The following is a 56833-nucleotide window of genomic DNA, read 5'->3' on the forward strand; positions in this document are numbered from 1 at the left end:
GCCAGCGACAACAGGCCCCGCCAGCGAGCCCAAAAACCACAAATCACCCCGAGGCCAGAATCAACCGCGAGTCCAGCTACCAATCCGACCCTCATGAAAAATCCGGGCTAGTTCCCATCAGTCATGAGAAAGATTCGTAACGCCGCCGACGTTGCCGATGAGTAAAGGGTACGCCGGTCTGCTGGTCCTGCGGCCGGATGATTGTGCGTATGGCTCTGGCCGTTCACGAGTTATCCACAGATCCCTGATGCGCTCTGCAGAGTATCTCCTCTCCCGGATAGCGTGAGGACGTCTCAAGGCCACCGACTTCCAGGGGAACCAATGCACACCCGCTACCGCAGCGCCCGCCGTCGTTCTGTCTATTGCGCCCTGCTCGCGTTGCTGCTTGCAGTGGCCGCATGTACGCCGGCTCCAGAGGCGGTGGAACGGTCGCAGACGATTGAATCGCTCACACTGACCCCGGAAGCGGCCTGGAGCGTTGACCTGGATATCATCGGCCAACCGCAGGTTGCACAGGGAATCGCTGTGGTTCATGTGCGAGCACCCGAGGATCGCATGCACCTGGTGGCTTTCGACGTCGAGACCGGCAAGGAACTCTGGCGTACGTTCGTTGCTCCCAGCTGGGGTAGTTCTAACAGGAAGTGGGAGCCGGTCCTCGTAGAAACCAGGAGTGGAATTGTCGTCGTAGCGTATGTCGAGCCGAGCCCGGACGAGCTGAGCGGTGACTACGCCGCCGCCTGGTCCACAAGCGTTGTCGTCGCTGATGCGAAAACGGGCAAGGAACTCACCCGGGGCCCCCGCCAGACGCTGGACTCCCGTCCGTCAACATGCTCGGACGGCACCGATCTCTGTTACACCGAGCTACCTCCCGGCTCAGATGGGGTGGTTGCGCACCGGATCGTTCTCGATGACGCGCCGAACATAATCGAGGATAGGGGCAACCCGCTGGCGGGCTTCGAACACGCTTTCCTGGCGGACGGCGTGTACCTCCGGTACGACAGCCGGGGCGAATACCTTGGCCGCATCGTAGACGGCAAGAAACTCTGGGAGAAACACCTGGAGCGCTTCGTCGGGGAAGGCTACGACCCCTACTACGGTTACTCCTGGCTCAACTCGGAAGTGGAAAGTCTTCTCATCCTGTCCGTTGAGCGTTCCTACGAAGCGGACCGTTGGCGCGATACCAAGTACGAGGAGGGCGACTACGTTCCGCGCGACCTTGGGTCCCGCAAACAGGTAGCCATCAACACGGAGTCCGGCGAGATCATGTGGGCGAGCGCGGGAAGGGATTCCCGCTGCCTTGACCGCTGGGGATCCTTGAGCAACGAGGACGAGCAGGCGAAGCTCGCGCTTCGCTGTGTTTACGACGGCACGGGCACCTACGACAGCGGAAACTACAGCTTCAACTACAGCGACCTTCAAATCACCGTTGAACGGTTTGATCCGTCCACCGGTGAGACCAAATGGTCCCACGAATATCCCGTGAAGGACCCGAACGGGGCAATCGACGATTCTGTTGCAGTACGGGGAGACGTGCTTCTCACCGAATCGGCGGGCGACCCCGCCCTTCTGGATGTAGCCACCGGCGAGGTAACCGTGGCCGGGCCAGACATGGTGTTCGCGTGCGCGAAGCCGACCACGTTCACTTACCGCCAGCGCCGCGATGAGGACTATCCCCCATACGTGGCCTCAGGCGGAAGACTCTTTGCGTCCTGCGACGCTGCGGGAGACCCGGTCGAGGCCAGGCTCAGCCTCAGCGCTGTGACAACTGTGGGACAAACGGCGGAAGACCTCACGCTGGTCGGCCTCGAGGACAAACTCGTCGCCTTCAAGACGCCGGAAGAGACCGTGGAGCCGGAAACTACCGAGTCATAGCCCCTTCTCGACCATCTCAAGGAGCCGCTGCGCAGCGAATGTCCGCTGCTCCAGGTCGAGCCCGCGCAGCGGCCCATCGATCACCAGCATCGCGAGGCCGTGAACCGAAGACCATGCGAGAAACTCGGCACCCCGACGGCGTTCCTTCGGGAGCACACCGGCCTCAACCAGGCCATCCAGAGCAGCGGACAGAAGCTGGAACGGAGTCAACCCGCTCGCTCCGGCGGAGTCGGCAGATCCTGCGTCGCGGAGGTCCGCGTGCTCGGCGAATGCGGTACGGAACAGACCCGGCTGGGTCTGCGCGAATCGCAGGTACCCGGCACCCACGGCACGCAGGCGCGCGCGGGCCGCGGCGCCGTCGTCGTCGGTTGGTTGGAGCCCTGCCTGTTCGTCCTCGATCGAGCGGGCAAGTTCGGCCTGCGCCGCCATCGACACCGCGTGAAGGAGCGCCTTCTTGTCCGCGAAGTGGCGGTAGGCCGCGTTCGGGGTCACGCCCGTGCGGCGCGTCACTTCGCGGAGTACGACGGCGGCGGGCCCGCCCTCGCGCGCAAGTTCAGTTCCTGCCGCGACCAGTGCCCGGCGCAGGTCGCCGTGCCGGTAGGTGCTGCGTTTCTGCTCCGTCACGCCGCCTCCCCGACCAAGCCTGCCCAAATGTGAACACTGTCGACAATTGTGCCACGATGAGCCGATGCAGCGAATCAGACCGCTCACCGCAACTGATCTGGAAACGCCGGCGTTCCTCGCACTGCTGCGGGAGGCGGCGGGACAGAGCGACGCCGAGCTCAAACGGTTGGTCGCGGAAGCCCTGCCGCGGCTTGAGAACATCGGCCTAACGCAGAACGGCGAGGTGCTGGCGTTCGTGTCCTTCTCAAGCGACGCGACAGCGACGACGGTGGAGTACATAGCCGTCGACGAGTCACAGCGCGGACGGAACCTCGGAACCGCGCTGATTCGGGATGTGTGTGAGCGTTATCCATCGCTCCCTGTGGTAGCTGAAACCGACGACGACGCCGTTGGGTTCTACCGGCGGTTCGGCTTCGACGTGAGTGCGGCGCCAACGGATATGAGGTGGCCGGACCGTCGTCGTTACCGGTGCGTCCTGCCGGCGCTCAGCGAAGGGTAGCGAGCTCCGCGGAACGACTCCGCCTCACCCCGGCCCGCCCGCCGGCTTGCCCCGCAGGAGGCGCCGCGTGAAACTCAACACGTCCAACCGTAGCCGCCCGTACGCCCGTGGGTCAGGTTCTTCCGCAGCAGCAAATGCCTCGATCGATTCCAGCGTCCGGTTCACGACCAGATCCGGCCTGCGCATGCGCCAGCCGGAACCCTCCGCAGCCAGATCTGCGGCCGTGATGCTGTCGTGCTGGTAGACGCCGTTGATGGACAGTGCCATTCGTCCGTCGTTGCGTTGATGGCGCAGGGGCACCATGTCGTATGCGGGAGCCAGTGTCGAGCTACCGGTGGGGCCGTGTAGCAATGACAAATTCTTCGCATGCATGTCCACATTTCCCAGCGCAACGGCCAGAACACTCAAAGCCAGCAGACGTTCCAGTGAATCGTCATCTCCGTTCTTTCGGAACACCTCAGCGATTCGGCGGAGGCTCACCTTGCCGCCGAGTTCCTGGTACTTCTCATTGGCGTGGGCACCCAGAACCTGATTCATGTCTTCCTGATGAAGACGGCCCTGAGGTGCATCCGGCGCTCGGTCGTATCGTTCAATAACCAGGGCTGGGAGGCCGTCAAAGTCCGCCAGCCAGGTTTTCGTCTGGCACAGTCCGAAACTCCGCGCAGCGCGGGCACCATACTCCTCGTCAAAGATGACCGTCGGGTGATCGCGCGATTCGGGCTTAACTATGTGCGTGGAAGGATAACCGTCGTGCACACGATGCCAACGCTTGTCGACGCGCGCCAGCACAATCTTGTCCTGTACCCCCGCGAGCGAAGTCTTACCCGTCAGCGGACTGTTACCCAGGGGCTCAGCCAGCGTGTCCAGAAGCAACGCCCTCACACCCTCATCCGTGAGGGCAGTCGCATGGGGTCGCCGCGGCTCACCCGGGCGATCCGGATCCCAGATCTGCATCGCGCCGGCGACATCCCGCCCGTAGTGGGCCAGCAGGGTCACTACGTCGTGTTCCCTAGCCCCGACACTGGCGGCCAGGTTGGTGAGGATCCGGCCCTCCGGCAGTAGTTCGGAGAAGAAATTACGACGACGGGCAGCGCGACCGCGGTTCGCTGTCACGTTCAGTGGAACGGACTCGGACAGGATAGTGCTGCCCAGTTCGAAGTGGTCAAACGCAGAGCGGTCGGTCCGGAAATCAAAGGTGCGCCAGTCCGTTCCAACCAGCCAGCCGACGAGATGCCCGTACAGCTCGACCCTCAGCTCACCCATCGTTGCCTTGGCGCTTGCTCGGCTGGTCGATCGGCTCGTCGATCTCGGCATACAGGCGGACTCCAGTTGCCCGGAGCATCTCGAAAAGGCGGTCGGTCAGGATCCCGGGCTTACCCTGCTCCATCTCCCAAACCCACTTCTGGCCGATGCCGAGGCGTTTTGCAAGTTGCCGCTGGCTCATCCCCTGCAGCGCGCGGCCCTGTTGCAGCATGCGACCTAACGCCTCGGCGTTGCGAACCTCTCCACGAAGTACCATTCGATTCACCTGTCATCTTGACGCTGATATCGAAGTCAGCTTATTTGAAGTCAATATCGTAGTCAACCGGGTTGACGTCGGACTTGGCGTCAACCCGACAGTGAACCGTGGATCGGCGCAGGGTAGGGAGCTCGGCGGCGAGGTTCTCGCGCGCCCTTGAGAGCCAGCGCTCGCGTCCCTGTTCCGTGCGGTACAGCGGGTCGAGGGCCAGCAACCGGCCGACGACGGCGGCGCGCCCCACAGTGAACTGCGCGTCCGGGATGTGTGCGTATTCTTCCCGGACCGCGCGCACATACCGTTGATAGCCGGCCGGGGAGCGGCCCAGGACGGCGAGGTCGGCATCGCAGAGAAGCTCACCGGCACGGTCACCGGCGTTGGGGTTGTGTGTCACGGTAAGTCGGACCAGCCGGGCCACCTCACCGGGGTCCGGGATGACGCCGGTCAATTTGTCTTCGGCGAGCGCCGCCGATGCTTCCTCGTCATCACCAGCCTCCCCTGCATACACGGCGTCGTGGAACCAGGCGGCGAGCCGGATGTTCAGCCGGGTGGCGCCGTCGTCGTTCTCGCTGAGGAGGAGGTCGAGGGCCTCAAGCACATCGAGCAGGTGTTCGGGGTTGTGGTAGCGGCGGTGCGGCTCGGACCAGCGGTCCAGTAGTTGCCCGCCGAGGGCCGGCTCTCCGGGCAGTGTCTGCGACCATCGTGCGCGAAGTGCGCGGCGGATCCGGTCCGGCCTCAACCGCGCAGGTACCCGCAGTCCGCTGCTGATCAGTATCCGCACGAGTGTCCCGCCGTCCACCTCGAGCGCACCCTGGCGGACCAGTTGCCGGTAACGCCGGGCGGGGACGTCGTAGTGATCGACGTCGAACGCCCGTTCGGAAACACCCGCCCGGGCAGCGAAACCGTGCAGTTCGGCCAGGGAGGCGTCGGAAATGAGGTGGGAGAATACGGTGCCGTGCGCGGGCCAGAGAGGCGGATCAATGTACACGGCCATGGGACCTAAGCGTATCGGTAGGGTCCCGGTGTGAGCGCCAGCGAACGCAGGGGGGCCGATACGCTTAACCGAGAGGTCTCAGCCGAAAAGGTATGTACAGGACCGCGGCTCTGTGCCATTGTTTACAGTGTTTACATGCGGTCCGTCGGAGTATCGTTCGCGGGGCCGCGAGCCGCTCCCTGAAAAGAGGACCCATGGAAACCACCGTCCTGGCCATCGGCACCAAGAAGGGCCTCTGGGTTGCCACAAGTACCGACCGGCAGAACTGGACGCTGTCCCAGCCGCACCACCTGATGTCGGAGATTCCGAGCGTCGGCATCGACACCCGCGGCGGGCGAACGCGCATCCTTGTGGGGATGATGGATTGGCACTGGGGGCCGACTGTCGTCTACTCGGATGATCTCGGCGCCACCTGGTCCGAACCCGAGCAGGGTGCCATCAAGTTCGCGGAATCGGACGAGACCGCGCTCGGGCGGATCTGGCAGCTGCAGCCGGACTCGGAAGACCGTCCCGGCGTCGTCTGGGCGGGATGTGAGCCCATCTCCGTATGGAAATCGACCGACGGCGGCCAGCACTTCGAACTGAACCGCGGGCTCTGGGACCACCCGCACCGCTCCGAATGGGGTGCCGGTTTCGGCGGGGCTGCCGCCCACACCGTTGTCCCCAGCCCGGTCGATGACACCGTGCACGTGGCCATGAGCACGGGCGGTGTCTATCGCTCCACAGACGGCGGCCAGGCCTGGGAGCCGCGGAACAAGGGCATCTCCGCGTACTTCATGCCGGATCCCAACCCCGAGTTCGGCCAGTGTGTCCACAAGATCGCGCGGGACTCCGAGGACCCGCAGCGCCTGTACGCCCAGAACCATCACGGCGTGTACCGGTCCGACGACGGCGCCGAGACCTGGGATTCGATCGCCGACGGATTGCCGGCAGACTTCGGCTTCGTCATGCTCACCCATCCCCGCCGCGGTGGTACCGCGTGGGTGATCCCGTTGAAGGCAGACGGCGAGCGCATTCCACCGGACGCCAAGCTGGCCGTGCACCGGACCGACGACGCGGGCTCCACTTGGACCCGGCTCGACAACGGATTGCCCTCCGGCGAATACAACGCCGTGCTGCGCGACGCCGCCGGTGTGGACAACGCGGAACCTGTCGGCGTGTACTTCGGGACCCGAGGCGGCTCGGTCTATGCCAGTGCCGATGAGGGTGCGTCCTTCACTGAAGTGGCAGCCCACCTGCCGGACGTATTGTGCGTGCGTGCCGCCGTCGTCGTCGGTGCCGAAGCGGGTGTCGGATCGCCATGAGCCCGGTGACCGTGCTGATTCCGACGCTGCTGAGGCCGCTTGTGGAGGATCGCTCGACAGTGGAGGTTGAGTTGGATTCTGCTGTGGCCGTGTCGGATGTGCTGGACAAGCTCTCTGACGGGCGGCCGGTTTTCGCGCGGCGCATCCGTGACGAGACGGGGGCGCTGCGCAGGTACGTCAACATCTACGTGGACGGCGAGGATGTGCGGCGTGCGGACGGGCTTGCGACGGCGGTGACACCCGGGTCCGAGGTGATGATCATCCAGTCGGTGGCCGGGGGGTAGCTTTCAGGAAGGGTTCAGCATCGGGCAGCAATACTCGGCTGCATGAGTGCCCGAGTAACACGCCGTACCTTCCTGGGCGGAGCCGCTGCCGCCGGGCTCGGGGTGACGTTCGCGGGCTGTGGCAGCCTGGAGCCGTTCGGCCGTCCCTCGGGCGTGTCCTCGATTCGTACCGCCGCCGGCTACGGTCCGCTCGTTCCGGATCCTGAAGGGATCCTGGCCCTACCCGAAGGGTTCTCCTACCAACTGGTAGCGCGCTCAGGGGAAACCACCACCGACGACGGCGTACACCCCTCAGACCCGGATGGAATGGGCGTCTTCGCCAACGGCGACGGCGGCTGGGTACTCGTGACCAACCATGAGAACGACGGCGACGAGCCGCACCCGGTTCCTGTGGTGGAGGGGCTGACCTATGACCCCGGCGCGATCGGCGGCACCTCGACAATCACGGTTGATTCTGTGGGCAAGCGGTTGGCCCAGTACACCAGCCTCGCCGGAACGGACAACAATTGTGCGGGCGGCATAACGCCGTGGGGCACGTGGCTGAGCTGCGAAGAGACGGAGAGCCGCGCGGGCGAGGATGGACGCACCAAGAACCACGGCTATGTCTTCGAGGTAGATCCGGCCAACCGGGAAGCTAACCTCCGGGCGAGCCCGATTCCGCTGAAGTTTCTGGGAAGGTACTCGCACGAGGCGGTCGCCGTCGATCCTTCGAGCACCTTCATCTACCTGACGGAGGACGCGAAGGACCCGAACGGGCTCTACTATCGGTGGGCACCGCCGTCTGGATTCCTTCCTGGCCCGGGCAAGCTGCATGAGCTGGCCACGTCCGACGGCGGAGACGTTGCGGGCCGCCTTCAGGCAATGAACTGTTTCGAGAATGGTCAGCACATTTCTGATCTGTCCGAAGCGACGGCCGTCGGAACCCGGCTGCAGGTGCAGTGGGTGGATGTGCCGGACCGGGACGCCGTCGAGCGATCGGTGCGCGAACAGTTCGATGATGACCAGGTCACGCGGTCCTACAAGCTTGAGGGTCAATGGTGGGCCGACGACGGCGCGTACTTCGTCGCGAGCTTCGCGCGCTTCCGCGAGGGAGCAGCAGGCGAACACAACGGCCAGGTGTGGTTCTACGACCCGTCCGATGAAAGCATCACCCTCAAGACCATCTTCGGAATTGACGCAGTTGCGGAACAGCTTCCAGGAGTGTCAGGAAGGCCTGACAACATCACCGTTTCGCCGCACGGCGGTTTTGTCCTCGCGGAGGACAGCGACGGGGTGTCCCACCTGCTGGGCGTGACTTCGCAGGGAGGAACGTATCCGTTGGCACGGAACGACCACAATGACAGCGAGTTCTGCGGACCCGCTTTCAGCGCCGACGGCAGGATCCTCTTCGTCAACATCCAGTCACCCGGTTTCACCCTCGCCGTCACGGGCCCGTGGGACCAGCCCGAGGACTAGTAGCTCCTGACGCCCTTACTCTGAAGAGGGTATGCGGACCTCGATGCACACGCCGCCAAGCAGGCTGTTCGAAATCTGCACCGTGCCATGGTGGGCGCTGACGATCTCCTGAACGATGGACAATCCCAGGCCGCTGCCACCGCTGTTCCGCGTTCGCGATTCATCCAACCGCGCGAAACGCTCAAAAGCCCGTTCCCTGTCCTCCACCGGCACACCGGGTCCGTCATCTTCCACGGCGAGGACGGCCACTGACTCGGAGGTGCTGAGTCTGAGATGAACCTGCGAGCGGGCGTGCTGAGCGGCGTTGTCCACCAGGTTCCGTACCATCTGAGCAAGGAGAGCTTCGTCTCCCAGCACACGTGCTGCACCGACCTCGGTCGCGTCCAGGTCCAGTTCGGTTGAGGTGCGCAGGCGCCGCCCCTCGGCCAGCATAAGGTCGTCGAGATCCACTTCGCGGGCCTTCACTTCCAGCGACTGCTCGTCCGCCCGTGCGAGCACCAGCATCCCGGCGACGAGCCGCTCCAGGCGTCCACCCTCATCCAGCACGGCTTTGGACAAGTCATCCGCGCTGATGCGGTCCGGGTGCGATCGCGCCACCTCCGCATACTGCCGGAGGGAAGCGAGCGGAGATTTCAGTTCGTGGGATGCATCCGAAATGAACCGGCGCTGTGAACGTTGGGACTGTTCGAGGCGCTCCAGCATGCGGTTCATCGTGCGCGCCAACCCACCAATCTCATCAGAGCGCCCGGGGTCATCAATGCGGCGGTGCAGATTCCGTGAGGTCACCTCGTCGACTTCCCTGCGCATCAGCTCAACCGGCGCCAGCGCCCTGCCCACTACCAACCACGTGACTACGGAGACGATGAGGATCAGCAGGGGCACCATTCCCGCTAGTAGCCCCCCAACGGTGGATAGAGTCTCTTGGACGTCCTCCAACGTGCGCCCGACGATGATGGTCTGACCGTCATCCGTGTCTTCGGCGGTCACCAGGAAGTCGGCACTTTCCTCTGGGATCCGGAGGATCACGCCCTCATCCGTGTCAGCGATGCCCAGCGGTGTTCCGGGCGCACTCATGCTCGAGGCCGTTACCTCACCTGTGGCGGAGATGATCTGGAAGAAGCGGTCATCGTCGGTTTCCGTCACAGCGGGCAGCGATCCGAGCCTGGCCTCGAGATCGTCCGTGTCGCCGTCGGCGGCCGCACGGACCTCCGCGAACAGCGCCCCCTGGAGCAGCAGGTAAAAGATGCCTGCGCATACTGCCAGGACGAGTCCGACAATCAGTGCTGCAGAAAGCGTGAATCGAGCGCGCAACGTCTTGGGCGCTCCCCTACCCACCGTCGTCCGCCAATCGGTAGCCTGCACCCCGCAGGGTCTCGATCGCCGTTCTGTTGAAGGGCCGATCAAGTTTGTTCCGCAGGTGCCGGATATAGACCTCCACGATGTTGGGGTCACCCTCGAAATCGAAATCCCACACATTGTTCAGGATGTCGCGCTTTGACACTGTTTGGCCTGCGCGCCGTATGAGAAACTCCAACACTGCGAACTCCCGGGCCGTTACATCGACGAACGTTTCTCCACGCCACACCCGCCGCGACGCCGGGTCCAGCCTGATGTCTCCCGCAACCAACACTGTGGGCCGCTCCCCCGCGCCACGTCGGATCAACGCCCGCATCCGGGCCAGCAGGACATCGAACGAGAACGGCTTCGTCAGATAGTCATCAGCTCCGGTGTCCAGGCCATCAACCTGATCGCCGATACCATCCCGGGCGGTCAGCATGAGGATCGGAGTCCAGTTCCGCTCGGCCCGCAGGGCCGCGCAGACGCCCATTCCATTCAAGCCGGGCAGCATGATGTCCAGGAGTATGACCGCATAGCTGTGTTCGCGGGCAAGCCACAGCCCGTCGACGCCGCTGACCGCCGTATCAACGGCAAAGCCCTCGGCTTCGAGGCCCCGCCTCAGCCCGTGCGCGAGACCAGTTTCGTCCTCAACCACCAGCACTCGCACCGCTCACCCTGTCCTTTCGCATCGCTTCCACCCGTTCAGTGTGCCTTCAGGAAACTGAGCGCACACTGAAGGCATCAGCATTACCCGGTCTGGAGCGTCCAAACTATCGGGAAACTTTTGCAGGAGGACTACCATGGCGCATCGATCAAGGATTATCACGGTGACAGCGTTGGTTGGAGCAGGCATGCTCCTCAGCGGATGCGTGGCCGGTGCGGAACCAGCAAACACAACGCAAGTACAGACCACGACAGTGCCGCCGGCTGCCCCGAGTTCGGCTGACACTTCTGACTCGCCCTCCGCCAGCGGATCCGCCACTGCCACCTCAGGCGATACGGGCGGCGCAGAGGTGACCGTGTCCGGCGGTATGGAACACCGAATCACCGAGCAGGGTTCCACGCAAACGGTCCGTTGCGACGGCGGGGGCGACGTTGACGTTCGCGCGGACAACGTGACCCTCACCGTGAGCGGTGACTGCAGCGAGATCGAGGTCGACGGGACCGGAAACTCGGTCACAGCGGAGAACTCCCGCGAGATCGACGTCCAGGGCAACGGGAACACGGTGGAGGCCGCAGAGGTGCGTGAGCTGTCCCTCGAAGGGGAGTCCAACACGGCAACTCTGGTGTCGGTGGAGGAGATCGACATCGAAGGGTCAGACAACACGGTGACTTACGAATCAGGTGATCCCCGGGTGGACGATGAAGGCAACGGGAGCGTGATCAATACACCGTAGGACGTTAGCTTAGGTGCATGGCCAGCTACCGGTACGACGTCGAAATCCTGCACCTGCTCGTGTCGCCAAGTCATGCGTACTTCGGGCGGTCGCGTGACGGCGCGGCGGATGTGCCTACGTCGGATGCCGATCAGGTTGAGGTGGTGGCCGGTAAGGGCATCGTCGGTGACCGGTTCTTCGGCAAGGCGGCACACATGGACGCTGCTGTGACCGTTTTTGCGGTGGAGGCGTTGGACGCGATAGCGGCGGAGTTGGGTGTTGGTGCCCTTGATCCACTGCTGACCCGGCGGAATGTGCTTGTTCGAGGCGCGCATCTGGCGCCGTTGGTGGGTCAGGAATTTGCGTTGGAGTCCGGTGGGGATTCGGTGATCCTGCGGGGAGGCCGGCCGGCGCATCCGTGCGCCTGGATGGATCGCGTGCTCGCGCCCGGTGCGCATGCCGCGATGCGCGGGCGTGGCGGCGTGCGCTGTCAGCCCCTTACCGCCGGGATGCTCCACCGGGGCCCTGCCGTGCTGGTGAGTCCGGTGGAGTTGGACCCGGCGCAGGCGGGTGTGCCCACCGTTTTGCGGCCGAGCCGGCTGCCCTGAGGAGCTAGAACCCGCCGGTATCGGCCGCCATGTTGTTGAAGCGCGAGTAGTGGCCCTGGAAGCCGACCACGAGCGTCTTGGTGGGACCGTTACGGTGCTTCGCCACGATGACATCGGCTTCACCGGCGCGGGGCGACTCCTTGTCATACACGTCGTCGCGGTGAAGCAGAATCACCATGTCGGCATCCTGCTCGATTGAGTTGTGGACGGCGATTCCGTTGGCTACGAAATTATGGTTTCCGAGAACAGTGGCGTCGAAAACTTCTTCCTCACCGTCCGCCTCAATGCTGATGATGCTGTCCCAAAGCAGGTCATTGACGGCCATGACATCAAGTTCGGCAGAATCAAGCACTGCCGCAACGCGAGCCAAGCGCTGACGTGACGGTGCTCGCTTGAAGAGCGTGGACCCGCAGTACTGGGTGCCGATGGCTGCCTGAAATGCCCGGTGGGTGATCTCTTTCTCAGCGAGGATCGCCTTCACGTCATCCCACACCTGCAGCGGCACGGTATCGACGTTGGTGTTGGCTGCCTTATCCCGGATGATCTCCAGTAGGCGGTCACACGCTATTGAGCGTTCGCCATGAACGCCGATCTCTTGAAGGAATCTCCTTTGATCGTCACCACCCGAGACGTCCAGCGTGTATCCCGGCCGGTAGTTGCCCTTCGCTGTGGCCCTCTTGACACGAGCGCTGATGCCGAACCGCAAGAGTAGGCAGGCAACGTCGTCGACAAGCCGTCTGGACGTGGAGGCGTAGTAGATTCGTCCGCCCGTGCCCGCCCGATTGACGGTCACGGAACCGTCCGTTGCCCAGAGGTGCTTCAGGAACAGGGAAATTTGAACTTTTGGCAGGGCGAAGACATCCTCCGGGACAAACTTCTCGTGGCTCCGGGCGCCAAAGAGACCGAGAGAGTCCAGCCAAGCAGCAATCGGGTTTCGTTTGCCGTGAGTGAGACGGTAAGGGGCGGGAAGGCGCACGGTAATGCAGCGTGCCGCGGCATAGTCGTCGCGCACAGCGGAGACTCCGAAGTGCTCGGCTGCGTCGGATACCGCCCGGACGTTTGCTTCGTCTTTAGTTGCGTATCGGATGGGTTGGCGCTTAACGAACGAACCGTCACCCAGCAAATGGCCGAGCAAGATCACTCGGGAGTCCTCCCAGTCCGTACGTTGCGACGGACCGTTGACGTGACGCGGCACTCCAAGTCGATCACCGACCTTGAGATCACCGAGCGGGCGCCACCCGTCGTAAGTGAAGAAGGGGTGGTTCGAGGTAGCGCGGACCGTCTTGCCGGACGCAAGGGTCAGCCGATAGACCTGCTTGATGCCTGTGGAAAAGACGTGGGTGAGGTGGCGCTCGACATAGCGGAGGCTCTCGTCCATTGACCAGACGGGGACGTCTTTCGCTCCGGCTTGGAATAACTCACCCATCGTGGTTTCGGCGCCGGTGTCCGAGCGCAGGACTCTCGTCTCAGCCGTGAGACATCCGGATTCGCGAAGGTCGGAGACCATTGGGCGCTTGTCTGTGCGCTGCTCGGAGCCACGGTTCAGCTGTGAGAGAGCGACGACGGGTACGTTCAGTTCCTTCGCGAGCAGCTTCAGTGCACGGGAGAACTCCGAGACTTCCTGCTGACGCGATTCAACCCGTTTGCCCGAGGACATCAGCTGAAGGTAATCCAGTACGACGAGCTTCAGGTCATGTCGCTGCTTCAGCCGCCGGCACTTCGCCCGGATCTCCATGAGCGACATGTTAGGGCTGTCATCGATGAACAGTGGAGCGTCGTTCATGCGACCCATGGTCGTGGCGATCTTGCCCCACTGCTCGTCCTTCACGGTTCCCTTGCGCAAATCCTGCAGGCCGATGGTGGCTTCCGCGGACAACAGGCGCATCGCGATTTCGTTTCTGCCCATTTCGAGGGAGAAGAACACTGTTGTCATGTTGTGCTTGATCGCAGCCGACCGCGCCCAGTCCAATGCGAACGTCGAGTTGTGCGTCGGGATGAAGGACCGGCCCGCCAAGTACATATGCTCGCTGTTCGCAACCTGGATGCAGCGCACCGGAACCGATTCGACGGGTTCAACCGACGTGATGAAACGCTGCGTACGCTTTGGAGTCGGCCGTGAGTCACGCTCCTTGTGCAGGATTTGCTTGCGTGTCAGACCGAAGACGGTGTCATCAGTCGAGAACGTGATTACGAAACACGTCGAGGAAGACACGCTTCTACCCTTTACCGGCTTTTCCCACCACCCGGTGCGATAACCAAGGCTGAGAGCAAGCTCGCGGAAGTCCGCGGCCAACTGTCGATGCGTAACCGCAAACTGCACGCAGCCAGCTGCCGTGACTGTACCGTCCGTATCCAACAAGCCAGCGAGCAGCGCTCGGCGCTGCATTTCACTTGCCCTCAGATACTGAGCAGGAATGTGTTTGTTACCCAGGACCCCGAGAGTCCTTAGTTGTGCCTGGAACGAGCCATTCGAAATGCGGCAGGGCATACAACGGAGGCCGCCGCTGCACGGGCGGCCGCAGTCGAGGCAGGTCGACGGGGGAACAGCGTCCGAGACAGCGCTCGCCTTAGCTCCACACCTCCGCGAACAGCTTCGGACGTGCCGCACCTTGTTTTCGAAAGGACGGCCGCAGACAACACAAAGGCCGCGGAATGTGTACTGCTCACGCAGACGCACAGAGTAGGTGATGCCTGCCACCTGCGCCGTTTCGTAATCTTCCCCGCCGATACGGAGGAGTACTTCCTCATCAGCAGTGGTGATGCGTGCAGCCTTGGATGCGCCATCCCCCAGCCACGCACCGAGCGTGTAAGGGCCAATAGGTAGCTCCGCATGGGGCATCACCAAGGGGCGGGTGTTGCGTACTGAATGATTGAGCCGGCGGTCCTTGGTCTCACAACGCAGCGTTTGAGCGATCTCCCCCGTTGTGCGGATCCCCGGGACGATCCGCTGATTGCGTGCGCCATTGTAACCCGTTGCCGCGGCCTGTGCAGACTTACGGGACGCTCGCGTGTCAGTAAGCCACTGATGCTCCTCGTCGGCGATGATCGTGGAGCCGTCATCAAAGGTCACCTTGTAGCACGGCCGCCCATGCATCACATGGGTTGCCGCGACAACGTGGGTTGGGGTCCCGTCTGCAGCAATCACTTCATCCCCGACTGAAACCTCACCCATCGAGGTCCAACCGCTTGGGGTGGCCAGCGGAGTGTCGAGTGCTAGAGCCTTCCCCATTGCCGGCCTGGCCGCGATAACAATCATCTGTCCGCCGTGCAGGCCCTGAGTCAGCTCATCAAACTCGTAGAAGCCCGTGGGAACGCCGGTCATGCCTTCGCCTCGGTGCCCGGCGGACTCAATCTCGTCCACCGTGCCCTCGATGATGTCCTTTAGCGGAACGTAGTCCTCGGCGGTGCGTCGCTCCGCGACGGCGTACACCTCCGCCTGGGCGGCGTTGACAATGTCATCCACTTCGCCGTCATTCGAATAACCCAGTTGAACAATCTTGGTGCCGGCATCAACAAGACGGCGAAGGACTGCGCGCTCACGAACGATTTCCGCGTAGAACCCAGCGTTCGCGGCAGTCGGTACGGACTGAATGAGGGTGTGAAGATAAGCGGGTCCGCCGATCCGGGAGATTTCGCCGCGTTTGGTCAGCTCATCCGAGACGGTGACGGCATCCGCAGGCTCGCCGCGGCCATAGAGATCGATGATCGACTCATAAATGCTCTCGTGTGCCGGGCGGTAGAAGTCCACGCCCCGAAGCACCTCAACGCAATCGGCGATGGCGTCCTTCGAAAGCATCATTCCACCGAGTACTGATTGCTCGGCAACAAGGTCCTGTGGGGGCGTACGGGAAAACTCCGGAGACCGTGTGTCTGATGATGAATCCGCATGAGTCAAAGACACGTGTGCGGCCTTTCTTCCCGTAGCTTCCCCGAACCCACTGGCCGAACTGGACGGTCAGGAATTTCGAGCTGATATGGAATAACTACCAGCTGCTACTGACAGTCTTGCGGTGTGGGATACCCCGCAACGCTAGTCCTGAACGCCACCCGCGCCAAGTGGGTTATCCACAGGGGTTGTGCATAAGTGGGTAATTGTTCGGCGTGTTGTGTGCACAGCTTGGGGACAAAGGTGTGGATTTGCGAATAGTTTTTACCGGAAACCACTTCTGACTAGGCGAAACAGTCCAAACGCTCTGTGGATAAAAAGAATCTAGCTATCAACATTCATCCTCAGATTCCATGTTGACAGAACCGCGAAATGCCCGTACAGGGCCCGGTTATGCACCTGCTATCCACAAGTACACAGCTAGCTGATTGTGTTCTGGATCACAGTGCAAATAGGGCATGACGGCCGTGTATGCCGCTCCCCTGATGGACGGGAGTCGGTCATGCAAGGGAAGGCATACTCCTAGAAATCGAACATCTCGCCGAGCCAGTTATCCTTCTTCTTCCGGTACGGCTTCTGGCCGCGCGGCTCATAACCGCGTCCCTCGTAGCCTCGGTAGTCATCTCCGCGACGGTTGTCCCGCTCAAAGCGGTGATCGCGGGAGTCGTAGCGGTCGTCGTCGTACCGTCCATGATCGCGCTCGGAGGGGCGCGGCGCCCGGTTCAGCAGAGGCGACGGCAGGGGCGGAGCCACAGGCGGTGCCGACGGCGCATGCGGACGCTCAGGGCCGGCAAGCGCAGCAGCCCGGTCGAGGATCTTGTCCAGCTCTCCCCGGTCCAGCCATACCCCGCGACAGGTAGGGCAATAGTCGATTTCGACGCCGCTTCGCTCAGACATCACGAGGTCAATATTGTCGACAGGACATTTCATGAGCGTTCCTCCGGGTTCGGTTGCGCGCAGCTGGTGGCACCGACTGCTGGCTCACCCACTGATCGCCTGCAATACTGCCCTACATGGCTGAAAACAAGACTATGCCCACCGAGGCATCTGTACAGGATTTCGTCGCAGCAGTTCCCAATGAACGACGACGCCGGGACGCGGAGACCTTGTTGGCGATGATGGAGCGGGTAACCGGACTGGAACCGGTCATGTGGGGACCGTCCATGATTGGCTTCGGAAGCTACCACTACAAGTACGCGACCGGCCGTGAGGGAGACGCACTTGCAACCGGCTTCTCGCCGCGAAGCGCCAACCTGGCGCTGTACGGGCTGACTGAAGCTCCCGGATCGGCTGAGTTACTGCAGAAGTTGGGCAAGCACAAGACCGGCGCAGCGTGCCTCTATATCAACAAGCTCGAGGACGTCGACCTGGAGGTTCTCGAACAGCTCACAGCAATGGGCCACCGACACGTAACCACGACCGACTACACGTTCTCCTGAGCCACCCACGGAACTTTCGTGCAGCTTTGGCGGCTTCCACGCCGTCGAAGTCACCAGAGCTGCACGAAAGTTCCGGGAAAAGTCCGGGCAAGCGAAAGGCCCCCGCTCAACCGAGCGGAGGCCTTTCGTTGAGCGCTGTCAGCGCCCTAGCCACTTAGCGCTTCACAACTTCCCCAACCTCGCTTCGCTCGCTTGGGGACCCCTGTTGTTTAGCTGGCGACGACGTTGAGATCGATCGTGGCCGCGACGTCCTCGTGCAGACGAACGTTGGCCTGGTAGCTGCCAACCGACTTGATGTGTGCCGGCAGTTCAACCTTGCGCTTGTCGATCGAGCCGAGACCTGCAGCCTCAACAGCCTTCGCGACATCCTCGGCCTTGACGGTACCGAAGAGGCGTCCGGACTCGCCGGCCTTGACGGTCAGCTTGACCGGCTTCGCCTGGAGTGCGGCAGCCTGGCGCTGGGCATCCTCAAGAGAGGCGTGCTCACGTGCACTGCGTGCAGCCTTGATTGACTCAACCTGCTTCTCGCCACCCTTGGTCCAGGTGAGGGCGAAGCCGCGGGGCAGAAGGTAGTTACGTGCGTAACCGTTCTTCACCTCGACAACATCGCCGGCAGTGCCGAGACCGGTGACTTCCTGGGTCAGAATAAGCTTTGCCATTGTGTAAGTTCCCTTTCCTTAGCCGCGGCCTGCGCCGGAGTAAGGCAGGAGGGCAACTTCGCGGGCGTTCTTGATTGCCTGTGCGATCTTGCGCTGTTCCTGCACGGTGACGCCGGTTACGCGGCGTGCACGGATCTTTCCGCGGTCGGAAATGAACTTACGCAGCAGTGCTACGTCCTTGTAGTCGATGACGGTGACGTCAGCGGCCTTCAAGGGGTTTGACTTTGGTTTGGGCTTACGAAGTTCAGCCTTAGCCATCGTGGTGCTCCTTATGTCTGGTGGAGCCCGCAGAACGGTTCTGCGGGATGGGAATTACTACTGGTGCACAGCGATACCGTGCACACGATGGTTAGAACGGTGGCTCGGAAGAATCCGGGCCGTTACCCCAACCTGACGAGTTGCCGCCAGCAGGCGCTCCCCAGGGATCCTGGGATGCCTGGCTCTGGCTTTGCTGCTGCTGGCCGCCGCTCCAACCCTGGTTGGAACCGCCGCCACCGCCGAAGTTGCCGTTGTCTCCGCCGAAGCCACCACCGCCACCGCCTGAGCGCTGGGTGCGGCTGACCTTCGCGGATGCGTAGCGCAGGGATGGACCGATTTCGTCCACCTCCAGCTCCATGACGGTGCGCTTCTCGCCTTCCTTGGTTTCATACGAACGTGACTTGAGGCGGCCCTGGGCAACAACGCGGGTTCCCTTGGTGAGGGTTTCCGCGACGTTTTCAGCCGCTTCACGCCAGACCGACGCGCGGAGGAACAGCGTTTCGCCGTCCTTCCATTCGTTGGACTGACGGTCGAAGGTCCGCGGCGTCGACGCAATGGTGAAATTAGCCACTGCAGAGCCTGACGGGGTGAAACGAAGTTCCGGGTCGCTGGTGAGATTACCGACGACCGTGATTGTGGTCTCGCCTGCCATGGTGCCTCCTACGGTCACTGGCCCACCGGGGTGGACCTGGTTTTGAAGCCGAAATTACTCGGCAGAAACCTTCTGCTCCTCGGGGCGGATGATCTTGGTGCGCAGGATGGTCTCATTCAGACCAAGCTGGCGGTCAAGTTCAGCAGCGATAGCCGGGGTAGCGGTGAAGTTGACGACGGCGTAAATGCCCTCGGCCTTCTTCTTGATTTCGTAAGCCAGGCGGCGACGTCCCCAGATGTCCACCTTGTCTACGGTTCCTTCACCATTGCGAACAACGTTCAGGAACTTCTCGAGTGTTGGCTCAACGGTACGTTCCTCGACATCGGGGTCGATGATTACCATCAGTTCATAAGCACGCATTTGTGAACCCACCTCCTCTGGGCTAAACGGTCGCGGTCCTTCCGCAACAGGAGGTTCTTTTGCGTTGGTTCGGCCCCGAAACCGCACATTTCCGCGGTTCCGCGCAGGCACGAACTCATCAATACTATCCGAATTAACGGGCCGCTCCGAACCGGCTGTGGACAACTAGACCGTGGTCGAGAAGAACCGTTCCGTGATCCGCGTGAGCTGGTACGGGTCCTCAACGCCGCACAGTTCGCGCGCTGAATGCATGGACAGCAGCGGCACGCCGACATCGACCGTCCGGATTCCCAGGCGCGTGGCCGTCAGCGGCCCAATGGTGGACCCGTACGGCATCACGTTGTTCGACACGAATTCCTGGTACGGCGCTCCGGCATCGTGGCACAGCCTTGCCCAATATGCAGCGCCCGGTGCGTCCGTGGTGTACCGCTGGTTGGCGTTGATCTTCAGCAGCGGCCCGCCGTTCAGGACCGGGTGGTTCGCGGGGTCGTGCCGGTCCGCATAGTTCGGGTGAACGGCGTGGCCTGCGTCGGCAGAGACACAGAACGACGACGCCAGGGCCCGCCTCCGCGCTTCGGCGTCAGCTCCCAGCCCGGCCGAGATCCGGTGCAGGATGTCCTCGAGGAACGGTCCACTCGCACCTGAGCGTGAGGCGCTGCCCACTTCCTCGTGATCAAAGGCGGCCAGCACGGCGATGGGGGCGCCGTCGTCGTCGTGCTTTGTCGCGTGGATCAGGGCGGTAAGCCCGGCGTGCACGGAAGAAAGATTGTCCAGTCGGCCCGAGGCAAAGAACTCGCCGTCTGCGCCGAAGACGCGCGGCTCCTGGGTGTCGGCGACGACGACGTCGAACCCGCCGACCTCCGCCGCCTCCAGATCCGCATCCACCGCCAGCAGCTGCAGCAGGTCGGCGCGCGCGGGGTCACCGAGCCCCCAGACGGGGTTCATGTGCTGCTGCTTGTCCAGCTTCAATCCGTCATTGACTGCGCGGTCGAGGTGGATCGCGAGCTGGGGAAAGCGCAGGAGCGGGCCGGTGTGCACGAGGTGCTCGGCGCCGTCGTGCGTAACCAGACGACCCGCAAACGCCAGCTCGCGGTCCAGCCAGGAGTTCAGCAACGGCCCGCCGTAGACCTCGACGCCGGCCTGAAGCCAGCCGTGTCGGCCGATCGTCGGCTTGGGCTTGAGCTTGAAGGACGGCGAATCGGTGTGGGCGCCGAGTATATGGAACCCGGTGGTCTCGGTGGCAGCGGCCGGGGTGCGCCAGGCGATCAGCGCGCCGTCGCGGATAACGAAGTAACGGCCGGGCCCGCCGTCCCAGGCGTCCTCCTCGAGCAACCGGGTGAACCCGGCTGCCTGTAGGCGCCGGCCGCCCTCATGGGCTGCGTGGAAACTCGAGGGCGAGGCGCTGACGTAAGCGCCGAGATCAGCAATGTGGGCGTGAGCGGCAGTCATGCATTCCACCCTAGCGCTAGAAATCCAGCCCCTGGCTTGGCGTCACCAGACCGGTCTCATAGGCGTACACCACGGCCTGAACGCGGTCGCGCAGGTGAAGTTTGGTCAGAATGCGGCGGACGTGCGTCTTGACCGTTGCTTCGGACAGAAAGAAGCGGTGGGCCAGTTCCGCGTTGGAGAGCCCCTCCGCGATAGCCTCCAGCACTTCCAGTTCCCTCGGCGTCAGGTCCTCGAGCAGCGGATCGCGGGCCGGCTTCGGCGCGTCCGGTTTGGAGCGCACGTACGTCTCGAGCAGGCGCTGGGTGATCCGCGGAGCGACGACGGCGTCACCGCTCGCGACCACGCGCACGGCACGCACCAGTTCCTCCGGCGCCACGTCCTTGAGCAGGAACGCCGAGGCGCCGGCCTGCAGTCCTGCGAACGCGTACTCGTCGAGGTCGAACGTGGTGAGGATGATGATCCGGGCGCAGGCTCCGGAGGCCGTGATGCGCCGGGTCGCTTCGATGCCGTCCATCACCGGCATGCGGACATCCATGAGGACGACGTCGGGAGCCAGGCTGCCAACGAGCCGGGCGCCCTCCGCGCCGTCCGATGCCTCGCCGACAATGTGCATGTCCTCCTCACCTTCGAGGATCAGGCGGAAGCCCATGCGCAGAAGCGGCTGGTCGTCCACGAGAAGGACTTTGGTCGGTTCACTCACGCCGTTTTCTCCTGCTCTTGGGGTATCTCCAGTGCCGCGTTAACTACCCAGCCGCCGGATGGCCCAGGTCCGCACTTCACGGTACCGCCGTAAATCGCTGCACGTTCGCGCATGCCCGCGATCCCCTGTCCCGTTCCAATCGAGGCGGCGGGCTCCATGGCTCCGCGTCCGTCGTCGGACACGCGGACCTTCACCGTACTTCCCACCCGCGCGATCGCGACATCAACGGCGGTTACCGCCTTGCCATACCGCAGGACGTTGGTCAATGACTCCTGAATGATGCGGTACACAGTCAGTTCGAAGGCCGGATCCCCCGGCAGCCCTGGACCACTCAACTGCACCCGAATGGGCAGACCCGCCGCGCGGAAGCCGTCAAGGAGGCTGGCGAGCGATCCCGTAGCCGGGAGCGGAGCCAGCGGTGCGGCGTCGGGCGCTTCCCGCAGGACGCCCAGGACCCTGCGCATGTCTGCGAGCGCTGTCCGGCCGGTGGCGGAGAGTTCGGTGAGAACCTGGCGCGCACGGTCCTGGTCGCGCTTCATGACGACGGCGGCGCCATCCGAGAGCGCCACCATCACTGAGAGCGAGTGAGCGACGACGTCGTGCATCTCGCGTGCAATACGGTTGCGTTCGTTCGCGGACGCCAGCTCCGCGTTGCGGTCCGCCCAGTCGCGGAGTTCGTTCTCGTGCTTGCGCTCGCGCCGGACGGTCATGCCGGCACCCATCGCGACGGCGTACCACATGACGATGAAGCCCATGACAACCCAGATCAGGAAGGGAAATTCGTCCGGCATCATGTTCGGCGTGAACCACAGGGGCGCGATCGAGATAACAAGGGCACCGATGAGCGCGGCGATCGCAACGCGGATCTTGTGCGAAACGGCAACCACATACAGGGCGAACCAGATGGCGATGCCAACGCTGGAACGCGCCTCCGACAGCAGTAGCGCAAAGGGTTCCACAGCACACAGCAGCGCGAGCACGATCAGCGGTCGGCTGCGCCTGAAAGCCAGGATGACGGCCGCCACGCCGAGCGGCGCCACGCTCCACCAACCCGTGGATACCTCTGCGGCGAAGAACACATTCGGAACGCTCGCAAGCAGAAAGAGCAGTACGACGACGGCGTCCATCACCCGCGGATGGTTCCGGAAGAACCGGCGGATGGGGCCGAGCCGTCGTGCGTTAATCTCGGTGAAGGAGACGGCAGCCGTTCGTTCCGCCGTCCCCTTCACCGAGGTCTTTTCACTCATGGAGTGAGCTTATTGTGCGCGGTGCCTAGACGTCGCGCTTCTTCGTGACCAGGAGGGAGATCAACAGGAGACCCAGGGCCCAGCCGCCGAGGACCAGCGCGCCCTGCCACTGGTTGAGGGCGCCGTCGGCGATGTCGATGGCCACCATCTGGGCGGCACCCGCATCAGGAAGGAACCGGGCGGCGTCGGGAATCCAGTCGGCGATGCCGGCAAGAAGCGTCATCACGAGGATCGGCACAACGAACAGCAAGCCGATCGTGGTGACCACGCCGCCCGCCGTGTTGCGCAGGAGCGTTCCGATGGACATCGCCATGACAGCGACCAGCGCCAGAACCGAGCCGGTGTTGATGATGTGCAGCAGGACACCGTCGGTACCGAGGCTGAAGTTGAGTTCGGACGGCGTCAGGATCGGCTGCGACACAAGGTAGCCGAGGAAGGCGGATCCCGCTCCGAGAACGAAGGCGATCAGCGCGAAGACAAGCTGCTTGGCAAGCAGCGCCGGAACGCGCTTCGGGACGGCGACCATTGTGGACCGGATCATGCCCGTTCCCCACTCGGAAGCGATCAGGACCACCGCGAGGGAGCCGATAAGGAGCTGCCCGAATACGACGCCGGAGCCCGGGATGGTGGAAACAATGGACGTGGCATCTGGAGCGCCTTGCATCTGGGCGGCCATCTCCGGGTCGGCCTGGAAATCGAGGAGCACAGTGGTCTGCCAGGCGAAAAGCGCTGCGAAACCAACCATGACTATCAATGTGATTGCCAGCAGAATTACTGTGGAGGGGACCGTGGTGACCTTGATCCACTCGGACTTCAGGACTCGCCCGAAGCTCACTCCCGATCCTGTGGTGGTGCGGCGGGCGATCGGGCTCTGTGGAGCCGTCGCAGTAGCTGTATGTGCCATGGTTACTTTCCTCCCTGGGCGCCGGCTCCGGCGGGGGCCTGCGGAAGATCATGTGAGTGGTACTCAACTGCATCGCCGGTGAGCTGCATGTAGGCCTCTTCAAGGGACGCCTGCAGCGGCGTGAGTTCGTAGACGAGCACCTGATTGGCGAGGGCCGCCTGCGCGATCCGGCGCGTGTCGGCACCGGTGATTTCGAGGAGTTCAGGCTCGAGCTGCTGGGTGGTGACGCCGTCTGCAGCCAAAGCCCTGACCAGCTCACCCGGATTCTCGGTGCGGACCCTGGTGCGCGACTGACCCTGACCCGCGATGATTTCGCTGATCGGTGCGTCGGCGATGATCCTGCCGCGCCCGATCACGATCAGGTGGTCCGCAGTGAGCGCCATCTCCGACATGAGGTGGGAGGACAGGAAGACCGTGCGGCCCTCGGATGCCAACCCTTTGACAAGGTGGCGGACCCATTGGACGCCCTCGGGGTCGAGACCGTTGACCGGCTCGTCGAGGATGACGGTGTGCGGGTCACCGAGCAGCGCGGCGGCAATGCCGAGGCGCTGGCCCATACCCAGGGAGAAACCACCGACGCGCTTCTTGGCGACAGGGCCAAGGCCGGTCATGTCGATGACTTCCTTGACCCGGCTGTTGGGAATGCCGTGGGTCGCGGCCATCGCGCGAAGGTGGTTGTAGGCGCTGCGCTTGGTGTGGACGGCTTTTGCGTCGAGCAGGGCGCCTACTTCACGCAACGGTGCCGCGTGCTGTGCGTAGTGTTTGCCGTTGACGCGTACATCACCGCCTGAAGGACGGTCCAGCCCCACGATCATGCGCATGGTGGTGGACTTACCGGCCCCGTTGGGACCGAGGAAGCCGGTCACCTGGCCGGGCTTCACGGTGAAGGAAATGCGATCTACGGCCGTCTTGGAGCCGTAGCGTTTGGCCAGCTCTGCTGCCTCAATCATTGTGGGCATCCTTGGGAAGAGGGGTTTCTTGGAATACTTCCACCCTACTTATCCGTGTGCACCGCGACGCCGCCCAGAGGGATGATCTTGCTCTGGCCGCCGGTACGTCGAAAGGATGATCCCCGCGAACCTCGAACGTCATCGAGTGGGCGCTGATGACGGGTTCCCCCGCGGAATCCGGTTATTTCTGCCCGCTCGATGTTGCTCAGGGAATTGCGGCCAGGGACTGCGGGCGACCTGGGATGTCGAGTTCGTACTGCTCAAGCGTTTCGAGGTTGACCGCCGTGATGCCCGGCCAGAATCCTTCCCGGGTATAGCCACCGGAGAGCAGTGCATACTGTGTGCCGGCGGCATCCGTCCACGGAAGCACCGTTTCATGGAGGCGGCCCAGCGGCACAATTTCCTCCTGGTCCGTAGCCAGGTCGCGGATAGTCAGGTTCGGTTCCCCTGTCGCGTTTCCGAACGCGCCCGTGCCTATACCCAGCAGTTTCCCCTCGATATAGGCCGCGCCGTGCTGGTGCGAGTTCGCGGTCATTTCCTCCACAGCAACAGTGCCGGTTGCCGGATCGACGACGGCGAGCGCCAGCCCCTGGTAGGGCAGGAGGAGGTTGCCGTCGTCGTCGATCGCGCCGTAGTGAAGCTTCTCCCACGAGGCCAGGCCGTCTTCGGTGCCGAAAGGGGCGACTTCGATCTGTCGGGCAGCGAGCGTCCCGGCGTCGACGATGTGAACCGAGAACGAATCGTGATCGATCGTATAGACCTCCGAGCCGTCATCCGAGAGGAGGATGTCGAAGGGGCGCAGGCCCACCTCGACGCTTCCGATTGACTGTCCGGCCGCGACGTCGATCTTCTCCAGCACCGACGTACCGCCCGCGACGACGACGGCGACATACACGGTGCTGCCGTCATCGCTGGCCACGATTCCGGTGCCACCGGGCCGGTACTCCCCGAACTCGACCGGGGCGGGTTGATGCGCATAAGGGATCAAAGCGGTCCGTGCTCGCCGGTCGAGATCGACGACGGCGACGCCTTCCGCTGTGGAGACAAACGCCTGCCCAGCCGCCACGTACACATCCCACGGTGCAGCACCGACCGGGATGGTGTCCTGGACCGGGTTCTCCCGATCGGCGGGATCAACAACCAGGAGGCTGTCGCCTGAGGCATCGGTGGCGAGGACAAGGTCCGGCTCAGCGGCTGGCGGCTTGGCAACGTCCGGCGTCGACACGGAAACCGGAGGCTCCGTCAGCGGCGGCCTGGAAACTTCGACCGATATCGACGGTTCGTCCGACTCAGGAGATTCGGACGGCGCTTCGGCGGGCGCTCTGGTACACGCGCTCATCAGGAGCAGGCAGAGTACGACGACGACGCGGCGGAGCATGCATCCATTGTCACCTGCGCGTCGCCTAGTCCGGGAAGCGCGTCGAGCGGGCGCCAAGAACCACTTTTCTTGCGAAAAGGGTTCTGAGCGCCCGCTCGAAGTATCCGTGCTGCGGAGAGTCAGCGTGAACTGATGGACTTGTACTTCTTCACGGCTAGCGGCACAAAGATGGCGAGCATCAGTACAGCGCCTATCAGTACCGTCGGGATGGCATTCTGCATTGGCCAGGCGTCAGGCACGGGTGCCGTACCAACGTTTCCGAATAGCTCACGGGCCGCCTGCACGAGGGCAGATACCGGGTTCCAATTGGCGAAGGTCTCGAGCGGAGCCGGAAGGTTCTGGGGCTGCACAAAGGCATTCGAGATGAACGTCAACGGGAAGAGGATCATAAATGAGGCATTGTTGATCGTCTCAGCTGACTTCACCATCATCCCGAGCAGCGCCATTACCCAACTGAAAGCGAAGGAGAAGAGCAGGAGCAGGCCAACCCCGGCAAGGAACTCCGGAACCGAGGTGTTGACCCTCCACCCAACAAGGAAACCTGTGCCGATCATGATGAGCATCGAGATGGCGTTCAGAACCAGATCACTCACTGTTCGACCGATAAGGACCGCTGAGGAGCTCATCGGCAGTGTCCTGAAGCGGTCAACGATCCCGAGCTTCAGGTCCTGTGCCATCGAGGCCCCGGAGAAAGTTGAACCGAAGACTACGGTCTGGGCGAAAATGCCTGCCATCAGGTACTGCGTGTAATCAGTGCCCTCGACCGCGATTGATCCGCCGTAGATCTGGCTGAACAGCAGTACGAACATGATGGGTTGCAGAACTGCGAAAATCAGCATGTCCGGGGATCGTTTGATCTTGATGAGATTTCGTTTGGTTACCGTCCATCCGTCAGACAACCACATGGCGCCTGCACTCATGCGGGCCGGTTCGATGCCCGATCGGACTCCCTGAGTAAGGACGCTCACTGTGCTTTCTCCATCTCTGCGTTTTCGGGGACTTCCTCTTCAGCCCGATGCCCTGTGAGTTTCAGGAAGACATCATCGAGGCTGGGCCGCCGCATCCCGGCGTCGTGTAGCTCAATGCCCGCCTGGCCCAGATCCGCGAGCACATACTGCAGTGCGCGTGGTCCCTCAATCACGGACACCTCAACGGTGCGGTCGTTCACGATGGGCTCGCCGTCGCCGTGGCGGCCCAGAATCTCACGTGCGGAGCCGGCGTCGGACTCGTTGACAAGCGTGACAACCACACGGTGGCCGCCGATCTGCGCCTTCAACTGGTCCGAGGTGCCTTCCGCGATGACCTTGCCGCCGTCGATCACAGCAATGTCGTCAGACAGGTGGTCTGCTTCCTCAAGGTACTGGGTGGTGAGCAGCAGCGTTGTGCCCTCCTTCACCAGGTTGTTGATGATTTCCCAGAGTGCGAGCCTGCTCCGCGGGTCCAATCCAGTGGTGGGTTCGTCAAGGAAGAGGATCTTGGGATTGATCACCAAAGCACCGGCGAGGTCGATTCGACGGCGCATGCCGCCGGAAAACCCCTTGACCGGGCGGTTGCCCGCTTCGGTCAGCTCAAACTGGTCGATCAGCTCCTGTGCCCGCTTGCGAGCGGTCCTGGCTCCCAGGTGGTAGAGCCTGCCGACCATCTCTAGGTTCTCGAACCCCGTCAGGTTTTCATCCACCGCGGCGTACTGGCCGGACGCCCCAATGATGCGTCGGGCAGCCTTCGGATTGCGGACGACGTCGATCCCATCGATGTGTGCGAAACCCTCGTCCGGCTTGATCAGGGTGGTGAGAACTTTTACTGCCGTCGTCTTGCCCGCGCCATTCGGCCCAAGCAATGCCTTCACGGTTCCCTGCGGAACCGAAAGGTTCAGACCCGCCAGCGCATGCACGGGACCGCTCTTCGATTTATACGTCTTCGTCAGACCCTCGGCCTGGATGATTGTCATGGGTCAACCCTAGGTTTCTACAGTCGTGGGATTAAGAGCATTGCGGACAGATTCGGTCCGCATGAGCGGAGCCCAATCTCGAACGGCCTTCAGCAGCATAACCAACTAGTTGGGATTTCTCAATCAGTTGTGGAACTGGGCACTCAGGCTTTGATTGCGGGAATGCATTCAAACAGATGTTCACACTGTAGACATTCGGCGCCTGTAAGGCAACGATCCGCGTGAACCACGTAGGTTGCATGTCTATCTAGTTAGTGTAACGATATACGGGTGGTGAACGAGAGTGAGTGGCCGGGCGAATGGCTCCGGGGCGTGCTCATGCCGTGCGTCCTCAACATCCTCGTCGGCGAGACGACATACGGATACGTCATCAGTCAACGCCTCACCGCTGCAGGACTGGGAAAGATCAAGGGCGGAACCCTCTACCCCCTGCTTGGGAGGTTGGAGAAGGACGGGCTGGTCTCCATCGAATGGCGGGCCGGTGAAGGCGGACCGGGCCGGAAGTACTACTCCCTCACCGCCACAGGTCGGGAGCAGGCCAATTCAAGCACCGAAGACTGGAAACGCTTCTCAAACGCTGTGTCCGCGCTCCTCAATTCAACACAGAACGAAAACAGGGGGAATCAGCATGGGTAGGTCACCAATGAAAGCGATTCATCGACATCGTTATGCGCTCGAGCGCGAGCTTGCTCCAGCGGTGGAAGAGGAGTGGGCCGAGAAACTGATCCTTGAACTCCGGCTGGCCGGGGTGAGCGGCAAGCGGATCGGTGACGCTCTCTCGGAGGTGAACTCCCACTGCGCGGAAAGCGGTCAGAACGCGGACGATGCCTTCGGTGACCCTGTTGAGTACGCACGCTCCTTGAAGCTGCCACCGGATCTGTCAACGGGTGCGTTCCGCGCCGCTGCACCTCTTGCCGTGCAGCTTGCCGGCTCGGCCGCCCTTCTGGACGGGCTTCGTTCAATCAATAGCGGCGGGCCGGTGCTCTTCTCGTTGGGCGAGGCCGTTGTCGTCGCCCTTGTGCTCGGAGCGCTGATACTTCTCACCACGCAACTCGAGTGGCTGCTCCGGGCCTTCGTCAGGAGGCCCATCGCCGCCGTCGTCGTTCATTCCATGCTTTTGGTGGCCATGCTCGTTGCGCTTGTCTCGCTCGACGACGTCACGCTCGCGCAGTTCCCGGCGCGGCCCACGTTTGCGGCGGGGACGACCGTCCTTCTTTTCGGGGTCGCGTGGCAACTCTCCGATATGAGGAGAAAGCGCGGCGGAGCCGAAGACCCCGTCACGTCACCCCTGAAGCGAACCACCAAGCGGAAACCCCTGCGATCCCGCCTGGCGTCCTCCGCCGTGTTCTGGATCATCCCCATCTACACGGCCGTGTTTGCAGCCCTCGCTCTCCTGCCCGCCTAGCGGACCAGCAGCGGTTCGAAAAAGGCAGCCAACTCGTTGGTCGCCGTCAACGAGAGCACATTGGCCACGTACTGGTCAGGACGAACGACGACGACGGCGCCATTGCGGCTGATGCCGCGCAGCTCGAAGATGTCTTCAGCCGGGTCAACACCGAACACCTTCTCCAGATAGTTGAGCCTGAACGGGCCGACCTGCGGTTTGAAGACTTCCGGGACAGCGTTGATGTCGATGCTCGGGTGATCCTGTTGGTAGATGACCCTGACGTCGAACCAGGCGTCACGATCCGCCCCCTCGGGCGTGGCAGTCAGCGGTGAGTCCGGTGCAGTCGCGATCCACGCCGCGAAGTCCTCAACCGGCGACGGGGTTCCCGGAAGCGCTTCGTCAGCGAAGACGTAGATGCGCCAGCGGCCATCCGCCTTGGCCTGATGGCCCAGGTGAACAGGATTGGTGTCGCAGACACGCACAACGGGAGCCGACTTGAAGCGCTTCCCGATGGTGAAGCCGGTAGCCAGGTCCTGGTGCTCAGCCTCAGCGACCACAATTGAAGGTGCGTACTCGGTCATGAAACCGGCCGGGAACTCTGCGGTGCGTACGTAGAAGTCCTCCAACTCGGAGGGATTCTCAAACTCCTCGGGCCGCTTGGCCATCAGCGTGGACCACTGCTTATCGAAGTCGATCAGGTTCTTCGCAACTACCTGCCGCTCCGCTGAATACGTGGCCAACAAGGATTCGGGGCTGCGGCCCTCCAGCACGTGCCCCAGCTTCCAGCCGATGTTGAAGCCGTCCTGCATCGAGACATTCATGCCCTGGCCCGCCTTCGCGCTGTGGGTATGGCAGGCGTCGCCGGTGATGAAGACACGCGGAGTCCGGGTACCGAGCTCGGCCAGGATCACGTCGTCGAACCGGTCAGTCAGCCGGTGACCTACCTCGTACACGCTGTGCCAGGCGACGCTGCGGACGTCCAGGGTATAGGGATGCAGGATCGCGTTGGCCTTCTGGATGATCTCCTCGATGGTGGTGCGCCGGACGGCTCCGGCGTCATCCGGGCGCACCTCTCCAAGGTCCACATACATCCGGAACAGGTGCCCGCCCTCACGCGGAATGAGGAGGATGCTGCCGCCGGAGACGGACTGGATGGCGCACTTGAGGCGGATGTCGGGGAAGTCCGTGACTGCGAGGACGTCCATGACTCCCCACGCGTGGTTCGCCTTATCGCCCGCCATCGTGCAGCCGATCGCCTCGCGGACCTTGCTGCGCGCTCCATCAGCACCGACGACGTACTTGGCGCGGACCGTCCGCTCCTCACCTTCATTGGGGCCCGTGGTGTGTCCCAGGGTCACGGTGACCGGGTACTCACCCTCTCCCGTGACCTCAAGGCTGCGGAATTCCAGCCCGTAATCCGGCTCCATGCGCGCGGGCGAGTTGGCCATGAACTCCGCGAAGTAGTCGAGCACGCGCGCCTGATTGACGATGAGGTGGGGGAATTCACTGATCCCCGTAGGGTCGTCCTCCGTGCGGGCAGTCCGCACGATACGTGAGGGGTCAGCGCGGTCCGGCTTCCAGAACGCCATCTCCGTGATCCGGTACGCCTCGGCGGTGATGCGCTCGGCGAAACCGAACGCCTGGAAGGTCTCGACGCTTCGAGCCTGGATGCCGTCCGCCTGGCCGATTGCCAGCCTCCCGCCACGCCGTTCCACGATCCGCGTGGTGACCCCGGGGAATTGTGAGAGCTGCGCCGCCGCGAGCATGCCTGCGGGGCCGCTTCCGACAACGAGCACATCGACCTCATCCGGGAGATCCTTCGGTTGGTTCAGCCCGACGCCTGCCGCCGGTTCAACTCGCGGGTCACCGGATACGTAACCGTGGTGATGAAACTGCACGGGCTTCTTCCTCACTTCTTCGTGGACCAGAGTTCGTTATTTGAACAATGCGTTCAATAGTCGAGCCATTGCTTTCGCAGATACTGTAGGACAACTATGAGCTGGACCACAAGGACGGGTTGACGCCTGCCTGACGCTCCGGCAAACTTCGTATATGATTTCGTACCTGATTGAGTACGATACCGCATTCGAATAGAAGGAGGCGCTGTGACCCCGGAGTCCCAGCAACAGGACCTCAACGACGATCTGCTGGCCCGGACCCGCAAGGTCATCGCCGTCCACATCAATTACCCCAGCCGGGCGGCCCAGCGGGGACGCACACCAGGCCAGCCCTCCTACTTCCTCAAGCCGCCGTCGTCGTTGGCACTTGGTTCCCCTTCGAATCCAGGCATGGTCGAGCGCCCGGCCGGCTGTGAGCTCCTCGGCTATGAGGGCGAAATCGCGCTCATCATCGGCAAGCCGGCACGGCGAACGAGCCTCGAGGACGCTTGGAGCCACGTCCGGTGGGTGACCGCAAGCAACGACCTCGGCGTTTATGACCTGCGCTACGCGGACAAAGGCTCCAACCTGCGCTCCAAGGGGGGCGACGGCTTCACACCGGTTGGTCCTGCCCTTATCCCCGCAGCCGGCGTAAATCCTGCCAACCTCCGCATCCGCACATGGCACAACAGCGATCTGGTGCAGGACGACACAACCGAACATCTTCTGTTCCCGTTCAACCGGCTGATTGCGGACCTCTCCCAGCTGCTGACGCTCGAAGAGGGAGACATCATCCTCACGGGTACGCCTGCCGGCGCCTCCGTTGCGGAACCCGGAGACGTGGTCGCGGTGGAAGTCAGCGCCGGAGACCTGAGCAGCGGAAGGCTGACCACGAAGATCACCGAAGGTACGGCCCCGTTCGCGGACTTCGGCGCGCTTCCCAGGACAGATGACACCCAGCGGGAAGAGGCCTACGGCTCACGCGTTGCCGCGGGGTTGGAACCAGCCGCGAAAGTCCTGACGCCGGAGCTGAAGATGAAGCTCGAAAGCGTCGCCACCGCCACCCTCTCTTCGCAACTGCGCAAACGCGGACTGAATAACGTGAGCATCGACGGCCTGCAGAGCACCCGCCCTGGAAGCCGCGTAGTGGGAACCGCGCGCACCCTCCGCTTCGTGCCCAACCGCGAGGACCTGTTCAAATCCCACGGCGGGGGCTTCAACGCCCAGAAGCGCGCGATCGATTCAGTGAACGACGGCGAGATCATCGTCATGGAGGCACGCGGAGAAAAAGGCACGGGCACAGTGGGTGACGTCCTGGCTCTACGCGCACAGGTGCGCGGTGCGGCAGCCATCATCACCGACGGCGGCGTCCGCGACTTCTCGGCCGTCGCTGAACTCGAGATGCCAACCTACTTCTCCAACCCGCATCCAGCGGTGCTGGGCCGCAAGCACGTTCCCTGGGACACCGACATCACGATTGCATGCGGTGGAGCAACCGTTCAGCCCGGAGACATCATCGTTGCCGATTCCGACGGGATCCTGGTGATCCCGCCGGCCCTGGCCGAGGAACTCGCCGATGACTGCATCCAGCAGGAGAGCGAGGAGACGTACATCTTCGAAATGGTCAAGCAAGGCCACAGCGTGGACGGGCTGTTCCCGATGGACGCTGAGTGGAAGGCCAGATACCAGGAGTGGGCTTCGACGCAATTGAAACCTGCGGAAGGGAAAATCGGTGACTGAAGCCGCCGTCGTCGTACACGAAGAAGCGAAGCCGGGCAGCAAATCCGAGCAGGCCTATGCCGCCGTCAAGGCGCGGATAGTCAATGGCACCTACTCACCGGGCTATCGGCTGGTGCTCGCAAGGATTGCCCATAGTCTCGGGGTCAGCGTTGTCCCCGTACGTGAGGCGATCCGCAGGTTGGAAGCCGAAGGGCTGGTGACCTTCGAACGGAATGTCGGCGCCACAGTTTCGGGAATCGATCCCACCGAATACCTCTACACCATGCAGACGCTGAGCATAGTGGAGGGTGCCGCCACTGCCCTGTCCGCGCCGCTGATCGATTCGGTGGCGATCGGGCGTGCGCGTGCCGTCAACGAGGAGATGCGGGAGTGCCTCGAGCACTTCAACCCGGACCGTTTCACTGCGCTGAACCAGGACTTCCACGGCATCCTGTTTGAGCACTGCCCCAATCCGCACATCCTCGACCTTGTGCATCGCGGCTGGAACCGGCTGGCCGCGCTGCGGTCATCGACGTTTCGTTTTGTGCCCGGCCGCGCCCAGGAATCAGTGCTCGAACACGAGCTGCTCCTTCACCTCATCGAATCAAGTGCCGACGCCGACGCCATCGAACACGCGGCCAGACGGCATCGCGCGGCCACCCTTGAGGCCTACCTCGCGCAGGCTCCAACCACCAATAAATAGCAGTCAGGAAGAGACGATGACGAACACATCCCCTGCAACCAGCACCCATTACGTTCCCGAGGATCTGCCGACACATATCCAGCACTACATCGACGGGCAATTTGTCGATTCAATCAGCGGCAGGACCTTCGACGTCCTTGACCCGGTGTCCAACGGCAACTACGCCACCGCTGCGGCCGGCCAGAAAGAGGACATTGACCGCGCTGTGGCGGCTGCCCGCGAAGCTTTCGCCAACGGTCCATGGCCAAGGATGAAGCCCCGTGAGCGGGCGCGCGTCCTGAACCGGATAGCTGACGCGGTCGAAGCCCAGGAAGAACGCCTGGCCGAACTTGAGACGTTCGATACGGGGCTGCCCATCACGCAGGCGAAAGGACAGGCCCGCCGTGCTGCCGAGAACTTCCGCTTCTTCGCGGACCTGATCGTTGCCCAGTTCGACGACGCCATGAAGGTCCCGGGCTCGCAGATCAACTACGTCAACCGGAAGCCGATCGGCGTTGCGGGCCTTATCACCCCGTGGAATACCCCGTTCATGCTGGAATCCTGGAAACTGGCGCCGGCGCTGGCCACCGGCAACACCGTGGTCCTCAAACCAGCCGAATTCACGCCGCTCTCGGCGTCACTGTGGGCGCAGATCTTCAAGGATGCGGGCCTCCCCGACGGCGTCTTCAACCTGGTGAACGGCCTCGGGGAAGAGGCCGGGGACGCCCTGGTCAAGCATCCTGACGTGCCGCTGATCTCCTTCACGGGCGAAACCACCACCGGGCAGCTCATCTTCCGCAACGCCGCCGAGAATCTCAAAGGTCTTTCGATGGAACTCGGCGGAAAGTCGCCATGCGTGGTCTTTGCTGACGCTGATCTCGACGCCGCTCTTGACTCAGCTCTGTTCGGCGTTTTCTCGCTCAACGGCGAGCGCTGCACAGCAGGCTCACGCATCCTCGTTGAGCGGGCCATCTACAGCGAGTTCTGCGAGCGGTACGCGGCCCGGGCGAAGACCATCGTCGTCGGCGACCCACATGATCCCAAAACGCAGGTCGGTGCACTGGTTCACCCCGAGCATTACGAGAAGGTGGCCTCCTATGTGGAGATCGGGAAGTCCGAGGGCCGCCTGCTCGCCGGGGGCGGCCGTCCCGAGCACCTCCCTGAAGGCAACTACATCGCACCGACGGTGTTTGCCGACGTAGCACCGGAGGCACGGATCTTCCAGGAGGAGATCTTCGGGCCCGTTGTAGCTATCACGCCGTTTGATAACGACGACGAGGCTCTGGCCCTGGCGAACAACACGAAGTACGGACTGGCCGCCTACATCTGGACGCAGAACCTGACCCGTGCCCACAACTTCTCCCAGAACGTCGAGGCCGGGATGGTCTGGTTGAACAGCCACAACGTCCGCGATCTACGCACCCCGTTCGGCGGAGTGAAAGCATCCGGCCTGGGCCACGAGGGCGGTTACCGCTCCATTGACTTCTACACGGACCAGCAGGCGGTGCACATCACGCTCGGTGCCGTGCACACGCCGAAGTTCGGCAGCGTTGACGACGCCGCCGGCACTGAAGGCTGATCCCTCCCCCTCAACACCACTCAAAGAAGAGAGAGTTTCATGACCAACTTCGTACCAACCCCCTCGGCCCCGGCGCCGGACATTGTCCGCTGCGCGTACATGGAGCTTGTTGTCACCGATCTGGCGAAGTCGCGGGAGTTCTACGTCGACGTCCTCGGCCTGCACGTCACCGAGGAGGACGAGAGCACCATTTACCTGCGTCCCCTCGAAGAGTTCATCCACCACAACCTGGTGCTCCGCAAGGGGCCGGTTGCCGCCGTCGCTGCTTTCGCGTACCGGGTCCGCAGCCCCGAGGAAGTCGACGCCGCCGAGGCGTACTACCAGGAGCTGGGATGCCGGACCGAGCGCCGGAAGGACGGGTTCACCAAGGGAATCGGCGACTCGGTCCGGGTGGAGGATCCGCTCGGCTTCCCGTACGAGTTCTTCTACGAGGTGGAGCACGTCGAGCGCCTCACCCAGCGCTACGACCTCTACTCCGCAGGTGAACTGGTCCGGCTGGATCACTTCAACCAGGTCACCCCCGATGTTCCGCGCGGCCGGAAGTACCTGGAGGACCTTGGCTTCCGCGTCTCCGAGGACATCAAGGATTCCGACGGCGTCACGTACGCCGCGTGGATGCACCGCAAGCAGACAGTTCACGACACCGCTCTGACCGGCGGCAAAGGCCCTCGCATGCACCACGTTGCCTTCGCCACCCACGAGAAGCACAACATCATCCAGATCTGCGACAAGATGGGCGCGCTGCGCATCAGCGACAGGATTGAGCGCGGGCCGGGGCGGCACGGCGTCTCCAACGCCTTCTACCTCTACATCCTTGACCCGGACGATCACCGCATCGAGATCTACACCCAGGACTACTACACAGGCGACCCGGACAACCCTACGGTCACCTGGGATGTCCACGACAACCAGCGCCGCGACTGGTGGGGCAACCCCGTTGTACCGTCCTGGTACACGGAGGCCTCGCTGGTGCTGGACCTGGACGGCAACCCGCAGCCCGTCATCGAACGCGAGGAAAAGAGTGAAATGGCTGTCACCATCGGCGCGGACGGGTTCTCCTACACGCGTGAGCCCGGCGAGGAAATGGGCTTCAAGCTCGGATCGCAGCTGTAGCCATGCTGGATCCCCAGACCATTGAGGCCATCGCGGACGAACTCGTGAACGCCGGGAGGACCCGCACCCCTGTGCCGCGACTGACCGCCCGCTACCCGGACATGACGGTGGAGGACTCCTACGCGGTCCAGCAATTGTGGCGGCACCGCAATGAGGAAGCCGGACGAACCCTTGTCGGCCGCAAGATCGGACTGACGTCGAAGGCCATGCAGGCGGCAACCGGCATCACTGAGCCCGACTACGGTGCCATCTTCGACGACATGGTGCTGGAAACCGGCTGTTCCGTGGAGTGGGAAAAATACACCCATCCGCGCGTGGAGGTGGAGCTTGCCTTCGTCCTCAAGGACGCACTCAAGGGGCCCGGCTGCACCATCTTCGACGTACTCAACGCCACGGACTACGTTGTCCCTGCCCTTGAAATCCTCGATTCCCGGATCGAGATGGAGGGCAGGACCATCGTGGACACCATCGCCGACAACGCCGCCATGGGCGCCATGGTGGTGGGCGGACGGCCGGTGAAGCCCGACGCCGTCGACCTCCGCTGGGTGTCAGCCATCCTTTACAAGAACCAGATTGTGGAGGAAACCGGTGTTGCAGCCGGCGTCCTTAACCACCCGGCCAACGGCGTGCACTGGCTCGCCAACAAGATCGCTGCCCACGGTGACGGGATGAAAGCGGGCGACATCATCCTCGCCGGTTCCTTCACGCGGCCCCTCTGGGTGCATGCGGGCGACACCATCCACGCTGACTACGGACCGTTGGGAGCAGTCACATGCCACTTCCACTAGAGGCCACCTTCCGTGACGCACTGGCGGAGGCCAACCGGCCGCTCGCAGGAATGTGGGTGTGCTCGGGAAGCCCGCTGATCGCGGAGCTCTGCGCCGGCTCCGGCCTGGACTGGCTCCTGGTGGACGCTGAGCACAGCCCGAACGGGCTCGAATCAGTGCTCGCCCAACTGCAGGCGATCCACGGCTACCCCGTCCAGACGATGGTCCGTCCGCCCGTCAATGACACCGTGCTGATCAAGCAATACCTCGACCTCGGCGTGCAGAACCTGCTGATCCCCATGGTGCATTCCGTCGCTGAGGCCGAAGCTGCCGTGGCGGCCACCCGCTACCCGCCGCAGGGTGTGCGCGGAGTCGGTTCGGCACTGGCACGGGCCGCCCGTTGGAACCGTGTGCCGGATTACCTGGCCCGAGCCGCGCAAACCATCAGCGTGACAGTGCAGATCGAATCCGCGGCTGCAGTCGCTGCGGTGGAGGACATCCTGAAGGTGGACGGTGTGGACGCCATCTTCCTCGGACCCGCCGATCTCGCGGCCTCCATGGGAGTGCTGGGACAGCAGGAACACCCCAAGGTGCGTGCCGCCGTCGAGCACTGCCTCACAGCGGCGAAAAGCGCGCAGAAGCCGGCCGGCGTAAACGCCTTCAATCCCGACACTGCACAGCATTACCTGGATCAGGGCGCGGACTTCATTCTGGTGGGGGCGGATGTCGCGCTGCTGGCGAGGGGCTCGGAAGCCCTCGCAGCACAGTACATACATAAGAACGACGACGGAGCTCCTGCCAGCTACTGACGCGCGGCGTGACGACTAGCGGGACTGCAGCGCATCCAGCGCCACGGCCATCGCAGCGGCAACCCGCCAGTCGATCCGGGCGCCGGGAACCGTGATGTCGTAGCGGTCGCGAAGGGAGCGCCCGCGCTCGGAGGTCATCACGACGTTCCCCGCCGGGTCAGTGAAGTCGAAGTGGAAGCGGAACGGCGAGGGGATTGCCTCCAGGAACGGGAGCATTTCCCAGAGCCTGCGGGCGATGGCGACGCCCTGGCTCCGCTCACTGCCAACCGCCTCGAACTGTCCGGGCAGGCCAAGTTTCCACGTTGACCGGAACAGGGAAGCGCCGAACTTCTTCTGGAAGCTCCCGATCACCTGACCTTGGGCGTCCAGAACGTCGTAAGTCGCGCCGAGGTCGAGTCGCTGACGCGCCCTGAAGGAAAACAGCTGCACGCTCTTCGACTCATCCGCGAAGAACCTGACCTCTTCCTTGAACGCCATGCGCTTCTGCTGCGCAAAAGCCATCAGCTCCCCCGGCTTGCCGGCAGCATCCACGGCACGGATCTCGTACCGGTTCACCATCATGGTGATCTTCTGCGCTACGGCAAAGCGTTCGATCGACTGCGCTGGTTCCATGGAATGTTCTCCTTCAAGAGGGCTGGTGTCTTCTTCGAGCCTATGCATAACGCCGCCCGATACAACGCAACTCCTTGACGACCCTCAGGTACAGGTCGAGAGTAGCTACACGACGTCCATCCGGGCGCCGCATCACGGCTCGGCACAAGCCGCCAACAAAGCGCAGGTGCGAGCCGCCAACATGAAAGGCGAAGGCAATGGACGCAATGACGTGGACCTGGATCATCATCGGGATCGTCATCCTGCTGCTCATCATCGGATTGGTTGTGTTCCTCGGACGAAAACGCCAACAGGCGCACGTGCAGGAGAAGCGTAGGCAAGACCACGATCATGCCAACGAAATCCGCGAAGACGCACAGGCCAAAGACCTGGAAGCGCGCGAGAGGGAGGTGCGCGCCAACCGCGCTGCGGCCGACGCCGAGCAGGCCGAGGTCGACGCCGAACGGTTGCGCAAGGAAGCCGAGCACCGGCAATCCGACGCCCAGGGGCTCCGGCAAGAGACGCAGGAGCAGTCGCGGCGGGCTGATGAACTGGATCCGAATGTAGACACCACGGAGCAGGATCGAAACCGCACGCGGGAGTAACTAGCGGCGTAAGCGCTCCAACCAGCGGGGCTTCGGCTCCTGCTGGATGTCCTCCGGCGCTGAAATCACCGGGTAGAGCTTGTCCGCTTCGACCCGCTTCTCGGCAACCCGTGCGCGTAGGCCGTTCCGGAACGCCGTGCTGCCCGTCGGCTCCTCGGGCGGCGATGTGTGGGTGCCGTACGCCCAGCCCGTGCCGAGTTCCAGCAGCGTTCCGTGCTTGATGTCGTAGTAGTTCTCCTTCACGCCGATCGCCATACCGCGCGCACCCGAGGCAGCTGCGGCGAAGTGTAGATGGAAGCGAGTGGTTACCCAGGTCTGATCCTCCCGTAGCGGCAGTCCGTCCTTCCACACGGATGAGAACGGAATGAAGTTCTCCACCGGGATCAGGTCCTTGAGTGAGTCGAAACCGGCATGATCGGTGCCCGGGATTCCCTCAACATACTTGACCACCTGCCCGTCCTCGATCGCCGCCTGCACAACCGGGCGAGCGGTTCGCACGGCGGCCTCAAACTCCTCGGGCGTGGTCTGGTCGGGCTGGAGGCAGACCACGAGGTCGGCGTCGTCGTTTCGGGCAAGCCCTCGTTCGACCTCGTGCTCGATGCTGAGGAACGCGTCGTCGAGCCCCTGCCGGATGCCGTAACGCTCAGCGCTCGGCGCGTCACGGACACTGACGTAGTCGAACTTCCCGAACGCACAGTCGAAGTGCGCCGCATCCTCATTGAGCGGAACGAGGCTGAGGCCCGTGCCGAACAGCTTGCAGCCGGTGAGCTCCTGCGCTGTGGTCATCGCGGCGATCAACCCGGCGTTCGCGGGCCAGATCGCGTTGAGATAGCCGCCCCCGAGCAGGTGCAGACTGTCAGCCTGGCGCAGTTTCTCAATTCCCAGATCAACGAAGGGCGACCCGAAGTTGCGCACCTTCCCCGAGACGTAGCCGGCAATATCGTCGGGGGTCTGCGTATGGGCGTCCCAGCAGAGCCGCCAGAGCGTATTCGTGAAATGGACGCGCGGGTGGATGCCCTCGAACAGAAGCTCCGCCGTCCCCGGATTCGGGCAATCAAGCCAGACGTCCGTCTCCGGGTATCGCTCCGCCAGGAGGCGCAGCCAGCCCGCAGCGATCATTTCATCACCGAAATTTGGGTGGCCGGCACAGGAAATCAGGTACACGAGGGACGGTTTCACAAGGGAAAATCCTACCCTGCCGGACAGTAGGTGTTACATCGGTCACAAACCGATTACGACGACGGCATCAGGACTCCGCGCGCGACCGCTCCGGCGCTTGGGTTGGCCGCTCTGCCGCGGCCGGCGCCACGAGGAATGAAGCGAGCACGGCAACGCCGACCGCGAGCAGTGCGTTGCGGATTCCCACCTGGTCACCGAGGAAGCCCAGGAGCGGTGGACCCGCGAGGAACGCCATGTAGCCGACGGTCGATACAACGGAAACCCGGGCTGCTGCGTGACGGGGGTCATCAGCCGCGGCGGACATGCCCATCGGGAATCCGAGGGCGGCTCCTGTCCCCCACAGCACGGCACCTACTCCGGCGAGGTAGACGTTCGGTGCGAGGACGAACAGCACCAGCCCAACCAGGGACGCCGCCAGACTGAACTGGAGCACCCGTACGCGGCCGTACCGGTCGATCAGCCCGCCGCCGACGAACCTGAAGAGTGTCATCGAAGCCACGAAGATCCCGAACATGAGTGCGCCGACAGCCTCTGACGTTCCGAGTCCGTCCACGCTGGCCTTGGCCACCCAGTCATTCGCTGCGCCTTCGGTCAGCGCGGCGCCCAGGACCACCAGGCCGATCAGGAGCGTACGCGGCTCCTTCCAGGCGGCGAACCTGCTGCGCGGGACGGCGTCGTCGTCGTGCTTTTCGGCGTGGGCGTGCTCGGGGAGGAAGTAGCGCGGAATCCACATCGCCACTACGAGGACCAGGACCGCTACGCCGATCAGATGGGTGGAAAGTTCCACCCCGAGCGCCGCGAGGCCAGCGCCGGCCATCGCTCCGATGAACGCACCCCCGCTGAAGGCGGCGTGAAACTTCGGCATGATGGTGCGCATGAGGCGGCGTTCGACATCGGCACCCTCGAGGTTCTGCGCCACATCCCACAGGCCAATCCCGAGACCGAAGATGAAGAGCCCAACAGCCGAAAGCGGAACGGATGCCAGGATCAGGCCGCCGGCAATGGTCAATGCCGCAACGGTGGCCGCGATGCCGCCAACCCTGACGGTATTCGCGGTTCCGATCCGTGCGGCGATACCGCCCGCGAGCGGCAGCGAGATCAGGGAGCCGATTGCGGCGACGAGCAGAAGCGCGCCGGTCTGGCCGTCGCTGAGGCCGAGGGCGTCGGACGCGGACGGGATCCTCGCCGCCCAGCTGGCGAAGACGAGGCCATTGAGCCCGAAGATTCCAAATGTGGCCCACATGGCCGGATTGACTTTGCTCTGCACCTGTAAACCGTATGCGCATTGAATCGATACGGTCTACAGGTGCAGCGGAGTGTGATGGAGATGACAGGTACTACTCCGCGGGAACTACCCCGCGGAAAACTCAGCGCGCCCGCTGCACCCGGCCCTCATCCCAGACGGGCGCCTCGGACTCATAGACCTTCCCGTCCTCGCCGAACACGAGGAACCGGTCGAAGCTGCGCGCGAACCAGCGGTCGTGGGTCACGGCGAGCACCGTTCCCTCGAAAGCGTCGATGGCGCGTTCCAGTGCTTCGGCGGAGTGGAGGTCGAGGTTGTCGGTCGGCTCGTCGAGCAGCAGCAGCGTGGCGCCGGAGAGTTCGAGGAGCAGGATCTGCAGCCGTGCCTGTTGTCCGCCGGAGAGCGAGTCGTAGAACTGCTCGGATTGCCCGGCCAGCCCGTAGCGGTCAAGGACACCCGACGCCGCCTCGCGCCCCAGCCCGGACCGGTGGTCGTCGCCGCGGTGCAGGATATCGAGCAGCGTACGCCCCAGCAGGTCGGGCCGCACATGGGTCTGCGCGAAAAACCCAGGCCGGATCCGGGCGCCCAACTTCACGACGCCGGTGTGCGGCACGGGCTCGATGGTCACCTCGGACACGGGCTCGTGTTCCTTCTCCGGGTCTGTGCCGCCGGCTGCGAGCAGCCGAAGGAAATGCGACTTCCCCGACCCGTTCGAGCCCAGCACGCCAACACGGTCCCCGAACCAGATCTCAGTGCTGAACGGCTTCATGAGCCCGGTCAGCTCCAGCTTCTGCGCGACTACTGCACGTTTGGCGGTCCGGCCGCCCTTGAGGCGCATGTTCACGTTCTGCTCAATCGGAATGGCTTCCGGCGGTCCTGCTTCCAGGAACTTGGCGAGGCGGGTCTGGGCTGCGTGGTACCGGTTGGCCATGTCGGAGCGGAACGCAGCCTTGTTCTTGTACATGTTCACCAGCTCCTTGAGCTTGATGTGCTCCTCATCCCAGCGTCGCCGCAGCTCCTCGAAGCGCTCGTTGCGGTCCGTCCGCGCCTGCAGGTAGGTGCTGAAACCGCCGCCGTGCACCCAACTGGACGCGCCGAGCGCTCCCGGCTCGAGCGTGACAATACGCGTTGCGGCGTTGGCGAGCAGTTCCCGGTCGTGGCTGACGAACAGCACGGACTTCGGTGATTCGTTCAACTTCGCTTCCAGCCAGCGCTTGCCGGGAACGTCGAGGTAGTTGTCCGGCTCGTCGAGGAGCAGCAGCTCGTCCGGACCCGAGAACAATGCCTCCAGCACCAACCGCTTCTGCTCACCGCCTGATAACGACGACGCTGCCCGATATTGCGCGCGGTCATACGGGACGCCGAGCGCAGCCATGGTGACTTCGTCCCACGTGGTTTCGAGCTCGTAACCGCCGGCATCTCCCCAGTCGGCGATGGCCTGGGCGTAGCGCATCTGGGTGGGCTCGTCGTCGTGCTCCATCATGGCAAGTTCGGCGTCGTCGATCCGCTTCGCTGCAGCGGCGAGCGCCGGCGGAGCTGCGGAAACCAGGAGGTCGCGGACGGTGCTTTCGTCGCGGACCTGACCGACGAACTGGCGCATGATGCCCATGGGTCCGGAACGGGTTATGGCACCCTCATCGGCGGTGATGTCGCCGGCGACGATCCTCAGCAGTGTGGTCTTGCCGGTCCCGTTGGGGCCGATCAATGCAGTCTTGTGACCCTCGCCAACCTTGAAGGTGACGCCGTTGAGCAGCTGCCGCCCGTCGGAGAGGAAGTAATCGATGTTGGAAACGTCAAGGTGTGCCACTGTTCAAGTGTTTCACCCGCGTCTTGCGTTGCGAAACGCACCCGGCTTGCACCGAGTGGCCACTAATAGCGTCGGTCCGGACCTTGGGACGTTATTCCCGGCCGCTCGACGGGACCATGGAAGGATGGAGGCGTGATTCCCTCCAGCCCCCGGCGCGTAGTGTTTTTCGGCGTCACCGGATCGGGGAAGTCGACCGCGGCACAGAGCTATGCGGCGGCAACAGGATTGCCCCTCGTGGAAGTGGATTCCGACATCGGCTGGCTACCCGGCTGGGTTGAGCGGAACCTCGCTGAGCAGAACCGGATAGTGGAGGAGATCGCCTCCCGCGATGAATGGGTTTTCGACAGCTTCTATGGCAGGTGGTCTGACCGTCTCATTCCCCGCGCGGAGGCAATAATTGCGCTCGACTACCCTCGATGGGTGTCGCTTGCCCGGTTGCTGCGAAGGACTATGCGCCGTATGGTGCTGCGCGAGCGCGTCTGCAACGGGAACACGGAGACTTTCGGCCGCGCAGTGGCCCGCGATTCAATTATCCGCTGGCACTTCAAGTCCTTCGAAAGCAAGAAAGCGCGAATCCGCGCGTATCAGGAGGCGGGCCTGCCCGTTCTACATTTCACGAACCCGTCGCAGTTGGAGCAGTGGCTACGATCCTTCGAGCGGTAACCGCGTAGTTCAACTTGCTCTTGTCGAGGTGGCGTGCTCGGACGAGGGTTTCCGTAAAGCTCCCTCTCGAATCTACGCGTATCCAACTTCATGTTCCGCTACACCGTTGACGTAGCTCACATGCCCACGTACTTTTTAATTCGTATTATGTCATTCGACATATGTATGAGAGGAATCAATGAAGATGTCTACTCCATATCGAACAGCGAGTATTGCCAGTGCTCTGGCGCTGGCTCTGGCTGGCAGCGTGGCTGCGGTCGCGCCGGTAGCGGCAGCGCCGAAAGGCGAGCTGACTGTCGTCGTCGCACCCGGCGGAAAGGCTGGAGCACCGAAGGGCGACATCGTCCTGCCGTCACTGCACGCCGCACAGAAAGTGGTACAGAACAAGGGCAAGAAGCAGGACGTACGGGTAGTGCTCGACGGCGGCACGTACGAACTGGACGAGCCGCTGCGGTTCGGTCCGAAAGACGGTGGCGCGAACGGGCACACCGTCACGTGGACCAGCGCACCGGGCGAGCAAGCCGTGCTTTCCGGCGGCGAGCAGCTGACCGGGTGGACCCTGCACGACGCCGCGAAGAATATCTGGGTTGCCGACGTCGAACCCGGCACGGAATCACGCCAATTGTACGTTGACGGCCAGCCCGCCGACCGCACACAGCTGCTGCTGGGCAAAGACAAGAGGGGCCGCGCGCATCTCACGTGGACTGAAGAGGGCCTGACCCTGAATGACGACCGGTTTGGCGACCTGGGCGGGCTTGAGAACCACTCCGACCTCGAGATTGTGAGCATGGGCTCGTTCACCGACCGTATCTCGCCGGTGGAATCGATCGTCGGCAACAAGATCAACATGGTGCAGCCTGCCTGGGAGAACAACAACTTCGGGTACGACACCCTGAAGTCGCCGTACAACCGTGGCGCGCTTTACCTCGCGAACAGCTACGACTTCTTCGAGAACCCCGACGAGTGGTACCTCGACACACCGGGCGGCAAGGTCTACTACATGGCCGAAGCGGGAGCCACCATGGACGGCGTCGACGTACGCCTGCCAAAACTGGAAACGCTGGTGGAAATCGGCGGGACGTACGACAACCCAGTTGAAGGACTTTCCTTCAAGGGCATCCAGTTCTCACACACCACGTGGATGCGGCCGAGCTCCGAATATGGTTACGCGGACCAGCAAAGCGGGGCGCACATCGTCGGCAAATACAGCCCGCCGGCAAACTACCTCGAGACCTGTCAGGACGGTTGCGTCGAGTTCGAGGAAACCCGCAATGAATGGTGGCAGATTCCGGCAGCGGTGCAGGTCTCCGCCGCTTCCAACATCACCTTCGACGGCAACCTGTTCGACCAGCTCGGCTCGGTGGGCCTCGGCGTCGGCATGGACTCGAACGCCCATCAGACGGGCGTCGGCTACGGTGCTTCCAACATCGACATCCTCGGCAACACCTTCAGCGACCTGGCCGGCTCCGGCGTCGTCGTCGGCGGTATCCAGCCCGATTCGCACCATCCGAGCGATCCGCGCATGACCGTTAAGGACATCACCATCGTCGACAACACGATCACCCGGATCGGCCAGAGCTACCGCGACAGCGCAGGCATCCTCTCGACGTACGTCAGCGGTGCGGAAATCTCGCACAACACGCTGACGGACCTGCCGTATGACGGCATCGACATCGGCTGGGGCTGGGGTGCCAACGACCCGGGCAGCAACCAATACTACAAGGATGCGGGCCTGCATAACTACCAGCCCGTCTACGAAACGCCGACCACTTTCCGTGACAATCACGTGGCCTACAACCTGATCTATGACACGAAGAACGAAATGCACGACGGCGGCAGCATCTACACGCTGTCGGCGAGCCCAGGCACGGTGATCGAGCGGAACTACATCTACGACTCGCGTGAGACATTCGGCATGCTCATCGACCAGGCGTCCCGATACATCAAGGTGCGTGAGAACGTTATCCTCGACAGCAGCCGGTACATCTACGTGAATGCCGACACGAACGGACCGTACATTTTCAACACGCTCGATCTGCAGTTCACCAGCAACTGGTGGACCGGCGGCCGCGAGCGGTACGTACGGTTCCCCGAGTACCGCACCTACTGGACGGACAATGTTGAACTCAACGGTGTCCCCCGCGAAGAGTGGCCTGCAGGAGCCAAGCAGGTGATGACCGAGGCGGGTGCGCGTCGCTAGACGCTACCTCCTGAAACGCTGCGGCCCCAGTGGTTTGTACCACCGGGGCCGCAGTGTCTTGACAGGAGGTCAGGCGGGCAGCGTGAGAATGCCGTCGATTCTTCTGGGCAAGGTCCCGCCCGCATCACGAAGCTCTTCCGGTAGAACCTCTTCCGGCGCGTTCTGCCAGGTGACCGGCCGGAGGAAACGGCGGATGGCTGTGGCTCCCACGGAGGTGTGCAGCGAGTTGGTCGACGGCCAGGGGCCGCCGTGGGTTTGCGCCCAGGAAACGGCCAACCCGGTTGGATACCCGTTATAGAGGATCCTTCCCGCCATGGGCAGGAGCATGTGAGTGAGTGCCTGCGCTACGTCAGGTTCATTCTGGCCAAGGTGGATGGTGGCAGTGAGCGAGTTCTCAAGTGCGGCCAGGGCTTCGGGCATTTCGTCATACGCGGCGTACCTGACAACGAGCATAGAAGGGCCGAATACCTCCTGTGCGGTGCCGTCGCTGAAGTCCTCGGCCTGGACCTCGAAGACGGTTATAGGCACATGGAATCCTCCCTGCTCCGGCCTGGCCGCCTCGACCACTTCACGGATTCCTTCGACGGAGGCCAGCCGACCGGTAGTTTCGGTATACGACTCAAAGATTCTGCGGTTCAGCAGCGGTGGAATTTCCTTGGTTCGAAGGTCGGCGGCCAGTTTCTGAACGACCGCATCGCCGTGCTGTCCACGGGGGACGAATACAACGCCGGGTTTCGTGCAAAGCTGGCCGGCCGAACCAGCAATGGAACCGGCGATTCCCGCGCCGATGTCCTGCGCGCGTTCCGCCGCCGCAGCTTCCGAAACGATGACGGGGTTGATGCTACTCAGTTCCCCATAGAACGGAATGGGATTGGGCCGTTGGGCGATAGCGTGGTTAAGCGCCTCTCCGCCGCTGAGAGAGCCGGTAAACCCTACGGCTGTCACATAAGGGTGTGAAACCAACGTAATGCCGGCCTTTTGGCCGAAGACGATTCCGATCAGCCCCTCGGGCGCACCAAACCGCTGTGCTGCCTCACTCATGACCGTCCAAGCCAGAAGGGAAGTCGCCGGATGAGAGCTGTGCGCCTTCACCACTACGGGACACCCTGCCGCAAGTGCCGATGCGGTGTCACCTCCGGGAACCGAGAAGGCGAACGGGAAGTTGCTGGCGCCGAAGACAGCCACCACGCCGGTCGGTGTGAGCATCCGTCTCAGATCCGGGCGGGGCCCCATGGCCGTGTCGGCCGCGTGATCAATAGTTGCCTCCAGGTAGCTGCCTTCCGTGATGACTTCCCCGAAGAACCTCAGTTGGAAGACGGTTCTGGTCAGTTCTCCACCCAGGCGTCCCCTGCCGAGCCCGGTTTCCTCATCGGCAGCACACACCAACTCTTCCCGATGCGCCTCGAGGGCGTCGGCGAGAGTCGAAAGCAATGTGGCTCTCGCTGACCGGGGTTGATCCCTCAGCCAACCGGCCGCTGCATGGGCCAGGTCGACAATTCGGTCCACATCCCGGTGACTACTTTCGGCAGTCACTGCGGAGAGTTTCTCACCCGTCAGTGGGTTGGTACCGGCGATGGTAATGGTCACTATTCCTCCATAAAATCGGTGGATCTGCTTGATTTTCGTGCGCAGGTTTACGACAGCAATCCCCGCGCGGCGAGGTTCCGGTACAGCGCGTCGATACCGAACGTCCACGGCGCCACCTTCTCGCTGACCCGAACCCGATTGATCAGCGAACCGAGGTGCGGCTCACGGATGGTCACGACGTCGTCGACGCGGTGGGTGAAGCCCCGTCCTGCCTCGCCGCGGTCCTCAATCGGCGTGAACAGCGTCCCGAGATACAGCACAAAACCATCCGGATACGAGTGGTGCGCGCCGATCGCCTGATCCACCAGATCGGACGGGTCGCGGCTGATCTTCTCCATCAGCGAAATGCCCTCCAGCTTGAACTCGTCCGTACCGTCAACGGTCAGCGTGACGACAGCCTGCCGAACGTCATCGAGCCGGTATGCATCATCAAAGAAGCGGATGAACGGACCCACCGACGCCGATGCGTTGTTGTCTTTGGCCTTACCGAGCAGCAGCGCCGAGCGGCCCTCAATGTCGCGCAGGTTCACGTCGTTCCCGAGCGTCGCGCCGACGGTCCTACCGGAGGATGAAACCACCAGCACCACCTCGGGCTCCGGGTTGTTCCATTCCGACTTCGCCAACACGCCGACGTCGGACCCCGAACCAACAGTGGACAGCACCGGCGCCTTCGTGAATATCTCCGCGTCCGGCCCGATCCCGACCTCCAGATACTGACTCCACCAGCCTCGCGCCATCAGCAGTTCCTTCAGGTCCGCGGCTTCGGCAGACCCGGGAACCAACGAGTCCAGCGAACCGCCCAGCAGCCCGAGAATCTCCTCCCGTACCGCAGCGCCGCCATGCGCCTCACCGCGGACCCGCTCCTCGATGATGCGCTCGATCATTGACACCGGAAACGTCACGCCTGCAGCCTTCACGACGTGCAGGTCGATCGGCGATAGCAGCCACGGCTTGGCCGTATCCCGCACGGGGTCCGGTGTGTTCGCAACCACCTCGTCCAGGCTCCCGATTATCGGGCCGGTAGCTGCAGCGAGCGCACCGGCCGGATCGGTGTGCTCGGTCAGCGCCCGCATGGTCGGGAATGCAGCGGACACGTCGACGACGCCGTCAGCCCGGATCGCGGTGACGCTCGGACCGCCGACGGCCGGGTTGAAAACACGACCTGCAAGGGTGCCGGAAGTTCCGTCGTCGGGCAGCAGGTCGGAAGCTGAAATTGTCACAATGAAGCCTTTCGATCTAAGGGGAACTTAGCGCCGGTGAAACTCGCCGGAACGCTTCTCTGCGAACGCCGCGCGGCCCTCATCGGCGTCGGCAGTGGCGAAGGTGACGGTCTGCAGGTCGCGCTCGTAACGGATCGCGGCGTCCTGCGGCATGTTGTACGCGGCACGTAGGTTGGCTTTGGCCGTTTCAGCCGCGATGGGCGGGCGGGCGGCAATTGTTTCACCGAGTTCGACGGCACGGTCCACCAGTCGGTCCGGCTCGATAAGCTCGCTCACCAGTCCCCAGCGCAGCGCCGTTTCTGCGTCGATAGGGTCGCCGGTCATGAGCATGATGGCCGCGTTGGAAGGCCCAATGGACGCCGCGAGGAACGCTGACATCCCTCCGCCCCCGATCCAGCCGAGCTTGATTTCGGGGGCAGCGAAGCTCGCCGTCGTGGCCGCCAACCTGATGTCGCATGTCAGCGCCGTCTCGAGTCCGCCGCCGAACGCGTACCCGTTCACCGCCGCAATCACCGGCTTGCGGCACTCGCGGATCGCGTCGCAGTAATCAGCGCGGTTCCGGAAATCCCACGGAGTTTCGTACTTGTCGAGCGTGCGGATGTCGCTTCCCGCGCAGAAGGACCGCTCACCGGCGCCGGTCAGCACAACGGCGCGGACGCCGGAGTCGTCGTTCAACCGGTAAACCACACCGACCAGCTCATCGGACATTTCCTGGGTCACGGAGTTGAGCTTCGCCGGCCGGTCGATCGTGACCACCGCAACCCTCCCCCGCAGCTCGCAGCGGATTCCTTCGGCGGTGTCAGCCATGATTCCTCCCTTGAAAGGCGTAGTTCTCAGCGAGCGCGTCAAAGCGCGCATTGATTTCGACGACGACGGCGGCAGCCTCCGCGCGCCCGAGGATCGCCTCGCGGAGCGCACCGGATGCCTCCCCCTGGAACGCGGTGAACCCGGGGACGCGCGGACGCACCCAGGCGTCGTCGATGGTTGTCAGGGTGTTGCGGTAGAAGCCGTGGGCTTCAGCGTTGACGGCCTCGTTGGTCCAGGCGGAGCGTGCGCTCGGCTGCCCGGCATTGGCGGGGATGAAGGTGGCCTGTGTGCTCGGGTCGAGGTGCCATCGGAGGTAGGTCAGCAGCTCGTCGTCAATCTGGGCGCGACGGGAGATCGCCAGCCCGGTGCCGCCGATCGTCGAACCGCGTCGGCCGCCGGCCACCCAGGCCGGCGCATCCCCGAAGCGCAGCGGTGACGGGCCGGTGCTGTAGTTCACGTACCCGTAGATGAGCGGAATGAAGGCGATGTCCCGTTCGACGCGCATGCGTTCGAGCAGCCCGATCGGGTTCAGGGTGTCAGTTCCTGCGGGGGAGCGTCGGCAGACCTCGGCGAGGGCCCAGATCGCCTGCTCAGCGCACGGCGGCAGGAATCCGGCGCCGGGCTGGTCGCGAGGCTCCTCCCCCAGCGCCACACATATGGACGCGACGGAAAGGAACGCGTGCGGTCCGGCGAGACTGAGAGCCACGGGGAGTTCACGGGACAACTGCAAAACTTCTGCCCAGGTATCCGGCGAGTATGCGACCCGCTCGGGATCCCGCACCGAAACCTGCGTGGCGGCGTCGAGCGGGAGCGCCCACACGGCGTCGTCCATGCGGTAGCTGGCCAGGCTCGGCCCAACGCTCGCGTCAGCGAGCGCGGTGAGGTAGGCGGCGTTGAACACTTCCGAGACGGGACGCAGGCTCGACGTCGCAATCGCATCGCCAAGATGTGGATGGTCCAGCACGATGACGTCGTAGCGCTGGGCCAGCTCATCGATCGGCGCGGATTCGAACCCCTCAAGGGAGTGGGTGTCCCAGCTGATTAAGCCCGGGAACGCTGCGGCCGACCGTTCGAGCGCCTCCCGTCCGCGCGGATGGTCCCAGGTGAGACCGCGGAATCGGCCCATCAGCGCATCCGGTCACTTGCGGCGCCGGCGTCCAACAGGGCACCGACTTTTCGCGAGTCGTAGCCGATCTCGTCGAGCAGTTCGCGGGTGTGCTCGCCGGTGAGCGGCGCGCCGCGGTCAATGCGCGGAGGCGTGGCGGAGAACTTGTAGGGGAAGCCGGGCGTCTTGATCCGACCTTCGGTGGGGTGGTCATACTCCACGAAGGTCCCGTTGTGAGCTACCTGCGGGTCATCGACGAGGTCCTGGTAGGAGTACACGGGACCGATCCATACTCCGGCCGAGCCGAGGAGTTCCAGCCAGTGCTCGCTTGTATTGGTGGCCAGCTTCGCGGCGATACGCTCATGCATCTCATCTCGGTGGCTCCAGCCGTGTTCCTCGCCCTTCCAACCGGCGAACGCGGGCTCATCCAGCAGGTCCCCGAGCAACTCCGGCTCGGCGAAGGCGAGTGCCACGAAGCTGTCCTTGGTCTTGAAAATGCCGTACGGGGCCCGGATGTAGACGTGCGCGAGGGCTTCCCTGCTGCGCTGCTGCGGCCGGTTCCCAACCGTGAAGACGCTGAGTTCCTGCATCTGCAGGGTAGCGATCGCGTCCAGCATGTTCACCGTGACAAGCTGGCCCTCCCCGGTCCGCTCACGGTGCAGCAGTGCCGCCAACACGCCCTCGAACGCCGTCGACGCCGTCACAGCGTCCGCAAGGTACTGTCCCGCCGGACTGGGCTCGTCGCCGTCGCGCCCCGCTGAAAGCATCGCACCGGACATAGCCTGCACCAGCAGGTCCTGCCCCGGACGGTCCCGGTAGGGTCCGTCCTCGCCGTAGCCCGAGATCGACACGTACACGATCGACGGGTTAATGGCCTTCAGCGCCTCGTAGTCCACGCCGAGGCGCGCCGCGACCCCGGGACGGTAATTCTGCAGGAACACGTCGGCGGTGCGGACCAGGTCATACAGCGCTTCCCTTCCCGACTCCTGCTTCAGGTTCAGCGCGACGGACCGCTTGTTCCGGTTCAGCGACAGAAACGACACGTTGATCTGGTTCCCGACGGCGCCGCCCGCCGAAGCATGACGCTGCCATTCGCCGGTGGTCGGCTCGACCTTAATAACGTCGGCGCCGAGATCACCGAGCCGCTGAGCGGCGAACGGTCCGGCCATCGCGATGGAGCAGTCGATGACACGGTAACCCTCAAGGACGGAGGTGGGGCTCATGAGGAAGGTTCCTGTCTGTTCTTCAAAAAAAGATGTCTAGTGGACGGGGACGGAGACGCCGTCCTGGGCTGCGGACTTCAGCAGGGCGTCGATCAGCTCGACCGACCTGGCCGCGACGCGTGCGTCAGAGTTGTTCTGGGTGGACGTGCCTGCCACAAGTTCGATGAACCTGTGCGGCGGCGTCACGCACTGGTACGCGCCCTCACCCGACGGAATGGTGAGGTCCCAGCGGCCACCGTCGTACCGGTGCAGGCAGACGCGCTCGCGCTCGGTGTCGAGCAGCAGCATGCCCTCGCTCCCGAAGATTCGGATGTCGATCTGGTAGGAATCACCGTCGGGCACTGTCGCGGCACCGGACAGCACGCCGAGGGCGCCGTTATCGAAAGTCACTGTCGCCGCGTTGAAGAGGTCGACGGCTGCCCCGGCCCGGCTCACGCGCCCCGCGATGGTCGCCGCACGCAGACCGGTGAGCCAGAACAGCAGGGCGCTGGAGTGAGTCACCTGCCCGTGGGCGTACCCGCCGCCGCGGTCCGGCGACTGCCACGTGCTCTTGTCCGGGCCACTGGTTTGGGAGTCCCAGAGCTGGCGGATGTCATCCGGATCGCCCGCGAAAAGTCCGCGAGTGGGCGATGCCATCTGACACACCACGTGCTGGATCTCGCCGACACCGTGATCGTCGAGGAGCCGTTTCGCCTCGACGAGGAACGGTGCGTAGTTCCACCCATAGGGCACCAGGAAATGCACGCCGGCACGCTCGGCCCTCGCGACCAGGTCCCACGCCGACGCCGCATCCAGCGTCACCGGCTTCTCCACCTGCACGTGCAGCCCGCGCTCGATCGCGGCGGCCGCGTGCTCATAGTGAAGGTCATGTGGTGTGGTGATAACGACGGCGTCGAGCTCCTCCGCGAGCAGCTCGCGGTAGTCCTCGGTCGCCATCTTGAAACCGAACTGCTCGCGGACCTTTTCGAGTTGAGGGCCGAAGCCACAGACACCGACGAGTTCGACGTCGTCCCGCTCGGCATAAATGGGGAAGTGGTTGCTGGTGGCCCACCAGCCTGCGCCGATCGCGCCGATCCTCACCTTCGCGCTCACGCTGACCACCGCCAGGTGCGCAGACCGTCTTCACGGCGTTCTTCTTTCACGAGGCCGCGGTCCCGCAGCCGCTCGAGGTTTCCGGTGACGGGGAAGACCGCATAGTCGAGGGCGCCAGAACCCCATGGACCCAACTCGGAACCGGCTTCACGGACCAGTTCAAGCGTAGTACCGGGCTCGCTTCGGGCTTTGAGCAAGTCGAGCATAATCGAGTCGATCTCCGCGACGTAGTCAGCAGATCGGTCAAAGAACGCGACGGCATCCGACCCCTCGTACACGGGGTAGTGCGCCGTCAGCACGAGCTCGGGATCGAGGCTGCGGAAAAGTTCGATGGACGCCAGGTAAGGCTCGGTGTCGCGATAGGTCGGTGGGAAGGCGGCGCTGCCATCGGCAAAGGGCACGGTTTCGCCGAGGGTCGCGTCGCCTATCAGCACCGCCCGGTTGGCAGGATCGTGTACGGCGATGTGCCCCGGACTGTGGCCGGGCGCGTGCAGGATCTCGACGGATCGTCCGCCGAGGTCGAAGGTCTCACCGCCCGTCAGTTCGCGGTCAACCGGCACCAGATCCGTGACACTGCGGAGGTATGCGGTGGTTTCCGGTGGGTCGTCGAACCCATCTGTTTCCCGGAACTCTCCGTATCGCACGTCAATCAGCCGCTGCACATCCTCGGTGAGGGCCCTGTCGAGACGGTGCGCAAGGATTTCGACGTGCGGGAGCGCAGCCTTGAGGGCGCCGTTGCCGCCGGTGTGGTCAAAGTCGCAGTGGGTGTTGACGGCCCACTTCACGAGTTTCCTGTCAATGCCGGCAAGTTCCAGATACGGCAGGAAGGTCTCGGTGATCGACTCGCGAATCCCCGTATCAACCAGCAGTGCGGCGTCCTCGCCGATCAGCAAATACAGGGCGACGAAGCGCTCGCCAAGCGGTGCCTGGATGCGGTGAAGGCCCGGCCTGAGTTCGACAGATTCCATAGTTAGCTCCTCAGCGCTCCACGCCGTCGAGCAGGAGCCGTATTCCTGCCCGGCGCGGGCGCATGTGTGGTCCGGCGGGATTGCCCCAGCCGTCGGATGCGGACGATACGGTGATCAGCGATTCGTCGACCTCGATTCCGGCGCCGGGCCGGTCGCCGAGGACGATGCCCCCGTCGGCGTACTCGTGGTCGACAGTGAGACCGACAGCGAAGTCGAGCGCCTGCACCTCGGTGGTGATGTGGTTGGGGATCGCAGTCATAACGGCCGCCACGGCAGGGTTCGCGTTGTAGCCGACGGGGCTGAACGGCAGGTCGCGGCTGGCAGCGACGGTGGCGAGGCGAAGCGCGTGTGTGACGCCCCAGCAGGCGCCGGCCTGCACAATGTCGGGGGCGCCGGCGTCGAACAGTGGACGGAACTGCTCAACGCCGGTGAGGTTCTCACCGGTGGCGACGGCGGCACGAACCGCTTCGCTGAGCCTGGCGTGGCCGACGGCGTCCCAGCGGCGCAACGGCTCCTCGATCCACAGCAGATCCACGGCTTCCTCAACGCGCGAGACGTACCGGACGGCTTGCTTGACCTGCCAGGACTCATTCGCGTCGAGCATCAGACCGGGCTTTGGCGTGTTCTTTGACAGCGCCTCGGCAATGACTCCGAGTCGGCGGATGTCCGTCTCATGGTCCAGTCCGCCCTTGAGCTTGCCTGCCACGTAGCCACGGTCGGCGAATGAGCGGTAGAAAGTGGCGAGCTCTTCGTCACTGAGGGCGATATCCAGGCCGGAGGCGTAGGCGGGAACAAATCGATCCCGTCCGCCGAGCAACCGCCACAGCGGCTGGCCCGCTTCCTTGGCCTTGATGTCCCAGAGCGCTGAGTCCAGCGTCGCTATCCCGCCGTACGTGGCACCCGCGTGACTGGACTTGAAAACCTGGGCGAGCATGCGGTCGAACAGCGCAGAAACCGCGCGGGGATCCTCACCGAGCAGCGCGGGAAACAGTCGGTCAAGATCCGCGTGGGAACCAATGCCCACACCCTCAACACCGGCGTCCGTTTCGATGATGACCACGGGCACAGAGGTCACCGCATTGTCCAGATGGCCATTGATATCCCCAATGGCACGGGTCCAGCGGTGCTGGGTGGTCAAGGTGCGGTAACCGGTGATTTTCATATCGTCCTCGATGTCTTGGTAGAAAGAGCATACATCATATGTATGCTCTTGTCGTCAGTTCCCAGTACAATCGGTTCATGACAACTGCGCCCCTTCCCGCGGCCACCGGCAACGCGTCCAGCCTTGGCACTCCGCGGACGCCAACAGCGCGGCTTGGCACCGCCGTCGTGCGCGATCTCGTCTCCGCGATTGTCACCGGAACCGTGAACCCCGGCGACCTGCTGCCCACCGAGACCGAACTCTGCGCACACTTCGCGGTCAGCCGGACCGTGATTCGCGAATCCATGAAGCGTCTGGAAGAAAAGGGCATGGTGCGTGTTGCACAGGGGCGCGGCACGGAGATCACCGACCCGGCCGAATGGAACATCCTCGACCGTGTGGTCATCTCCGTGATGATCGAGAACGACGCCACGCTTGGGGTGCTCGACGAGATCGCGGTTGTCCGCAGCCGGCTTGAGGAATACCTCGCCGAGAGCGCGGCGGCGAAGGCAACCAAAGACGACGTCGACGCCCTCCGCGAAGCCCACGCCACTATGTGTGCCGCAGCAGGTTCGCGAGAGGATTTTGCGCAGGGCGACGTTGATTTTCACACCAGCGTGATGGAGATTTCCGGCGACAGGCTGGTGCAGGGAATCGCCCGCACCCTTACCCGGCGCGCCCGCGACAACGCCCGATTCTACGGCGCACCCAATGAGAAGGCTTTCGACCTCACCATCGCCGAGCACGCAGGAATCGTCGAAGCCATCGCCGCCGGGGACTCCGCCCTGGCGGGCACCCGGATGCGCGAACACATTGTGAAAGCGTGGGAACGCCGCCGTATCCGCGAGTGAGGCTCGGCCTCCGGCGATAGCCTGCAATCTTTCGGCGTCGGGACTGGCGTGGATTTCGATGCGTTCGGTGGACACCGATCAGCCTTTCCGTTGTGTGAAGTGTCAGCCCTTGGTCGCACCGGCGGTGACACCGGCGGTGATCTGGCGCTGGAAGATGAGGTACACGATGACCAGGGGCAGCACCACGAGAAGCACGCCGGCCAGGTAGGTCGGTACGTTGTCCGGGTACTGGCCGCGGAGGGCGCTGACGCCCACCATCACGGTGCGCTGGTCCGGGGACTGCATTACCAGCAGGGCGATGAGTATGTCGTTCCAGCAGAACAGAGCGTTCAGGATGCCCATGGACAGCAGCGCCGGCTTGCCCAGCGGAAGCATGATCCGGCCCCACACACCCCAGAGCGTATTGCCGTCCACACGCGCAGCCTCAGTGATCTCCTTCGGGATGCCGGAGTAGAAAGCCGTCATGAAGTACACGGTGAAGGGCAGGAACTGGGAGACGTACGCGACGATCAGGCCTGGATAGGAGTTGATGATCCCCATATCGCTGACCATCTTCACGAACGGCACCATGATCACCTGGAACGGGATCATCATGGTCGCAAGGATGATCAGGAATGAAAGGCGGCTGCCACGAAACGTCAGGTGGCTCAGCGCGTACCCGGCCATCGAGGCCAGGATCAGGATCGCCGCCACCGAGACGACGGTGACAACGATCGAGTTCATGAAGTACCGGCCCATGTTGGCCTGGGTCCACGCGTCGAAAAAGTTCTGGATCTGAAAGGTCGACGTGATGCCGAGCCGGTCCAGGATGTAACCCCTGCGGTCCTTGAGCGCGAGGTTGACCGCGTAGAGCATCGGGAAGATCGTTGCGATGGCTAGCAACCCCATCGGGACGGCGATGGCCCACCGTGAAAGGCG

Annotated in this window: 54 protein-coding genes (1 of these 54 cut by a window edge); 20 read left to right on the forward strand and 34 right to left on the reverse strand. The window is 63.4% G+C overall.

Translation table 11 applies throughout. The annotated features are described in order from the left end of the window. Positions 1 to 321: 321 nt before the first annotated feature. Entirely contained in the window at positions 322 to 1872 is a 1551-nt protein-coding gene (locus ACX80C_RS13175; RefSeq protein ID WP_459326912.1) for a hypothetical protein, read from the forward strand. On the opposite strand, the gene ACX80C_RS13180 is transcribed toward ACX80C_RS13175, so the two are convergent. Further along, complete coding sequence (locus ACX80C_RS13180; protein WP_459326913.1) at positions 1867 to 2496, reverse strand: TetR/AcrR family transcriptional regulator; 630 nt, start codon at positions 2494 to 2496, stop codon at positions 1867 to 1869. The two genes, ACX80C_RS13175 and ACX80C_RS13180, sit on opposite strands and share 6 nt — an antisense overlap. Before the next feature lie 64 nt (positions 2497 to 2560). Here ACX80C_RS13180 and ACX80C_RS13185 point away from each other — a divergent pair, with 64 nt between their 5' ends. Then, the gene (locus ACX80C_RS13185) at positions 2561 to 2995 is read left to right on the forward strand and encodes a GNAT family N-acetyltransferase (RefSeq protein ID WP_459326914.1); all 435 of its coding nucleotides are present in this window, start codon (positions 2561 to 2563) and stop codon (positions 2993 to 2995) included. Positions 2996 to 3019: 24 nt separating this feature from the next. Here ACX80C_RS13185 and ACX80C_RS13190 read toward each other — a convergent pair whose 3' ends face one another. From ACX80C_RS13190 to ACX80C_RS13200, 3 genes are read right to left on the reverse strand one after another with little or no spacing between them, the layout of a single operon-like run. Beyond that, the gene (locus ACX80C_RS13190) at positions 3020 to 4258 is read right to left on the reverse strand and encodes a type II toxin-antitoxin system HipA family toxin (RefSeq protein ID WP_459326915.1); all 1239 of its coding nucleotides are present in this window, start codon (positions 4256 to 4258) and stop codon (positions 3020 to 3022) included. Continuing rightward, positions 4251 to 4514 carry a helix-turn-helix domain-containing protein gene (locus ACX80C_RS13195; RefSeq protein ID WP_459326916.1) on the reverse strand — a complete coding sequence of 88 codons (264 nt, stop codon included), beginning with the start codon at positions 4512 to 4514 and terminating at the stop codon, positions 4251 to 4253. Before ACX80C_RS13195 ends, ACX80C_RS13190 begins: the two co-directional genes overlap by 8 nt. Positions 4515 to 4554: 40 nt before the next feature. After that, positions 4555 to 5505 (reverse strand): DUF4031 domain-containing protein, encoded by a 951-nt coding sequence (locus tag ACX80C_RS13200; protein ID WP_459326917.1) that lies wholly within the window; start codon positions 5503 to 5505, stop codon positions 4555 to 4557. A 194-nt stretch (positions 5506 to 5699) separates the two neighbouring features. Here ACX80C_RS13200 and ACX80C_RS13205 point away from each other — a divergent pair, with 194 nt between their 5' ends. The 3 genes from ACX80C_RS13205 to ACX80C_RS13215 are packed head-to-tail and all read left to right on the forward strand — an operon-like array spanning position 5700 to position 8548. Continuing rightward, positions 5700 to 6809 carry a WD40/YVTN/BNR-like repeat-containing protein gene (locus ACX80C_RS13205; RefSeq protein ID WP_459326918.1) on the forward strand — a complete coding sequence of 370 codons (1110 nt, stop codon included), beginning with the start codon at positions 5700 to 5702 and terminating at the stop codon, positions 6807 to 6809. Then, positions 6806 to 7093 (forward strand): MoaD/ThiS family protein, encoded by a 288-nt coding sequence (locus ACX80C_RS13210; RefSeq protein ID WP_459326919.1) that lies wholly within the window; start codon positions 6806 to 6808, stop codon positions 7091 to 7093. Before ACX80C_RS13205 ends, ACX80C_RS13210 begins: the two co-directional genes overlap by 4 nt. A 42-nt stretch (positions 7094 to 7135) precedes the next feature. Beyond that, positions 7136 to 8548 carry an alkaline phosphatase PhoX gene (locus ACX80C_RS13215; protein ID WP_459326920.1) on the forward strand — a complete coding sequence of 471 codons (1413 nt, stop codon included), beginning with the start codon at positions 7136 to 7138 and terminating at the stop codon, positions 8546 to 8548. Between the two features lie 15 nt (positions 8549 to 8563). Here ACX80C_RS13215 and ACX80C_RS13220 read toward each other — a convergent pair whose 3' ends face one another. Beyond that, a complete protein-coding gene (locus ACX80C_RS13220) occupies positions 8564 to 9910 on the reverse strand; it encodes a sensor histidine kinase (protein WP_459326921.1) in 1347 nt (448 codons plus the stop codon). Next, the gene (locus tag ACX80C_RS13225; protein ID WP_459326922.1) at positions 9876 to 10553 is read right to left on the reverse strand and encodes a response regulator transcription factor; all 678 of its coding nucleotides are present in this window, start codon (positions 10551 to 10553) and stop codon (positions 9876 to 9878) included. The genes ACX80C_RS13220 and ACX80C_RS13225 overlap by 35 nt, the downstream gene beginning before the upstream one ends. A gap of 133 nt (positions 10554 to 10686) precedes the next feature. Here ACX80C_RS13225 and ACX80C_RS13230 point away from each other — a divergent pair, with 133 nt between their 5' ends. Together ACX80C_RS13230 and ACX80C_RS13235 are read left to right on the forward strand one after the other, a co-directional pair. Beyond that, on the forward strand, positions 10687 to 11283 hold the full coding sequence (locus tag ACX80C_RS13230) for a DUF3060 domain-containing protein (RefSeq protein WP_459326923.1): 597 nt from the start codon (positions 10687 to 10689) through the stop codon (positions 11281 to 11283). 17 nt (positions 11284 to 11300) lie between these two features. Further along, complete coding sequence (locus ACX80C_RS13235; RefSeq protein ID WP_459326924.1) at positions 11301 to 11870, forward strand: MOSC domain-containing protein; 570 nt, start codon at positions 11301 to 11303, stop codon at positions 11868 to 11870. 4 nt (positions 11871 to 11874) lie between these two features. Here the strand turns inward: ACX80C_RS13235 and ACX80C_RS13240 are convergent, their stop codons facing one another. Together ACX80C_RS13240 and ACX80C_RS13245 are read right to left on the reverse strand one after the other, a co-directional pair. Beyond that, positions 11875 to 15771, reverse strand: coding sequence for a replicative DNA helicase (locus ACX80C_RS13240; protein WP_459326925.1), 3897 nt, complete (start codon positions 15769 to 15771; stop codon positions 11875 to 11877). A gap of 507 nt (positions 15772 to 16278) precedes the next feature. Continuing rightward, on the reverse strand, positions 16279 to 16686 hold the full coding sequence (locus ACX80C_RS13245; protein WP_459326926.1) for a TFIIB-type zinc ribbon-containing protein: 408 nt from the start codon (positions 16684 to 16686) through the stop codon (positions 16279 to 16281). An 83-nt stretch (positions 16687 to 16769) separates the two neighbouring features. Between ACX80C_RS13245 and ACX80C_RS13250 the strand changes: the two genes are divergently transcribed. Next, a complete protein-coding gene (locus tag ACX80C_RS13250; RefSeq protein WP_459326927.1) occupies positions 16770 to 17195 on the forward strand; it encodes a DUF1801 domain-containing protein in 426 nt (141 codons plus the stop codon). Between the two features lie 209 nt (positions 17196 to 17404). Here the strand turns inward: ACX80C_RS13250 and rplI are convergent, their stop codons facing one another. The 12 genes from rplI to ACX80C_RS13310 all read right to left on the reverse strand — a co-directional run bounded on the left by rplI (position 17405) and on the right by ACX80C_RS13310 (position 27700). Next, complete coding sequence (rplI, locus tag ACX80C_RS13255; RefSeq protein WP_459326928.1) at positions 17405 to 17854, reverse strand: 50S ribosomal protein L9; 450 nt, start codon at positions 17852 to 17854, stop codon at positions 17405 to 17407. An 18-nt stretch (positions 17855 to 17872) separates the two neighbouring features. Further along, entirely contained in the window at positions 17873 to 18112 is a 240-nt protein-coding gene (gene rpsR, locus ACX80C_RS13260; RefSeq protein ID WP_005273147.1) for a 30S ribosomal protein S18, read from the reverse strand. Between the two features lie 91 nt (positions 18113 to 18203). Next, positions 18204 to 18764, reverse strand: a complete 561-nt coding sequence (locus tag ACX80C_RS13265; RefSeq protein ID WP_167995420.1) for a single-stranded DNA-binding protein — start codon at positions 18762 to 18764, stop codon at positions 18204 to 18206. A gap of 54 nt (positions 18765 to 18818) precedes the next feature. Further along, positions 18819 to 19124: a 30S ribosomal protein S6 gene (gene rpsF, locus ACX80C_RS13270; protein ID WP_167995421.1), complete on the reverse strand. Its 306-nt coding sequence runs from the start codon at positions 19122 to 19124 to the stop codon at positions 18819 to 18821. Positions 19125 to 19289: 165 nt separating this feature from the next. After that, on the reverse strand, positions 19290 to 20573 hold the full coding sequence (locus tag ACX80C_RS13275; RefSeq protein WP_459326929.1) for a M18 family aminopeptidase: 1284 nt from the start codon (positions 20571 to 20573) through the stop codon (positions 19290 to 19292). A gap of 16 nt (positions 20574 to 20589) precedes the next feature. Beyond that, positions 20590 to 21273, reverse strand: a complete 684-nt coding sequence (locus ACX80C_RS13280) for a response regulator (protein ID WP_459326930.1) — start codon at positions 21271 to 21273, stop codon at positions 20590 to 20592. Beyond that, positions 21270 to 22520, reverse strand: coding sequence for a sensor histidine kinase (locus ACX80C_RS13285; RefSeq protein WP_459326931.1), 1251 nt, complete (start codon positions 22518 to 22520; stop codon positions 21270 to 21272). Before ACX80C_RS13285 ends, ACX80C_RS13280 begins: the two co-directional genes overlap by 4 nt. A gap of 25 nt (positions 22521 to 22545) precedes the next feature. Beyond that, positions 22546 to 23424: an ABC transporter permease gene (locus ACX80C_RS13290; protein WP_459326932.1), complete on the reverse strand. Its 879-nt coding sequence runs from the start codon at positions 23422 to 23424 to the stop codon at positions 22546 to 22548. Positions 23425 to 23426: 2 nt separating this feature from the next. Next, positions 23427 to 24374 (reverse strand): ABC transporter ATP-binding protein, encoded by a 948-nt coding sequence (locus ACX80C_RS13295; protein ID WP_167995426.1) that lies wholly within the window; start codon positions 24372 to 24374, stop codon positions 23427 to 23429. Positions 24375 to 24579: 205 nt separating this feature from the next. Then, on the reverse strand, positions 24580 to 25752 hold the full coding sequence (locus tag ACX80C_RS13300) for a YncE family protein (protein WP_459326933.1): 1173 nt from the start codon (positions 25750 to 25752) through the stop codon (positions 24580 to 24582). A 119-nt stretch (positions 25753 to 25871) separates the two neighbouring features. Next, positions 25872 to 26672: an ABC transporter permease gene (locus ACX80C_RS13305; protein ID WP_459327013.1), complete on the reverse strand. Its 801-nt coding sequence runs from the start codon at positions 26670 to 26672 to the stop codon at positions 25872 to 25874. A 44-nt stretch (positions 26673 to 26716) separates the two neighbouring features. Further along, entirely contained in the window at positions 26717 to 27700 is a 984-nt protein-coding gene (locus tag ACX80C_RS13310; RefSeq protein WP_459326934.1) for an ATP-binding cassette domain-containing protein, read from the reverse strand. Between the two features lie 270 nt (positions 27701 to 27970). Between ACX80C_RS13310 and ACX80C_RS13315 the strand changes: the two genes are divergently transcribed. Then, a complete protein-coding gene (locus tag ACX80C_RS13315; protein ID WP_459326935.1) occupies positions 27971 to 28336 on the forward strand; it encodes a PadR family transcriptional regulator in 366 nt (121 codons plus the stop codon). Continuing rightward, positions 28329 to 29105, forward strand: coding sequence for a hypothetical protein (locus tag ACX80C_RS13320; RefSeq protein WP_459326936.1), 777 nt, complete (start codon positions 28329 to 28331; stop codon positions 29103 to 29105). The genes ACX80C_RS13315 and ACX80C_RS13320 overlap by 8 nt, the downstream gene beginning before the upstream one ends. Here ACX80C_RS13320 and ACX80C_RS13325 read toward each other — a convergent pair. After that, positions 29102 to 30985, reverse strand: a complete 1884-nt coding sequence (locus ACX80C_RS13325) for an FAD-binding monooxygenase (protein ID WP_459326937.1) — start codon at positions 30983 to 30985, stop codon at positions 29102 to 29104. The two genes, ACX80C_RS13320 and ACX80C_RS13325, sit on opposite strands and share 4 nt — an antisense overlap. A gap of 207 nt (positions 30986 to 31192) precedes the next feature. On the opposite strand from ACX80C_RS13325, the gene ACX80C_RS13330 reads away from it, so the two are divergent. The 6 genes from ACX80C_RS13330 to ACX80C_RS13355 are packed head-to-tail and all read left to right on the forward strand — an operon-like array spanning position 31193 to position 37633. Then, positions 31193 to 32704, forward strand: a complete 1512-nt coding sequence (locus ACX80C_RS13330; protein WP_459326938.1) for a fumarylacetoacetate hydrolase family protein — start codon at positions 31193 to 31195, stop codon at positions 32702 to 32704. Next, positions 32697 to 33386 (forward strand): GntR family transcriptional regulator, encoded by a 690-nt coding sequence (locus ACX80C_RS13335; protein WP_459326939.1) that lies wholly within the window; start codon positions 32697 to 32699, stop codon positions 33384 to 33386. Before ACX80C_RS13330 ends, ACX80C_RS13335 begins: the two co-directional genes overlap by 8 nt. Before the next feature lie 16 nt (positions 33387 to 33402). After that, the gene (gene hpaE, locus ACX80C_RS13340) at positions 33403 to 34944 is read left to right on the forward strand and encodes a 5-carboxymethyl-2-hydroxymuconate semialdehyde dehydrogenase (RefSeq protein WP_459326940.1); all 1542 of its coding nucleotides are present in this window, start codon (positions 33403 to 33405) and stop codon (positions 34942 to 34944) included. A gap of 39 nt (positions 34945 to 34983) precedes the next feature. Then, on the forward strand, positions 34984 to 36057 hold the full coding sequence (gene hpaD, locus ACX80C_RS13345; protein ID WP_459326941.1) for a 3,4-dihydroxyphenylacetate 2,3-dioxygenase: 1074 nt from the start codon (positions 34984 to 34986) through the stop codon (positions 36055 to 36057). A gap of 2 nt (positions 36058 to 36059) precedes the next feature. After that, positions 36060 to 36845, forward strand: coding sequence for a 2-oxo-hept-4-ene-1,7-dioate hydratase (hpaH, locus tag ACX80C_RS13350; protein WP_459326942.1), 786 nt, complete (start codon positions 36060 to 36062; stop codon positions 36843 to 36845). Continuing rightward, positions 36830 to 37633, forward strand: a complete 804-nt coding sequence (locus ACX80C_RS13355) for an HpcH/HpaI aldolase family protein (protein WP_459326943.1) — start codon at positions 36830 to 36832, stop codon at positions 37631 to 37633. Before hpaH ends, ACX80C_RS13355 begins: the two co-directional genes overlap by 16 nt. A gap of 15 nt (positions 37634 to 37648) precedes the next feature. On the opposite strand, the gene ACX80C_RS13360 is transcribed toward ACX80C_RS13355, so the two are convergent. After that, positions 37649 to 38245, reverse strand: coding sequence for a hypothetical protein (locus ACX80C_RS13360; protein ID WP_459326944.1), 597 nt, complete (start codon positions 38243 to 38245; stop codon positions 37649 to 37651). A 197-nt stretch (positions 38246 to 38442) separates the two neighbouring features. Between ACX80C_RS13360 and ACX80C_RS13365 the strand changes: the two genes are divergently transcribed. Beyond that, positions 38443 to 38829 carry a hypothetical protein gene (locus ACX80C_RS13365; protein ID WP_459326945.1) on the forward strand — a complete coding sequence of 129 codons (387 nt, stop codon included), beginning with the start codon at positions 38443 to 38445 and terminating at the stop codon, positions 38827 to 38829. Here the strand turns inward: ACX80C_RS13365 and ACX80C_RS13370 are convergent, their stop codons facing one another. The 3 genes from ACX80C_RS13370 to ACX80C_RS13380 form a co-directional block, all read right to left on the reverse strand. Then, on the reverse strand, positions 38830 to 40008 hold the full coding sequence (locus tag ACX80C_RS13370; protein WP_459326946.1) for a polysaccharide pyruvyl transferase family protein: 1179 nt from the start codon (positions 40006 to 40008) through the stop codon (positions 38830 to 38832). Positions 40009 to 40075: 67 nt separating this feature from the next. After that, entirely contained in the window at positions 40076 to 41251 is a 1176-nt protein-coding gene (locus ACX80C_RS13375; protein ID WP_459327014.1) for an MFS transporter, read from the reverse strand. A gap of 124 nt (positions 41252 to 41375) precedes the next feature. Then, entirely contained in the window at positions 41376 to 43058 is a 1683-nt protein-coding gene (locus tag ACX80C_RS13380; protein WP_459326947.1) for an ABC-F family ATP-binding cassette domain-containing protein, read from the reverse strand. A 132-nt stretch (positions 43059 to 43190) separates the two neighbouring features. Between ACX80C_RS13380 and ACX80C_RS13385 the strand changes: the two genes are divergently transcribed. Together ACX80C_RS13385 and ACX80C_RS13390 are read left to right on the forward strand one after the other, a co-directional pair. Continuing rightward, positions 43191 to 43721, forward strand: a complete 531-nt coding sequence (locus tag ACX80C_RS13385) for a P-loop NTPase family protein (protein WP_459326948.1) — start codon at positions 43191 to 43193, stop codon at positions 43719 to 43721. A gap of 184 nt (positions 43722 to 43905) precedes the next feature. Then, complete coding sequence (locus ACX80C_RS13390; RefSeq protein ID WP_459326949.1) at positions 43906 to 45921, forward strand: right-handed parallel beta-helix repeat-containing protein; 2016 nt, start codon at positions 43906 to 43908, stop codon at positions 45919 to 45921. Between the two features lie 69 nt (positions 45922 to 45990). Here ACX80C_RS13390 and ACX80C_RS13395 read toward each other — a convergent pair whose 3' ends face one another. From ACX80C_RS13395 to ACX80C_RS13430, 8 genes are read right to left on the reverse strand one after another with little or no spacing between them, the layout of a single operon-like run. Further along, positions 45991 to 47508: an aldehyde dehydrogenase (NADP(+)) gene (locus tag ACX80C_RS13395; protein WP_459326950.1), complete on the reverse strand. Its 1518-nt coding sequence runs from the start codon at positions 47506 to 47508 to the stop codon at positions 45991 to 45993. Positions 47509 to 47555: 47 nt separating this feature from the next. Then, positions 47556 to 48728 carry a fumarylacetoacetate hydrolase family protein gene (locus ACX80C_RS13400; RefSeq protein ID WP_459326951.1) on the reverse strand — a complete coding sequence of 391 codons (1173 nt, stop codon included), beginning with the start codon at positions 48726 to 48728 and terminating at the stop codon, positions 47556 to 47558. A gap of 27 nt (positions 48729 to 48755) precedes the next feature. After that, positions 48756 to 49535, reverse strand: a complete 780-nt coding sequence (locus ACX80C_RS13405) for an enoyl-CoA hydratase/isomerase family protein (protein WP_459326952.1) — start codon at positions 49533 to 49535, stop codon at positions 48756 to 48758. Further along, positions 49528 to 50661 carry a hypothetical protein gene (locus ACX80C_RS13410; RefSeq protein ID WP_459326953.1) on the reverse strand — a complete coding sequence of 378 codons (1134 nt, stop codon included), beginning with the start codon at positions 50659 to 50661 and terminating at the stop codon, positions 49528 to 49530. Before ACX80C_RS13410 ends, ACX80C_RS13405 begins: the two co-directional genes overlap by 8 nt. Continuing rightward, positions 50661 to 51863 (reverse strand): CaiB/BaiF CoA transferase family protein, encoded by a 1203-nt coding sequence (locus ACX80C_RS13415; protein WP_459326954.1) that lies wholly within the window; start codon positions 51861 to 51863, stop codon positions 50661 to 50663. Before ACX80C_RS13415 ends, ACX80C_RS13410 begins: the two co-directional genes overlap by 1 nt. A gap of 36 nt (positions 51864 to 51899) precedes the next feature. Continuing rightward, a complete protein-coding gene (locus ACX80C_RS13420) occupies positions 51900 to 52955 on the reverse strand; it encodes a Gfo/Idh/MocA family protein (protein WP_459326955.1) in 1056 nt (351 codons plus the stop codon). Further along, a complete protein-coding gene (locus ACX80C_RS13425) occupies positions 52952 to 53923 on the reverse strand; it encodes an MBL fold metallo-hydrolase (protein ID WP_459326956.1) in 972 nt (323 codons plus the stop codon). Before ACX80C_RS13425 ends, ACX80C_RS13420 begins: the two co-directional genes overlap by 4 nt. Before the next feature lie 10 nt (positions 53924 to 53933). Further along, on the reverse strand, positions 53934 to 55085 hold the full coding sequence (locus ACX80C_RS13430; protein ID WP_459326957.1) for a mandelate racemase/muconate lactonizing enzyme family protein: 1152 nt from the start codon (positions 55083 to 55085) through the stop codon (positions 53934 to 53936). A 77-nt stretch (positions 55086 to 55162) separates the two neighbouring features. Here ACX80C_RS13430 and ACX80C_RS13435 point away from each other — a divergent pair, with 77 nt between their 5' ends. Beyond that, positions 55163 to 55915 carry a FadR/GntR family transcriptional regulator gene (locus ACX80C_RS13435; RefSeq protein WP_459326958.1) on the forward strand — a complete coding sequence of 251 codons (753 nt, stop codon included), beginning with the start codon at positions 55163 to 55165 and terminating at the stop codon, positions 55913 to 55915. A 102-nt stretch (positions 55916 to 56017) separates the two neighbouring features. On the opposite strand, the gene ACX80C_RS13440 is transcribed toward ACX80C_RS13435, so the two are convergent. Further along, positions 56018 to 56833, reverse strand: partial view of a carbohydrate ABC transporter permease gene (locus ACX80C_RS13440; protein WP_459326959.1) — the 3' portion only. It continues 15 nt past the right edge of the window; the window shows 816 of its 831 coding nt (coding positions 16–831); its start codon lies off the right edge, out of view — the gene reads right to left on this strand; its stop codon occupies positions 56018 to 56020.

Source organism: Arthrobacter tecti (genome assembly GCF_054511355.1).

Coding starts and splice junctions, on each gene's coding strand:
- ACX80C_RS13265 (WP_167995420.1), bottom strand. CDS start 18,764: ATGGCAGGCGAGACCACAATCACGGTCGTCGGTAATCTCACCAGCGAC.
- ACX80C_RS13300 (WP_459326933.1), bottom strand. CDS start 25,752: ATGCTCCGCCGCGTCGTCGTCGTACTCTGCCTGCTCCTGATGAGCGCG.
- ACX80C_RS13390 (WP_459326949.1), top strand. CDS start 43,906: ATGTCTACTCCATATCGAACAGCGAGTATTGCCAGTGCTCTGGCGCTG.
- ACX80C_RS13285 (WP_459326931.1), bottom strand. CDS start 22,520: ATGAGTGAAAAGACCTCGGTGAAGGGGACGGCGGAACGAACGGCTGCC.
- ACX80C_RS13360 (WP_459326944.1), bottom strand. CDS start 38,245: ATGGAACCAGCGCAGTCGATCGAACGCTTTGCCGTAGCGCAGAAGATC.
- ACX80C_RS13250 (WP_459326927.1), top strand. CDS start 16,770: ATGGCTGAAAACAAGACTATGCCCACCGAGGCATCTGTACAGGATTTC.
- ACX80C_RS13430 (WP_459326957.1), bottom strand. CDS start 55,085: ATGAAAATCACCGGTTACCGCACCTTGACCACCCAGCACCGCTGGACC.
- ACX80C_RS13435 (WP_459326958.1), top strand. CDS start 55,163: ATGACAACTGCGCCCCTTCCCGCGGCCACCGGCAACGCGTCCAGCCTT.
- ACX80C_RS13425 (WP_459326956.1), bottom strand. CDS start 53,923: ATGGAATCTGTCGAACTCAGGCCGGGCCTTCACCGCATCCAGGCACCG.
- rplI (WP_459326928.1), bottom strand. CDS start 17,854: ATGGCAAAGCTTATTCTGACCCAGGAAGTCACCGGTCTCGGCACTGCC.
- ACX80C_RS13365 (WP_459326945.1), top strand. CDS start 38,443: ATGGACGCAATGACGTGGACCTGGATCATCATCGGGATCGTCATCCTG.
- ACX80C_RS13410 (WP_459326953.1), bottom strand. CDS start 50,661: ATGGGCCGATTCCGCGGTCTCACCTGGGACCATCCGCGCGGACGGGAG.
- ACX80C_RS13185 (WP_459326914.1), top strand. CDS start 2,561: ATGCAGCGAATCAGACCGCTCACCGCAACTGATCTGGAAACGCCGGCG.
- ACX80C_RS13230 (WP_459326923.1), top strand. CDS start 10,687: ATGGCGCATCGATCAAGGATTATCACGGTGACAGCGTTGGTTGGAGCA.
- ACX80C_RS13275 (WP_459326929.1), bottom strand. CDS start 20,573: ATGACTGCCGCTCACGCCCACATTGCTGATCTCGGCGCTTACGTCAGC.
- rpsF (WP_167995421.1), bottom strand. CDS start 19,124: ATGCGTGCTTATGAACTGATGGTAATCATCGACCCCGATGTCGAGGAA.
- ACX80C_RS13320 (WP_459326936.1), top strand. CDS start 28,329: ATGGGTAGGTCACCAATGAAAGCGATTCATCGACATCGTTATGCGCTC.
- ACX80C_RS13215 (WP_459326920.1), top strand. CDS start 7,136: ATGAGTGCCCGAGTAACACGCCGTACCTTCCTGGGCGGAGCCGCTGCC.
- ACX80C_RS13405 (WP_459326952.1), bottom strand. CDS start 49,535: ATGGCTGACACCGCCGAAGGAATCCGCTGCGAGCTGCGGGGGAGGGTT.
- ACX80C_RS13190 (WP_459326915.1), bottom strand. CDS start 4,258: ATGGGTGAGCTGAGGGTCGAGCTGTACGGGCATCTCGTCGGCTGGCTG.
- ACX80C_RS13305 (WP_459327013.1), bottom strand. CDS start 26,672: ATGAGTGCAGGCGCCATGTGGTTGTCTGACGGATGGACGGTAACCAAA.
- hpaE (WP_459326940.1), top strand. CDS start 33,403: ATGACGAACACATCCCCTGCAACCAGCACCCATTACGTTCCCGAGGAT.
- ACX80C_RS13355 (WP_459326943.1), top strand. CDS start 36,830: ATGCCACTTCCACTAGAGGCCACCTTCCGTGACGCACTGGCGGAGGCC.
- ACX80C_RS13295 (WP_167995426.1), bottom strand. CDS start 24,374: ATGATTGAGGCAGCAGAGCTGGCCAAACGCTACGGCTCCAAGACGGCC.
- rpsR (WP_005273147.1), bottom strand. CDS start 18,112: ATGGCTAAGGCTGAACTTCGTAAGCCCAAACCAAAGTCAAACCCCTTG.
- ACX80C_RS13415 (WP_459326954.1), bottom strand. CDS start 51,863: ATGAGCCCCACCTCCGTCCTTGAGGGTTACCGTGTCATCGACTGCTCC.
- ACX80C_RS13310 (WP_459326934.1), bottom strand. CDS start 27,700: ATGACAATCATCCAGGCCGAGGGTCTGACGAAGACGTATAAATCGAAG.
- ACX80C_RS13245 (WP_459326926.1), bottom strand. CDS start 16,686: ATGAAATGTCCTGTCGACAATATTGACCTCGTGATGTCTGAGCGAAGC.
- hpaD (WP_459326941.1), top strand. CDS start 34,984: ATGACCAACTTCGTACCAACCCCCTCGGCCCCGGCGCCGGACATTGTC.
- ACX80C_RS13195 (WP_459326916.1), bottom strand. CDS start 4,514: ATGGTACTTCGTGGAGAGGTTCGCAACGCCGAGGCGTTAGGTCGCATG.
- ACX80C_RS13375 (WP_459327014.1), bottom strand. CDS start 41,251: ATGTGGGCCACATTTGGAATCTTCGGGCTCAATGGCCTCGTCTTCGCC.
- hpaH (WP_459326942.1), top strand. CDS start 36,060: ATGCTGGATCCCCAGACCATTGAGGCCATCGCGGACGAACTCGTGAAC.
- ACX80C_RS13210 (WP_459326919.1), top strand. CDS start 6,806: ATGAGCCCGGTGACCGTGCTGATTCCGACGCTGCTGAGGCCGCTTGTG.
- ACX80C_RS13175 (WP_459326912.1), top strand. CDS start 322: ATGCACACCCGCTACCGCAGCGCCCGCCGTCGTTCTGTCTATTGCGCC.
- ACX80C_RS13290 (WP_459326932.1), bottom strand. CDS start 23,424: ATGGCACATACAGCTACTGCGACGGCTCCACAGAGCCCGATCGCCCGC.
- ACX80C_RS13205 (WP_459326918.1), top strand. CDS start 5,700: ATGGAAACCACCGTCCTGGCCATCGGCACCAAGAAGGGCCTCTGGGTT.
- ACX80C_RS13235 (WP_459326924.1), top strand. CDS start 11,301: ATGGCCAGCTACCGGTACGACGTCGAAATCCTGCACCTGCTCGTGTCG.
- ACX80C_RS13200 (WP_459326917.1), bottom strand. CDS start 5,505: ATGGCCGTGTACATTGATCCGCCTCTCTGGCCCGCGCACGGCACCGTA.